The following is a 57,671-nucleotide window of genomic DNA, read 5'->3' on the forward strand; positions in this document are numbered from 1 at the left end:
CGGAGGTGTGGGATTTCGTGGCCGGTGGCAGCGGCGCCGAGACGACGCTGGCCGCGAATCGACGGGCCCTGGACCGGACTGGCGTGCTGCCCCGCGTGCTGTGCGGTTCGCCAACGCCGCTGACCGACGCCCGGCTGCTCGGTGCCGGCCAGGCGCTGCCGGTGGCGGTCGCGCCGATGGCGTATCAGCGGCTGTTGCACCCCGACGGGGAGGTAGCCCTCGCCGCTGCGGCCGGCGCGGCGGACATCCCGTATGTGGCCAGCACGCTCGGCAGCGTTCCGATCGAACAGGTCGCGCAAGCCGGCGGCGACGTGTGGTTCCAGCTCTACTGGCTGCGGGACCGGGGGCTCGTCGCCGACCTGCTGGACCGGGCCGAGGCGGCGGGTTGCACCGCGCTGATGCTCACGGTGGACGTGCCAATTCTCGGCCGTCGGCTGCGGGACGTACGCAACTCGTTCGCCATTCCTGCGGATGTGGTCGCCGCGAACCTACCCACCGGCCGTGACAGTCTCGCCCACACGGTGACCCCGGGGGTGTCCGCGGTGGCCGCACACACCGGTGCGGTCTTCGCGCCGGCCGTGAGCTGGGACGACCTGGAGTGGCTGCGGGAGCGGACCACGGTCCCGCTGATCGTCAAGGGGGTGCTCGATCCGCGCGATGCCGGCCGCGCGGTGGCGGCCGGAGCGGACGCGGTAGTGGTTTCCAACCACGGGGGACGCCAGCTTGACGGCGCACCGGCCACCGTGGACGCGTTGCCCGCGATCGTTGAGGCGGTGGGCGACCGGTGCGAGGTGCTGCTGGACAGCGGTGTCCAGAGCGGAGTGGACGTGTTGCGGGCCCTGGCCCTCGGCGCGCACGGTGTCCTGGTGGGTCGCCCGCTGCTCTGGGCGCTGGCGGCCGGTGGCCGGGCCGGTGCTGAGCTGGCCCTGTCGCTGCTGGCTGACGAGTTCCGGGATGCGCTCACGTTGGCGGGGTGTGCCGACGTGGCGGCGGCACGGCAACTGCGGACGACGGCGGTGCAGTGATCGTGGACTTACACCTGGCCGACCTGCACCCGGCGCTCGGGGATCCGGCCCTGAACTCGATGAACTTCCTCAACGAGGTGGCGCAGGACTACCCGGACGCGGTGTCGCTCGCCGCTGGCCGGCCGTACGAGGAGTTCTTTGAGTTCTCGGCGCTGCACCGGTATCTGGACATCTTTCGGCAGCACCTGGTCGATGACCTCGGGCAGGACTCGAGGCAGGTGCATCGCACCCTGTTCCAGTACGGGCGGACCAAGGGGATCGTGCACCACCTAGTCGCCCGGAACCTCGCTGTGGACGAGGGGATGACGGTCGATCCGGAGGCGATCGTGGTGACCGTCGGGTGTCAGGAGGCGATGTTCCTGGTGCTGCGGGCGTTGCGTGCCGATCCCCGGGACGTGCTGCTTGCGGCGGCGCCGACCTATGTGGGGCTCACCGGCGCAGCGCGGCTGCTGGACTTTCCGGTCCGCCCGGTGGCGACGACGGACTCCGGGGTGGACCTGGCGGACCTGCGCGATCAGGTGCATCGGGCCCGGGCCGAGGGGCTGCGCCCGCGCGCCTGCTATCTGATGCCGGACTTCGCCAATCCGTCGGGTACCAGCATCTCGTTGTCCGACCGGCGGGCGCTGCTGGACCTGGCCACCGAGGAGGAGCTGCTGCTGATCGAGGACAACCCGTACGGACTGTTTCCGGCCACGGAGGGTCGGCGGCTACCCACGTTGAAGGCCTTAGACACCAATCGTCGGGTGGTCTACCTGGGATCATTTGCGAAAACGGTGCTACCCGGCGCACGGGTTGGCTACGTGGTGGCCGACCAGTCGGTGGCGGATGTCGATGGCGGGGGAGGGCTCCTCGCCGATCAGCTGGCCAAGGTCAAGAGCATGGTCTCGGTGAACACCTCACCGTTGGCCCAGGCGGTGGTTGGTGGGGTGCTACTCGCCCACGATTGCAGCCTGTTGGCGGCCACGGTACGACAGCGCACCGTTTACGCCGATAATCTGCGCCATCTGGTGCACGGCTTGGGCCGCCGGTTCCCGGCCGGTTCGTCGGTGCGTTGGACGGTTCCCGCCGGCGGGTTCTTCGTGGTGGTCACCGTGCCGTTTGCCGTGGACGACGCGTTGCTGCACCGCTCTGCCCGCGAGTACGGGGTGCTCTGGACCCCGATGGCGCACTTCTACGGCGACGGTGTGCCGGTGCACGCGCTGCGGTTGTCGGTCAGTGCCGTCACCCGGGATGACATCGACCGTGGGCTGGACCGGCTCGCGGCCCTCGTCGCGGGCGAGGTGACGCGGCAGGGAGATGGGATCAAGACGCACTGACTCTTCGCGTTCATAGAATGGCAACGAGTGACCACCCCCTCATGTGCGGTCCTCGATGGACACCCATAATGGAGCGCATGGTCGCTTGGGAATACGCACTGCTGGTCCGCCGCTACCAAGGGCAGGGCCGCAACTTTCATGTCAGCTTCGTCTGGTACGGCCCGGACGGATCTCGCCGAGATGTCACCACCTACGGTGACACCGCGATTGCCCACCTCAACCGGGTTGGGCGCGATGGGTGGGAGCTGGTCGCCGCGGCCGAGGACGTGAACAACGTCCAGGGCAGCACCGAGGTGCACCGCTATCACCTCAAGCGGCCGTTGACCTGAGGTCGGACACGGGCGGCGCGCCACCCGATGGCGGTCGTGCTGCCCGTGCCCGGTTTGCTGATCTTTATTCGTTAGGATCCCGGACGTGAGTAATCGGCTATTGGCCGCTGCCTCAAGCGTCCTGTTGCTCCCCGTCGTGGTGCCCACGTCGGCCGCGGTCGCCGCACCCGCGCCGACGGTGGTGCCGTGCCCGCAGGCCAGCGCGCCGGCGTCGACACCGTCCCGGCCGCCCCGGCCCTCCCCGCCGCCGGCCGTGGCGCAGGACCAGGTGGTCGGCGGGGCGGCACTGGCCACCTCCGGCCTGGTGGTCCCGGCCGGTGAAGCCCAACCGCCCGAGGTGACCGCGACCTCGTGGCTGGTCGCGGACCTCGACACCGGTCAGGTGCTGGGTTCGTGTGGCCCGCACGAGTACGCCACCCCGGCGAGTGTGCAGAAGTTGCTGCTGACCGCCGCCCTACTGCCGGACCTTGACCCGCAGCAGGTGGTCACGGTGACGAAGGAGGATCTGGACATTGAGCCCGGCTCGTCGGCGGTCGGTCTGCTCACCGGCGGGCAGTACCCGGTAGAGACGCTCTGGCTTGGCCTGCTGCTGCAATCCGGCAATGACGCGGCGAATGTCCTCGCCCGCCTCGGCGGCGGCGCCGAGGGCCGGGCCGGGGGCATCCGCGCGATGAACGAGTTCGCCGAGCATCTGGGCGCCCGGCAGACGCACGCGATCACACCATCCGGATTGGACGGTTCAGGTCAGTTCACGAGTGCCTACGATCTCGCGCTGATCGCCCGGGCCTGCTTCGCTGAGCCGACCTTCCAGCGGTACGCGCTGACCGAGACTCACCAGATCCCCGACCAGGAAGCGCTCGGCAGGAAGGGTTTCCAGATCCAGAATGGGAACTCTCTCATCGACCGCTATCCGGGGGCACTCGGTGGCAAGACCGGCTTCACTCAGCTGGCCCGGCACACGTACGTCGGCGCAGCCGAGCGTGATGGCCGACGCCTGGTGGTGACGTTGCTGGGCGCCGAGGCTCGGCCGTTGCGTGGCTGGGAGCAGGGCGCCGCTCTGCTCGACTGGGGCTTCGCGTTGCCGCCGGCCGCCTCGGTCGGCCGCCTCGTCGAGCCGGGTGAACTGACCGCCACGCCGACCGCCACGCCAGCCGCCACGCCGGCCGCCGTGCCCTCGGCCGCCGATGCCCGGCCCGCCGCCGACGATTCCCCGGACGGGCTGACCGGCTTCGGACCGCTGCTGGTCGCGGCCGTCGTCGGGGTGGGTGGGCTGGTGGTGCTGATCGTGCGCCTGGTCCGTCGTCCCCGTCGTGAGCCGGGGCGGCGTCGTCATGGGCGGGGACGGCGTCGGGTCTGATCCGGCCCGCCGCACGGGGCGTCGCCGCCCCGGCCCGTACGAGGTGCTCGTATCCTTTCGGGCGACACGTCGTCGGGGGCGTTGCCGTCCGCCGACGATCCGGACATGCGGACGAAAGGACACGGCGTGAGTAGCGAGACGTTGGAGTTCCAGGCTGAGGCGCGCCAGCTGCTTCAGCTGATGGTTCACTCGATCTACTCGAACAAGGATGTCTTCCTACGCGAGTTGATCTCGAACGCCTCCGACGCGTTGGACAAGCTGCGCTTGGCGTCGCTGCGGGACAAGGACCTCGACGTCGACACCGCCGACCTGCACATCGCGATCGAGGTCGACCCGGATGCCCGGACGCTGACCGTGCGGGACAACGGGATTGGAATGTCCCGGGACGAGGTCGTCCAGGTGATCGGCACGATCGCCAAGTCCGGTACTGCCGAGCTGCTGCGTAAGCTGCGCGAGTCGGCCGACGCGGAGGCGTCGCAGGAGCTGATCGGCCAGTTCGGCGTCGGCTTCTACGCGGCGTTCATGGTCGCCGACCGGGTTGTTCTGGTCACCCGCGAGGCGGGGGCGACCGACGGCACCCGCTGGGAGTCGAGCGGGGAGGGCACGTACACGATCGCCTCGGCCACGGACGTTCCGCAGGGAACGGCGGTCACGCTGCACCTCAAGCCGGCCGACTCCGAGGACAACCTGCACGACTACGCCGCCGAGTGGACAATTCGGCAGATCGTCAAGCGGTACTCCGACTTCATCGCCCACCCGATCCGGATGGCGGTTGAGCAGCCCGGCACCGACGGGGGTGAGCCGACCACCGAGGTGCAGACGCTCAACTCGATGAAGGCGCTCTGGGCGCGGTCCCGCGACGAGGTGGAGCCGGCGGAGTACCACGAGTTCTACAAGCACGTCAGCCATGACTGGGCCGACCCGCTTGAGGTCGTGCACATGCGGGGAGAGGGCACCTTCGAGTACGAGGCGCTGCTCTTCCTACCCACCCACGCACCGCTGGACCTCTTCTCCCCGCAGGGACGACGTGGTGTGCAGCTCTACGTCAAGCGCGTCTTCATCATGGATGACTGCGAGGCGCTGATGCCGGGCTATCTGCGCTTCGTCAAGGGCGTGGTTGACGCGCACGACCTGTCGCTCAATATCTCCCGCGAGCTACTTCAGCAGGACCGGCAGATTCAGGTGGTCCGCCGGCGCCTGGTCAAGAAGATCCTCGCCACTGTCAAGGACCTTAAGGCGAACCAGCCGGAGAAGTACCGCACCTTCTGGACGGAGTTCGGCGCTGTCGTCAAGGAAGGGCTGATCGACGACACGGAGAACCGGGACTCGCTCCTGGAGATTCTTTCCGTCGCCTCCACCCACGATTCGGCCGAGCCGACCGACCTCGCCGGCTACGTCACGCGGATGAAGGACGGCCAGACCGACATCTACTACGCCACCGGCGAGAACCGCACCACCATCGAGAACTCGCCGCACATGGAGGCGTTCCGGGCCAAGGGCTTCGAGGTGCTGCTGCTCACTGACCCGGTTGACGAGGTGTGGGTGGAGCGGGTCGGCGAGTACGAGGGCAAGACGCTGCGTTCGGTCGCCAAGGGCCAGGTTGACCTGGACACCGAGGAGGAGCGTTCAGCGGCCGAGGCCGAACGGGAACGTCAGCGCACCGAGTACGCCGACCTGCTCACCTGGCTGGGTGGTGCGCTCGCTGACCAGGTCCGGGAGGTTCGCCTCTCCGCCCGGCTGACCACCTCACCGGCCTGCGTGGTCGGTGACGCGCAGGACATCACGCCGACGCTGGAGAAGATGTATCGCGCCATGGGGCACGAGGTGCCGCAGGTCAAGCGGATCCTCGAGCTGAACCCGACGCACCCGCTGGTCACTGGGTTGCGCAAGGCTCGGGAGCAAGGTGTCACCGAGGAATCACTGAAAGAGACGGCCGAGCTGCTGTACGGAATGGCGTTGCTCGCCGAGGGGGGCGAACTGGCCGACCCGTCCCGCTTCACTCGGATCCTTGCCGAGCGTCTCGCTCGTACCCTCTGATCCGCATCGCCGGGAGGCGCCGGCAGTGCCGGCGCCTCCCGGTAGCGGTGCCGCAGGTAGCGGTGCGCCACACCAGCACCGGTCGCCGCGGGGCGACCGGTGCTCAGGCGGCGATGTCGCGGTGGTGCTGCTGCTCCGGCGCGGCGGGAAGCGGCGGGCGGGTGTGGGGTGTGCTCCACTCGTCCGTTCGCCCTCCCGATGGGACGCCGGTCCGCTGCCCGGCTGGGGTCTGGGCCACCCGGAGCGCGCGTTGGGCGGACTGCCAGGCGGTGCAGGGCCAGACCTGACCGGCGCAGAGCAGGTTCACACATGCGGTGCCCGCAGCCTCCGGTTGGTGCGCGTCGGCCACGTTGAGGGCCAGCCCCCACAGCAGTGGGTCGCCTACGTTGTCCGGACGGCCGACGCCGTGTGCGGGCCGATGGTGGGTAGAGTCGGACATGTCGGGCCCCCCTTCTGAGCTGCTGTGATACTACCTCCACCCCGCAGCTCTCCCGCTGAACGGGCACGTCAGGGCGGGGGTAGTGGAAACTGGCGCAACCACAACCACGATGATGGTCGGGTGCGAATCCTGTCTATCCAGTCATCGGTCGCCTACGGCCACGTCGGAAACTCAGCCGCCGTCTTTCCGCTGCAACGCCTCGGGCACGAGGTGTGGCCGGTACTGACGGTCCACTTCTCCAACCACACCGGCTACGGTGCGTGGCGCGGGCCGCTGCTGGCACCTGCGGATGTCGCCGAGGTCATCGCGGGCATCGCCGATCGCGGAGTTCTCGCCGAAGCCGACGCGGTGCTCTCCGGATACCAGGGCGACCCGGCGATGGGTGAGGTGATCATCGACGCGGTCCGTCGGGTGAAAGCCGTCAACCCTGCCGCCGTCTACTGCTGCGATCCGGTGATGGGGGATGTGGGTCGGGGGATGTTCGCTCGCCCCGGCATCCCCGAGTACCTGCGGGACGCGGTCGTCCCGAACGCGGACATCATCACCCCCAACCAGTTCGAGCTGGAATATCTCGCCGGCGGTCGGACCGAGACGTTGGCGGAGCTACTCGCGGCGGTCGACAAGGTGCGGGCGACCGGGCCACGGCACGTACTGGTCACCAGCGTGCTCCACCGGGACCTGCCGGAGGAGCAGCTTGAGCTGGTGGCCGTCTCCGAGGAGGGCGCCTGGGCGGTGACCACCCCGATGCTGCCGATCAGCCCGAACGGTGGCGGTGATGTCACGGCCGCGCTCTACCTCGCGCACCTGTGGAGCACTGACTCGCCCGCGACCGCGCTGGAGCGCACCAGCGCCAGCATCTTCCGGATCTTCGAGGCGACGTTGGCGGCGGGTACCCGGGAGCTGCAGCTGATCGCGGCCCAGGAGTCGATCGCTAGCCCGCCGCCGGGCTTCACTGCCCGCCGACTGCGCTGATTCGGAGCTGCTCGACACGTCTGGCGATGCATGTGCCGTTCCCGGCACATGCCGACTCGGCTTCGATCAGAGTTGGTGGTGTCCGGACCGCCCAGTGTCGGACGGTCCGGACACACCCGTGGAGGAGGCGAGATGACCGGGCTCCGTACCGACCTCTACGAGCTTCGGATGGCCGTCAGCTATCTGCGCCACGACCTGACGGCATCGGCCACCTTCAGCCTCTTCTCCCGCCGGCTGCCGGACCGCCGGGGCTTCCTGGTGGCCGCCGGACTCGACGAGGCGTTGACGTTCCTGGAGACCTTCTCGTTCGCGCACGACGAGCTGGCGTACCTGCGGGATATTCATGGATTCGACGAGTCGGCCCTGGCGGCGCTGGCCCCGCTCCGGTTCACCGGAGACGTGCGGGCAGTGCCCGAGGGGCGGATCGTCTTCGCCGACGAGCCGCTGCTTGAGGTCACGGCGCCGCTCGCCGAGGCACAGCTGGTCGAGACCGGTCTGCTGAACCTGATCACCTTTCAGACCACGATCGCCAGTAAGGCGGCGCGGTGTCGGCTCGCCGCCGATGGCGCGGAGCTGATCGACTTCTCGTTCCGCCGTACCCATGGGCTGGCGGCGGGTGCCGGCGTGGCCCGGGCTTCCGCGATCGTCGGGTTCGCCGCGACCAGTCACGTGGAGGCTGCCCGCCAGTACGGGCTGCGACCGTCCGGCACGATGGCCCACTCGTACGTGGAGGCGTTCCCGGACGAGCGGGCAGCCTTCCGCGCCTTCGCGAGTGACTTCCCGGACAATCCGATCTTCCTGGTCGACACCTATGACACACCCGCCGGCGTACGGGCCGCCGTTGATGTCCTCACCGAGCTGGGCCGGGGCGGTCCGGCGGGGGTCCGGCTGGACTCCGGGGACCTGGCCGCGCTGGCCCGGCAGGCCCGCGAGATCCTCGACACGGCGGGCCTGACCGATGTCAAGATCATGGCCAGCGGGGGCCTTGATGAGGAGGTCATCGCGGGGCTGGTCGCGGCCGGCACCCCGATCGATGGGTACGGCGTCGGCACCAGGATGGGGGTCTCCGCGGACGTGCCGTCCCTGGACAGCGCGTACAAGTTGGTCAGCTACGGCGACCGGCCGGTGGTGAAGCTGTCGTCGGGCAAGGTCACCCTGCCGGGCGCGAAACAGGTCTTCCGGGACCCCACCGGCACCGACGGCGACCTCCTCGGGCTGCACGCCGAAGCGTTGCCACCAGGTCGGGAGCCGCTGCTCGTACCGGTCATGCGTGCCGGACGGCGGCTCGACACCGCTGCCGCGGCCGAGGCGGTCCGCGCCGCACGGGACCGGTTCGAGGCTGACCTGGCGTGGCTGCCCGAGCCAGCCCGACGGCTGAACAAACCGGTCCCGCCCACCGTCACGGTCAGCCCCGAGCTGGCCGACCTGCGCGAGCGGGTGGCAGCGGCGGCCCGCTCGGGTCGTCCGGGGCGGCGGTCGAGATAGTGTTCGGCGTCGATCTCCTCGCCCGGTTGCTGGCGGATCGCGGGTAGTGCTGTGGTCCACAGTGAGCTCAGCTACGACAGTAGACATCACCGGAGTTGGCGGAGTGCGGCAGGGCGTCCAGGAGGGTGGCCAGCGCCGGGGCGCCGAGCCAGACCGGCTCGGCCAGCGCCATGGCGTCACCGAGGGCCAGGTTGAAGCGGGTGAAGCCGAGCGCGACGGTGCGGTCGAGGGCCCGGCGGGCCACCGCCCGCTCGATCGTGGTGAACTCGAACGACAACGCCGGCAGCGGGTGGCTCAATCCGGCGAGGACGCGATCCTCGAAGCCCTCCACATCGACTTTGACGAAGGCAGGGAGGCCGTGCTCGGCGATGAGGAGGTCGAGGGTGGTGGCCGGAACGGTCACCCGTGCGTCCCAGACCTGCCCCTGCCAGTTCTCGGCACCGTCGGCGGCCCGGACAAAGTGCGGTGATGCGGTGGAGACGGTGGGGTTGGCCGAGTTGATGTGGAGCTCAAGGTGGCCGCTCGCCGCCCCGCACGCCGTTTTCACCACGGTCACCTGATCGTCGTCGCCGTAAAGGGCTCGGATACTCCGGGCACAGAGTGGTTGCGGCTCGACGGCGACCACCCGGGCGCCCAGCCGGCGGAAGCTGGCGGTGCGGTCGCCGACGTGGGCCCCGATGTCGAAGACGAGGTCGTCGGAGCGGACAAACTGGGTGTGGAAGCGGTCCATGGCGGCGGCGCGACCGGGGTCACCGTACGAGAGGTCGAGCGAGGGGCGCAGGGAGATGGCGGTGGGGTCGTCCCGGAGAGCATCGACCACCGCGGGGTTGACGGGCACGACCGGACCCTAAACGCTGGGCCAGCACCGGGCTACCTCGGCGGCACACTTTTGGGCTACTAGGCTCAGCGCATGGCGAGGTACTACGACGTGCACCCGGACAACCCTCAGCCCCGGACCCTGCGGCAGGTCGTCGGGCTGGTCCGCAACGGTGGCCTGGTCGCCTATCCCACGGATTCCTGCTTCGCGCTCGGCTGTCAGCTGGGCGATCGTCACGGGCTGGACCGGATCCGTGATATTCGCCGGCTCAACGAGCGACACCACTTCACGTTGGTCTGTCGGGACTTCGCGCAGCTGGGTCAGTTCGTGCAGATCAGCAACGCGGTGTTCCGGTTGGTCAAGTCCTGTATCCCGGGCAGCTACACCTTCATTCTGCCGGCTACCCGCGAGGTGCCGCGCCGGATGCTGCATCCGCGGAAGCGCACCGTTGGAGTGCGGGTGCCCGACCACGCCGTCGCCCAGGCGTTGCTGGCCGAGCTCGGTGAGCCGTTGGTCTCCAGCACCCTGATCCTGCCCGGGGAGGAGGAGCCGTTGACCCAGGGGTGGGAGATTAAGGAACGGCTGGACCACGTGCTCGACGGCGTGGTGGACGCAGGGGACTGCGGCAAGGACCCGACGACCGTGGTTGACCTGTCGGGCGACGAGCCGGAGGTGCTACGTCGTGGCGCGGGGGACCCGTCCCGCTTTGAGTAGCTGGGTCGCCGCAGGTGGCATGGTCTGTTCGACCGGTTAGCGCATTTCCGGTGTGGTCTGCGTGGGTAGGTCGATGTAGGGTCCCGAACGCGAGCCATGAGAACTTCAGAGAACGGACTTCCGTCATGCGTGCGCATCGTCGTTGGGTGCCGGTGATCACCACGCTGGTTGTCGCTTCGGTCGTCGCGGTGGCTGGATGGGTGGGTGCTTGGTCCGCCATTGACGTTCGAATGGAGGGTGCCTATTCAGCTCGTGTGCTGAACGCTGACCAGGCGCAGCAGGCGTGGGCTGAGCTGTCCCCGTACCCGTCTGGGGGAATTCCGCCAGGAGAGAACGTGCTGGTGGTGGCCGAATGGACCGACGAGCAGCGGACTCGATGGCCAGCCACCGACTGTAGCTTCATTGTCTATGTGACTCACTCTGGGTTCATGCGGGTGAGGGCGTATCAAGGTGACGGTTTTTCCTTCGGGTCATCAGGGTTGGCGGATAGGGCGGCACGTCACTATGGGGATATTCCAGTAATGGACGACCGTCAGAGTGGCGGGTCGGCGTTCCAAGGGTCCACGTTCTTCATCCCTGCCACACATCCCGACGCGGGAGAGCTGTCGGTCCTGCTCACCGAAGAGCACGTGGATGTGGATCTAATCCGAGTCGGAATCCTTTTCACCTGTAACGGTCGATTGATTAAGTTCATCTGGCTTGAAGATGACAAGCTGTTGAAGTGACTTCAGTGAGCCATTCCGCGCAACGAGGCCAGTGCGGTAGGTAACGGTCCGGCTTGTCCGGATCGGCTGGGACGTCGCGGCAGCGAAATGCCGCAGGACCTTTGATGTGAGGGTGGTCCTACCGGAGATCAACTTCATCGAGGTCCTGCGTCACCATGAGTTCCACAAACACTTCGGTGCCGTCGGTGCCGTCGGTGCGCGAGGGAGACCGCGCGGTGCCTGGCCGATCTGCTCAGCCGTGAACGGGCACGCCGGGGCAACCGGGCGGGCGACCGAGCGTTGTCCTGCCGCGATCAGGCGGTTCGATGCCGCTCGCCGTCGAGTTGCCCTCATGGATGGGCGCAGGAATACCCCGCGCCCGCCCAGCAGCCTGCCGGTGCCTGGCCTACCGCCGAAGGGACTGCGCCGGCAGCCCCTGGTCACCGCCGAAAGACTGCGCCGACTGTGTTCGGACCGGCGGAGCTGGTGCGTCCATGTTGGTCAATTCATGACGGCGCACCCGCCTCGATCTATTCCGGTCGAAGACACCTGCTCGCGGCAGCCCGGGTCGAGCCTTGGCGTCGGTCTCGCCCGTGGGGTAGCTCGACAGCGGAACTTACGCTGGCACCCTAGCGGCCAGCAGCATTGGCACCGAAGAAGCATTCATCCATTTGCCCTCCGATCGTGGTGCAACATGGGTGGGGCCGGTAAGACCGGGCCGTGCCCAAGGGCGTGGGCCATACAGCCCTGTTGCGATCTCGCCTGAGCATCGCACTTGTGACTCGGAGGGGGAGAGCGCCGTGGACCTGGCCCTGATCGGATCGCTCGTCGTCCTGGCCCTGATAGACAGCACCAGCTTCGGAACGCTGCTCATCCCGATCTGGATGATGCTGGCGCCGGGTCGGCTGCGCCCGAGCCGGCTGCTGGTCTTCCTTGCCACGGTCGCCGCCTGCTATCTCGTGCTGGGCGTGCTGTTGCTCGTCGGAGCGGCGGCGCTGCTCGACGAGGTGCGTCCCGCGCTGGAAGCTACGCCGTTCCGGGTGGCGCAACTCGTCGTGGGGATCGGGCTGCTCGGTCTCGGCCTGTTCATCGGCCGGAAGCGCGGGTCGGGTGATCCCCAGCCGGGTCGCCTGCTGCGCTGGCGCGAACGGGCGATGAGCGGGCGCGAGTCCGCCTCGGCGTTGGTCGGCCTGGCCCTGGCTGCCGTGACGTTGGAGGCCACCACGATGCTTCCCTACCTCGCGGCTATCGGGCTGCTCGGCGCGTCCGCGCTGACGCTACCCGCGAGCGTTGCCGTGCTCGCTGGCTACTGCGTCGTCATGGTGCTGCCCGCACTCGTGTTGCTGGCGGCACGCCTGGTCGCGGCCGGACGTGTGCAGCCGGTACTTGCGGCGGTCAACCGGTGGATGGTTCGCAACGCGGCCGAGACCACCGGCTGGATCGTGGGCATCATCGGTTTCCTCTGCGCGCGCGACGCCGCCATCCACCTGGAGCTCTTCGAAGCGCTGTCGAGGGCGACCTGAGCCCTCGCTCAGCTCGCGGCTGCTCCGTTGGCGGGGCAGCGGTAGCTCGCCGCGGCTACCGTGCGAGCGTGGACTTGGACTCGACCCGGCCGATCGGGTTGGGCCCGCTGGTCAGTTCGTCCTGTGCCTCCTTCCAGGCGAGTGCCTCGGGGTAGAGGGTAGTGCGGAGGTAGGCCCAGGTGAGTCGCTGGACGGCGGCGACCCGCTCGGGGCTCTCGTCCGTGGTCTCGGCCACGTCGTATCCAGAAACACCACCGAGCCCGTGCTCTGCACCGAAGAGGGTGAGTAGGGACTTGGGGCCAGGGGAGAGGAAGTAGGGGTCGGTGTGCCAGCGCGGACCCCGGACCGTCAGGTGGGCGGAGGTGTCCCGGTCGCCGGCGACCACGAGGGCGGGTGTGGTCATTGTGGAGAAGTCGGTGGTCGAGAAGAAGGGGTAATTGTCGTGCACGAAGTCGGTGAGGGCCTCGCCTCCTCTGCCGGGCGCGGCGAGCAGCACACCTGCCTTGATCCGGGGCTCGGAGAGGTCCACCTCCGTTCCGTCGCGCGGGTCGGTCAGCCGTGCGCCCAGCAGCAGGCTCGCGGTGTGTCCACCCATCGAATGCCCGGCCACGGCGACCCGGTCTCGGTCTAGGCGCCCGTGCAGCTGTCCGCTGGCGGCTTCGATCTGGTCGAGCTGGTCGAGGATGCGCTTCATATCTTCACCCCGTGACCGCCAGTACAGGGGGGCCTCGGGATCACTGGGGTCCAGGTTCAGCGTTCTCGAGTTCAGGTGGGTCGGCTGGAGTACGACGAAGCCATGTGCTGCCCAGTAGTTCGCGAGCGGGGCGTAGCCGTTTAGTGAGGACAGGTGGTGTGAGGGGCCGTGCCCGTGTGAGAGGAGAATGATCGGAAGCTCACCTCCGGTTGTGGGGGCGGAGACCCGCACCTGCAGGTCAACGGCGCGTCCGGGAGCTGGCAGCACCACCGGACTGACGGACAGGACAGGTGTGGGGAACCCGCCGAACGTGTCGGCTGGCTGGGTCGGCTTACTCATGTCATCTGGTCCTTCCGTTTGGATAGCTGCCCTGGCTTGTTCGCGCCGGGCCGGACCCGGACAGCAGAAGCGGAGCGGCGTTCCGGAACTATACGGATCACCGTTCCGCTTTGTCAACGTCAGGGCGACTGCCGCAGGAGCAGGGGGCGGGTGGAGCCTCGGCGATACCGGCCCTAGCTTGATCTATAGCTAGCCGAGGCGAGCCGCGCTCTTGCTATCGATCCTTGGGTGCGCCTGCTGGCCGCCCGCCGGGACGATTCGCGGCCTCGCGTTCGTGGCGATTCGGCCACCAGCGGCGCGACATGGCGGGCTCGGTCTCCGGCGGAGCACCCACTCCACCACGGCAATGTTGATCAGCCAGCCGGCGAGCATCAGCAAGGCCCGGGTACGCCGTACGCTGTCGAGCGGGGTGGGTTGGTCGCAGTCCCGGCCGGTAGCCCGCCGGATGCGTGCTCCCGACGCGGAGGTCGGGGGATGCGCGCGTACGGCGTCGTTCAGCCGGCCATGCGTCGACTGGCCCGCCGCCATCCGGCGAACACGCCAACCAGGACGGTCCCCAGGGCGGCCACGGCGCCGACCGCGACCGACACCATCGATCCGGGCCCTGCGCCAGCTCCGCCCTCATCGCCGGTAGCGGCGACCAGCTTGTCCTTGTTCTCGTCCTTCTTCCCCTGATCCGGGGTGACCAGGTGTCCGACCGCTTCGTCGGGGGCGAGAGCGAAGCCCCAGTTCAGCAACGCCGTCGCCTCACCCAGGCTGCCCAGCGGCGCGTTCTCCGCACCGAGCAGCGTCACCGCGAGCGTACGACCGTCGCGTTCGGCCACACCGACGTAGGTCTGCCGAGCCAGGTCGGTGAAGCCCGTCTTGCCGCCGAGCATTCCCGGATAGCTGCCCAGCAGGGTGTTGTCGCCGGTGAGGGCGAGCGCGGAGCGGCCCGGTGCGGAGGGCAGACTCGCCGTACGGGTGGCGATGTACCGGCGGAAGTCCTCCCGTTCGAACGCGGCCCGTGCGATCAGCGCCAGGTCATAGGCGCTGGTGTACTGACCGGCGCCATCCAGACCGGACGGTGTCACCGCGTGGGTTTGATTGGCCCGGAGCCGCGTTGCCTCCTCGTTCATCACCTGCACCCCGCCCGGCCGGCCGGCAGCACCACCACCGAGCCGGGCCAGTACGTTGGCCGCGTCGTTGCCGGACTCCAGGAGCAGCCCCAGCCACAGCTCCTCAACCGTGTACCGACCGCCCGCGACTACCCCCATCAGCGAGCTCGCCGGGTCGAGGTCGTGCAGGTCGTCGCGGGTCACCTCGACGACCGTCGTCGGGTCGAGCCGGGGCAGCAGGGCCGCGGCGAGCAGGAGCTTCTGCACACTCGCGGGGGTGCGGTGCTGGTGCGGCCCACAGCCCCCCAGGACCTGGCCGCTGCCGAGATCGGCGACGATCCAGGAGGTCGCGGTGACCGCCGGCGCCGCCGGGGTTCCGGCCGGCACGACCAGCCCGGTGGTGGCCAACGCGGATCCGCCGACGGCCGCTTCGGTGGGGCCGACCGGAGGCGGCGAGGGTGTGCCAGCCGGCCGGGTCGGCACCTCCACAGTGGGGCATGGTGGTGCTCCGGTGCCGGTTGTCCGGTTGTGGGCCGTGACCGGTGCAGCGGGCGAAGCGACGATGGCGCTTACCGCCACGACGACGGCTGGCGCGGCGATCCGACGGATAGTCACATGACGCACGGTAGTGGGGATGCGGCCGGGCCGCGGTGGTTGGGAGAAGCGCGGCGTATCGGCGTCGGGGAGAACGGTGTGCGCCGGGCATCCGCCTGTTCGGCATTCACGTCGGGCGTGCCATTCATCCGCTCTGCGGGCGTTGGGCCAACGTTTCGACCAGAACTGGGCCTGTTGCCCACCCGATTTATGGTCCGATTTGCGGTACCCCATCCGGTCCACGTCTGATCGACTTATCCGGACGACCTGTGAAGGAGAGCTCCCGAATGGCCGATTTCGTTGCCGCGGTGGACCAGGGCACCACCAGCACCCGCTTCATGATTTTTGACCACGGTGGTAACGACATGGGGCGCCACCAACTCGAGCACCAGCAGATCCTGCCGCGGCCCGGCTGGGTCGAACACAACCCGGTGGAGATCTGGGAGCGTACCCAGACCGTCATCCGAACCGTGCTGTACGAGCACCGCCTCACTGTCACCGACCTCGCCGCGCTTGGGATCACCAACCAACGGGAGACCACCGTGGTGTGGAATCGCCGGACTGGCCGGCCCTACCACAACGCCATCGTGTGGCAGGACACCCGGACCGACCGGATCGCCTCCGCATTGGAACGTTCGGGGAAGGGGGAGGTGATCCGTCGTAAGGCTGGCCTGCCGCCGGCGACGTACTTCTCCGGCGGCAAGATCCAGTGGATTCTGGAGAACGTGGACGGGGTGCGGGAGGCGGCCGAGCGTGGGGAGGCCATCTTCGGCAACACCGACACCTGGCTGTTGTGGAATCTCACCGGCGGCACCGCGGGCGGCGTGCACGTTACCGATCCGACCAACGCCAGCCGCACCATGCTGATGAACCTGACGACGCTGGACTGGGACGACGAGTTGCTCTCCTTCTTCGGCATCCCGCGGGCAATGCTGCCGCAGATCCGACCGTCGTCGGACCCGGATTCCTACGGTGTCACCGCTGCCCACGGCCCGTTCACCGGCGCGGTCCCGCTCACCGGGGATCTCGGCGACCAGCAGGCAGCCACCGTCGGTCAGGTTTGCTTCGCTCCGGGAGAGGCCAAGAACACCTACGGTACGGGCAACTTCATGCTGCTCAACACCGGTACGGAGCTGGTCCGTTCCCGGGCTGGCCTGCTCACCACCGTCTGCTACCAGTTCGGCGACCAGTCACCGGTGTACGCGCTGGAGGGCTCGATCGCCGTCACCGGATCAGCTGTGCAGTGGTTGCGCGACCAGTTGAAGATCATCAACTCTGCGGCGCAGAGTGAGATGCTGGCCCGCCAGGTGGATGACAACGGCGGGGTGTATTTCGTGCCCGCCTTCTCCGGCCTCTTTGCCCCGTACTGGCGTTCCGACGCCCGTGGCGTGATCGTCGGCCTGTCCCGGTTCAACACCGACGCCCACATCGCGCGCGCCACCCTCGAGTCGATCTGCTACCAGAGTCGAGACGTCGCCGAGGCCATGGCGAAGGACTCCGGGGTAGCGCTGGAGCGCCTCAAGGTTGACGGGGGTGTCACGGAGAACGACCTGTGTATGCAGTTGCAGGCCGACATTCTCGGTGTCCCGGTGAGCCGCCCGACGGTCGCCGAGACCACCGCGCTCGGCGCCGCCTACGCGGCGGGCCTGGCGGTTGGCTTCTGGCGCAATACCGACGAGCTGCGCGAGAACTGGAACGAGAGCCGGTGTTGGCAACCCACCTGGCCGTCGGAGCAGCGCGAGGCCGGGTATGACCGCTGGAAGCGGGCCGTGCAGCGTACCTTCGACTGGGTTGATCTCGACTGATCAACCCAATTTGGTCTTGTTGGGTTGTTCTAGGGAGGTTGAGTGGGAGCCCGGGTGGCCGGTTGCTCCCGCCTCCCGTTCTTCCCGTTCCCCCACAACATCTGGCAAACCCGAGGCGGACCGTGGCGGATACACCCACGCCACCAACACCACCGAGATGATCATTAGCAGGAACCACGACCCCAGTTTGCTGGCGGACACCGGATGCCAGCCCTCGGCCTGGTTGGGGTAGGTCCACGCGTGCGACCAGGTCGAGATGTTCTCGGCAAGCCAGATGAAGACTGCGACGAGCCCGAACGCGCAGAGCACCGGCATCCGCAGGCGGCGCCGGAAGACCCGGAAGTGAATGACGCATCGGCCGAAGACCACCACCACCCCGATCATGATCGGCCAGCGGAGGTCAGCGAGGTAGTGGTGGGTGTAGAAGTTGACGTAGACCGCCGCCGCCACCCCGGCGGTCAACCACTGCCGTGGATAGCGGTCGAACCGTAGGTCGAACAGGCGATACACGCGCACCAGATAGGAGCCGACCGCGGCGTACATGAAGCCGGAGAAGAGTGGCACCTGCCCGAGCCGGAGGACGCCATCGTCGGCATAGGCCCACGAGCCGACCTCGGTCTTGAATATCTCCATGGCGGTACCCGCGAGGTGGAACAGGATCACCACCCGAAGCTCCCGCAGCGTTTCCAGACGCGTGGTGACCATGACGATCTGGATCGCGAGCGCCGCGAGCGTCAGGGCGTCGTTGCGCGCCAGCGCCACGTCGTCGGGCCACCACAGTCGGGCCGCGACCACCACCGCAAGCATCGCGGCGCCGAACACGCAGGCCCACGCCTGTTTGGCGGTGAAGGCGACGAGTTCCACCGCCCAGGCTCTGTAGCCGGTACGTGGAGTGTGCTCAAGCCACGCGTGCACCCGACGGTCCAGGGCGCGTTCGGGACTGGTGAATGTCGCATCGTCGTCGGACAAGGTGGGGTTCCTGTGCAATCGCTACCGCTACGGCCCTGGTCGGTGAAGTTCACCGACCAGGGCCGCCTCGTCGTTGTCGCCTCCCTGGGCCGGGGTGGCAGCAGCCGTTGGGTCTCGGCCCGGAGATCATACGTACGATCCGTGGCTGCTGCCCACCCGTCCCACAGGTTGGATCAGGTTGCTGAAGCTCAGTTCTGCTTCAGCGAGGTCTCCCCGTAGGCCGCGCCAGATACCTGGTTCCAGACGAAGGTGTCCACGTTTTCGCTGTAGAGCGCTGCCTCTTTACGCCAGAACATCGGGATGACCGGCAGTTCCTCGGCCACGATGTCCTCGGCCTGCTGGTAGAGGGAGATGGCCTCCTCCAGGCTCGAGGCGGAGTCACCCTTCTTCATCAGGCTGTCGAACTCGGCGTTGCTGAAGGTGCTGTTGTTGCTGTCGTTGCCGCTGGCGTAGAGCGGAGTCAGATAGGTCTCCAGGAACGGGTAGTCCGGGCCCCAACCGAGCCGGAACGGTCCGGTGAACTCTCGATTGTCGGCCTTGTTCAGGTACTCGGGGAACTGCAGGTTGACCCTCAGCTCGTAGTCGATGCCCAGCGCCGCCTTGATCTGGTCGCCGACCGCCTGCAGCCAGTCCTCGTGGCCAGAACCCGCGTTGGCCCACAGGGTCAGCTTCTTGCCCTCCGGCCAGCCGCCGGCCGCCGCGAGCAGTTCCTTGGCCTTCTCGACGTCCTGCTCGCAGTAGGTGCAGACACCCGGGCGAGCGCCATCGAAGATCGGCGCCACGAAGCCGGTGGCGGGGGTGTATCGGCCGTCGAAGACCGCGTTCACGATCGACTGTCGGTCGATCGCCAACGAGAACGCCTGACGGATCCGCTTATCGGTGAAGGCGTCGTTGTACAGCGGCATGCCGACGTAGTTGAGGCTGTCGCCCTCCTGCTCGTGCAGGCGGTCGCCGTAGTTGGCCTTGGCATCCTTGAAGCGCGCCGGTGGGATCGTGTACATCACGTCCAGTTCGCCGGCCTGGAAAGCGGCGTAGCCACTGTCCACGTCGGCGAAGATCCGATAGTAGATCTCGTCGGGCTTGCCCGGCTCACCCTTCCAGGTGTCGCTGCGGACCAGGTTGATCTCGACCTCGTGTTCCCACTGACCGTCGATCTTGTAGGGGCCGTTACCGATCGGCGTCTCGTTGCAGGCATCGATGTCGTCAACGCAGGCCTGGGCCATCGGGAAGAACCCCGAATACCCAACAATCGTCGGAAAGCCGCTGAACGGCGCCTTGAGCTCGACGGTGAAGGTCAGGTCGTCGATCTTCTTCAGGCCGGACATCGTCTCGGCTGTCGGTGCCGGCGCCTCCGCCGGGCCCTCGCCGTCCGGGTCCTTGGGCAGGACCGCGTCGATGCCGGCGATCCGCTTCATGAAGTAGCCGTTGTTCTGGGCGTTCGGCCCGTAGGCGGCGTAGTTCCAGGAGCGGATGAAGGAGTCGGCGTTGACCGGCTCACCGTTGTCGAAGGTGTAGCCGTCCTTCAGTTTGATTGTCCAGAGTGTTTGGTCCTCCGAGTCGATCGACTCGGCGAGATCCATCTCCGGTTCACCGGTCTTGGCGTTGTACTTGACCAGACCACGGTAGAGCTGACGGATCACGTAGATCGCCGGCTCGTCATCGGCATTCGACGGCAGCAGGAACGCCGGCTCCGAGGCGTAGACCCGCAGCTGACCGCCGGACTGGTCGGCAGCATCCTCCGAGTCGTCGCTGCCACCACCACAGGCGGTGGCCAACATGGCGGTGGCGGTCGCTGCGACCGCCACCTTCAAGAACTTCCCGCGCATAGGAGTGCCTCCTCAGGGCGCTCGACTCACGAGGGGGTGTGAGGTGTCTATCACTGTGACATCAGACACGTGAGGGCGAGAAGGCGTGTTATCAACCCGATACCCGGCCGGGACGGTGCGTATATCAGCCGAGATCAATTTGACCGAATCTACGTCCGGGGATTCGGTGTCGACGCGGTGGCCGGGGTGGCAGCAGCTGTTGGTGTTGGCCCCAGAGGGTATCCGGGACGATCCACGGCCGCTGCCACCCCTTCCATATTGGTGGGATTAGGTGAAAGTTCAGTTCTGCTTCAGCGAGATCTCACCGTAGGCCGCACCGGATACCGGGTTCCAGACGAAGGTGTCGACGTTCTCGCTGTAGAGCGCCGTCTCCTTGCGCCAGTAGATCGGGAGGGCCGGCATTTCTTCGGCCACGATGTCCTCGGCCTGCTGGTAGAGGGAGATGGCCTCGTCGAGGCTCGGGGCGGAGTCACCCTGCGCCAGCAGCTTGTCGAATTCAGCGTTGCTGAAGGTGGTGTTGTTGCCGTCGGAGTTGCTGCCGTACAGCGGAGTCAGAAATGTCTCCAGGAACGGGTAGTCCGGACCCCAGCCGAGCCGGAACGGTCCGGTGAAATCATGCTTGTCCGCAACCTCCAGGTATTCAGCGAACTGTAGGTTGACCTTCAGCTCGTAGTCGATGCCCAGCGCGTTCCGGATCTGGTCGCCGACGGCCTGTAGCCAGTCCTCGTGGTTGTTACCCGCGTTGGCCCACAGGATCAGCTTCTTGCCCTCCGGCCAGCCCCCCGCTTCGGCCAGCAGCTCCTTAGCCTTCTCGACGTCCTGTTTGCAGTAGGTGCAGACTCCTTCGCGCGCACCGTCGAAGATTGGCGCGATGAACCCGGTGGCGGCAACGTTCCGACCGTCGAAGACGGCGTCGATGATGGACTGGCGATCGATCGCCAACGAAAGCGCCTGGCGGATTCGCTTATCCTTGAAGCTGTCATCCCACAATGGCATGCCGACGTAGTTGAGGCTGTCGCCCTCCTGCTCGTACAGGCGGTCACCGTAGCTGGCCTTGGCATCATTGAAGCGCGCCGATGGAATCGTGTACATCACGTCCAGCTCGCCGGCCTGGAAGGCGGCGTAGCCACTGTCCACGTCGGCGAAGATCCGGTAGTGGATCGCGTCGGGCTTGCCCGGCTCACCCTTCCAGGTGTCGCTGCGGACCAGGTTGATCTCGATTTCGTGTTCCCACTGACCGTCGAGCTTGTAGGGGCCGTTGCCGATCGGCGTCTCGCTGCAGGCATCCACGTCGTCGAGGCAGGCCTGGGCCATCGGGAAGAACCCCGAATACCCGACAATCGTCGGAAAGCCGCTGAACGGCGCGTTGAGCTCGACGGTGAAGGTCAGGTCGTCGACCTTCTTCAGGCCGGACAGAGTCTCGGCTGTCGGTGCCGGTGCCTGCGCCGGGCCCTCGCCGTCCGGGTCCTTGGGCTGGACCGCGTCGATGCCGGCGATCCGGCTCATGAAGTAGCCGTTTTTCTCGGCGTTCGGCCCGTAGGCGGTGTAGTTCCATGACCGGACGAAGGAGTCGGCGTCGACCGGCTCGCCGTTTTCGAAGGTGTAGCCGTCCTTCAGTTTGATTGTCCAGAGCTTCTGGTCGTCCGAGGTGATCGACTCGGCCAGGTCGTTCTCTGGTTCACCGGTCTCGGTGTTGTACTTGACCAGACCACGGTAGAGCTGACGAATCACGTAGATCGCCGGCTCGTCATCTGTAGCGGACGGCCGTAGAGAGGCCGGCTCTGCGGCGTAGACCCGCAGTGTGCCGCCGGATTGCTTGTTGCCTTCCTCCGGGTCGTCGCTGCTACCGGTGCAAGCGGTCATCAACATGGCGGCAGCGGTTGTCGCTACTGCCGCTTTCAGAAGCTTTCCTTGCATAGGAGTGCCTCCCCAGGGCGCTCGGTTCACGAGATGTGAAGTGGTGTCACTTTGACACCAAGAGCACGACGGCGAACAGGCGTGTTATCAACCCGGTACCTGGCCGGAACAGGACGTACACCGTCTCAGAGCGTGCCCACTACGCATAGCAGGCAGCTTTAAGGAATATGGGGCTACTCATTGGACAATTGGGTGCTCACCGTGCGACGAACAGGTGGTAGCCCTCGCTGATCGGCTTGAGTGCCAGGGCGACGCGGCCCAGCATGCATAGACTTCATCAATACTCATTGATTGGGTCATGGGGCTTGGCGAGGCGGGTGAGGCTGCCTAATGAGGACCAAGTGGGGTCGCGCTCGTCGCCGGACCCACCACTTCGGTGGGCAGCGAGCAGGTTCCAAGATGTGGACCACTGGATTCAATGTGGTCGCACGGCGGGCGGGCGCTGCTACAACACCTGCCGGCCGATCGGCTCGACGCGGCGACCGCCGACGCGGCGCGGGTGCTGGAATCCGTCCGGGATTGTTCTGCCCCGTTCAGCGTCGACTGTCCAGGTCCAGACGGTCGGCCAGCCCGGCGGCGGTGAAAGCGGTGACAAGTTCGTGGCGGCCCTCGGTGAAGTGGGCCCAACTGTCGTAGTGGGCGGGAACCACCCGGCGAGCGTCGAGGATTCTGGCTGCCTCAGCGGCCTGAGCGCTGGTAAGGACGATGGGCGCTCCGTCGAAGAGTAGGCCAGGGAAGCACGGGGCACCGGCGAAGAGGATGGCTGTGTCTATTGGTCCGAAGTGCTCCGCGATCTCCCTAACGGAGCCGAGCGAGGCGTTGTCGCCGCTGACGTAGTAGGTCGGCAGGTCCTCGCCGGTCAAGACGAAACCCACGACCTGGCCGGTGACCCGTTCAACGTCCTCGCGCGCGCCAGGTCCGTGGATGGCGGGTACACCGGTCACAGTGATCGTGCCGCCGCCGGGGCGATGCAGCTCGATCGGTTGCCAGTCGGCCAGCCCTCTGGCCCTGTCGCCCAGGCGCCGTGCGCCGCCAGGCGTGGTGAGGGTGCGGGGGACATGGGTGAGCAGGGCCCGGCCGGAGTCGTCGAGGTTGTCCGGATGCTCGTCGTGTGAGAGCAGGACCACGTCGACGTGGCCGAGGTCGACGACACCGCCGGAAGGGGGAGCGGTCTTGGTCAGGATCTTTTGGCCCGCCGCGTAGTAGTCACCCGGAGCGTCGAAGGTCGGATCGGTGAGGAACCTCAACCCGCCGTACTCGAAGAGGGCGGTCGGGCCGCCAAGGACACGGACGGGGAACTGCCCGGCGGTTGTGTGAGCTGTAGCCACGACCAACTCCTCACGGGGAAATGCCTGTCTGTCCGTGGGCTGACGGTAGTTCGACTTTGTCAACAGCACTATGGCACTACCCGGTGGACAGTTCATCGAGTTTCCTCGGCGCACCCGAGGCGGCGGGTCACTGGCTCACGAGGCGGGTGGAGGTTCGCGTCGCCGAGGGGGCGGCGACGCCTTCCCGTGTAATCGCTGCCTGCGCAACATCTTGGAGCGTCGCGACGCGGACCCTTCCGGACCCGAGCCATGAATCCCCACGACTAGCGCAGCTGGGCCATCTCGTGTAGATGATCGAAAATGATCTGATCGACTGGGGAGACCCGGTGACGGTCAGCGTGGGTGAGCCAGACGATCTCCTCGATTTCGCTGCTGGGCCGTAGGAGGCCGTGGTAGTTGGCGGTGTAGCAGGTCATCCGGACCATGATTCCGTCTGGGTGTCCGTGGGCCTGGGCGCGGAAGGTTCCGACATGCGTGGCGGTGTCGGGGGCTATGGTCACGCTGAGTTCTTCCTGAATCTCGCGGACGAGTGTGTCAATATCGCCTTCGCCGAGCTCGCGTTTGCCGCCCGGGATGTAGTACACGTCCTTCCTGCGTGATCGGGAGCTGAGGATTCTGCCGTTTTCGAGGTGGATCCAGGCGATCTTGTCAATGGTGGTCATGTGACACTCCGGAGTGGCCAGCTGTGTTTGTCCCGGGCCGTCGTGATCTGCAGCCCGGGCAAGGCGAGCTAGGGTCGGCGGTGATGAAGGCAATCTATCGGCCGGCCGTGCGGGTGATCTGTCTGGACGCTGCAAGCCGCATCCTTCTCCTGCGTTGGCATGATCCAGTTGACCGGGTGCGGCTGTGGGAACCGCCCGGTGGCGGCATCGAGCCGGGTGAGACGCCGTTGGTGGCAGCACGACGGGAGTTGCTGGAGGAGACCGGGCTGGACCCCGGGGCGGTCCTTGACCGGTCGGTGCCGGTCGAGCGGGACGTGCGGTGGAAGGGCAAACGGTATGTCGGTCCGGAGGACTTCTTCGTGGCGTACTTCGCTGCGGACCGGCCCTTACTGACCCGGACCGGCCTTCTCCCGAACGAGCAGGTCGAGTTGCATTCGTACGTGTGGGTGTCGTGGTCGGAGCTGACCTCGCTTCCGGATCGGGTCGAACCACCGCAGCTGCTGACCGTGCTTCGCGCGCTGCAGCCGGACGGACCCTGGTGCGAGGCAGGTAGCGGATAGCGGCGGCAGCCGTGCCATTGTGCCTAGGTCCACGACAGAAAGCGGTGATAGAGGCCGGACTCCTTGTGGACCTGTGTGAGTTGGATGTCCGCCTCGGCCAAGAGTGCCGCCAGGTAGAGACGGAGCGCGACACGGTTGTCGCGATACTCGGTCAGGAGGGCGACTCGGGCCGACGGGCAGGGCCACTCGGTCCGACAGGTCTCGCAGCCCCACAGAGGGCGCATCGGCAGAAGCGGCCGATCGGTCACCGGAATGCCCCGATCACGATGGCGGTGACGACGACTACCACGATCAGCGCGGTGACCAGCTTCTGCCGGGCGGTGGGTGGGTTGATGTCCGGCGGATACTCCGGGTGCACCCGGTCACCGTCCGGCAATCGGGGTGGGCCGGACGGGTCACGGCGGGGACGTAACTCTTCGGGTCTGTTGTGGTCGGCCATCAGAGCATCCGCAGCCCGGTGAGCACAGCTTCAAGGACATCGTTTGCGGGGTGCTGGGTGTAGCCGACGCGGGCCCGACCGACCGCGCGAAGGCCGGACAGCAGCAGCTTGAGATCCTCCTCAGACGCGATGGGTGGACGCTGGGAATCGATCACGTCGGCGAGTGCGATCCAGCGCTTTCGTAGGGGAAGTTGCGTGGGTCGTAGTGAATCGGTGACACGTGTCGACACGGCAGACTCCAGGGTGCGTGGGTTTGGGTAGGGGCTGGATGCCCCTACCAGTTCCTCGGACGAGGCCGGTTCGACAGCGCGACCGGCGGGTCTGGGCCCTCCACCGGCTCGCGCCGTCTACAAGGCACGATGCCAAGGGTTGTGTAGCAGTAACACCGCGTAGCATTATGTAACTGAGACATCCGGGACGAACACGATGAGGTGACGGGATGAACCGGGTCGTCCAGATTGCGATGGCTGAGGCTGGCGAAACCGCTGACAGCATTGCTGCTCAGGTCGGAGTCGACCCAAAGACGGTGGCGCGGTGGGTGACTCAGGGGCGGATTCCGCAGACACGGCATCGCGCGCAGGTTGCCGAAATTCTTAAGCGGGACGTATTAGATCTCTGGCCGGATGCACAAAGACGAAGGGAACCTGCCTGGTTTCGTCCGTGGACTGAGGTCGAGCGAGACGCAACCGGCTTGCGGTGGTTCGAATCAGCGGTACTGCCAGGGCTGTTGCAAACGGAGGCGTACACTCGCGCTGTCCTCAGTAGCGGTCCCCTGATCAATGATGTCGAAAACCACATCGGCACCCGACTCCAGCGGCAGGCGGCCGTCTTCGAGCGCGCCCGACGGCCGCTGTCCGTCTTCGTGATCGACGAAGCCGCACTTCGCCGGGGAGCACCCGAGATCATGGAGCCCCAGCTTGACCACCTCGTGACGATGGCACAACAGCCCAACGTTCTGGTGCACGTGCTACCCCTCGACGCGGGACTACACCCAGGTCAGGCCGGACCGTTCATCATCGCCACCACACCTGAGGGAGATGACATCGGCTACGTGGACGACCAGGCGGCCGGGCGCATCACGAAAGACGTGGCCACGCTCTGGGCGGTCTGGGATACCGTAAGGTCGGTTGCGCTCCCGCGCAGCCAGACCATCGAATTTTTGAGAGCGCGATCATGGCTGACCTGACCAGCGCCCGCTGGCGCAAGAGCTCCCGTAGCAGCTCCAATGGTGGGGCGTGCGTCGAAGTAGCGGACAACCTTCCTGACCTCGTGGGTGTTCGGGACTCCAAGGATTCGACCGGGCCGGTCCTGGTGTTCGGTCCGGTGGCGTGGCGGGCTTTCGTGCACCACCTCAAGCAGCACTGACCAGCCCAGCACACCCGGTTTCCGGGCTCCTGACGGCAGCGGAAGGCCCGGCCCACTCGGGGGCCGGGCCTTCGTGTCGTGCTCGGCGGAGCCGGGTCCGGTTGAACGCGGACGCCGCCCACCTGGCTACGGTCAGCCGGCCGCGATCCGCCAGGCCGCGGCGAGCTTCCACGTCGCCGTGGTCGGCTTGCCGGTCAGGAGCGCGTGCTCCGCGTCCGCGGTCAGGGTGGAGGTTCGCGCCGCCGAGGGGGCGGTGACACCCTCTCGTACGATCGCTGCCTGCGTGACATCTCGGAGCGTCGACACCAGCAGCTTGTGCTGCGCCGCGTTGTCCCGGCTGCTGAAGGCCAGCAGGGTGGAGACCGCCGTAAGCTCGGTGACCACCCGCCGCTCGTCGCGGACCGAGCCGTCGTCATGCCAGGAGCTGTCGTTGCGCAGCGACCGGTCCAGCACCTTCACCGCGGCCCGGGTCCAGCCGTCCTGCTCGATCGCGGCCAGCTCGGCCCGCAGCTCGTGCAGTCGGTGCTGGGTCGCGTCGGTGCGCAGGCCCCAGCCGTATGGGTAGAGCGGGTCGTAGCTGGCGTCACCGACGTTGATCGGCTCCTGATCCAACGAACGCGGCCAGGAGACCGGCAGTTGACCTGTGAAGGGCTGCTCGCCGAAGAGTACGTCGGCGACGCCGGCGCCCTCGGTGCCGGGCAGCCAGGAGGCCACCACGGCGTCGGCGGGGGCGAGTGCGTCGTCGAGTACCAGCGGACGACCGGAGACCACCAGTACCACGCAGTCGTCCACCGCCGAGCAGACCGTGTTGACCGTGTCCCGCTCGGCGGCGCTCAACGTCATGGTGAAGCCGTTGTTGCCGACGTCGCCCATGCCCTCCGCGTACGGCTGCTCGCCCACGACGACGACGGCCCGATCGTGCCCGTCCAGCGGGGCGGAGGCGTCGGCGCTGAAGGTCACCTCGGCGTCCGGCGCGACCTGTTGAATGCCGTCGAGGATGCTGGTGCCAGGGGTGATGTCGCCGTTGCCGCCCTGCCAGGTGATGGTCCAGCCGCCGGCCTGCGCGCCGATGTCGTCGGCGATGCTGCCGGCGACGTAGAGCTTGCCGGTGTCGGCCAGCGGCAGCACCTGATCGGTGTTGCGGAGCAGCACCTGGGACTTCGCGGCGGCCTCGCGGGCCACCGCCCGATTCTCCGGCGAGCCTACATCGGCCAGGTTGGTCCGGTCGGTGAACGGCTGCTCGAAGAGTCCGAGGTGGAACTTCTGGGTCAGGATTCGACTGACCGCGTCGTCGATGCGGGACATCGGTATGTTCCCGGCCTCGATCTCGCCGAGCAGTGTCTCCTCGAAACGCTGGTACTCGTTCGGCACCATGATCATGTCTAGTCCGGCGTTGATCGAGATGCGTACGTCGCTGTCGTAGTCCCCGGGGATCTGATCGATCGCGGCGTAGTCGCTGATCAGGAAGCCGTCGAAGCCGATCTCCTGCTTCAGGACGTCGGTGAGCAGCTCCTTGTGGGCGTGCATCTTGACTGGGTTGCCGACCCCGTCCTCGGTGAAGTCGACGCTGGAGTACGACGGCATGATCGTTCCCGCGTTGTGCTTACGCACCGCCGGAATGTACGGCTCCACGTGAACCCGGTCGAACTCTTCCCGGCTCATGACGACGACGCCCTGGTCAATCGGGTACCCGCCGTTGCCCGGCCGGTACTCGGTCCCGCCGTCGCCGGCGTAGTGCTTCACTGAGGCGAGCACCCGGTCGGCGTCCTTCCGGTCGGCCAGCGCGCGGCCCTGGAGCCCGTCGATCACTGTCTCATTGGCGATCACCAGCGCCGGGTCCTCCCCGTACGCCTCGTAGGTGCGCCCCCACCGGTCATCGCGAGCGACGCAGGCGCAGGGCGCGAACGACCACTGCGGACCGGTCGCCCGGGTCTCCTCGGCGGTGACGTGTCCGACTCGTTCGACCAGCTCCGGGTCCCGAGCCGCGCCGAGCCCGATGTTGTGCGGGAAGATCGTGGTGCCCTGGACGTTGCTGTGGCCGTGCACCGCGTCCACGCCGTATAGGAGCGGGATCTGCAGTCGGGTCTGCAGGGTGTACGTCTGGTACCCGTCGACCATGTCCGCCCAGGACTCCGGGGTGTTCGGGGTGGGCGTCGAGCCGCCACCGGAGAGCAGCGAACCGAGTCGCCAGGTGGCCAGGTCGTTCGGCGAGTCGAGGGCGTTCCGCTCGGCCTGGGTCATCTGGCCGACCTTCTCCTCGACCGACATCCGCCCGAGCAGGTCGGCGACCCGCTCCGCAACCGGCCGGGAGGCGTCCAGGTACGGCAGTCCGTGCGCGTTGAGCACGATGTTCGGCGGGTTCTCGGGTACGCCGATGCCGTTGCCGGAGAGGACCAGCGGGATGGTTTCCGCGACCTCTGCCTGCTCGTCGGCGCGGGTCTGGACGGTGATCTGCCGGGTGGTTCCGGAGGCGGTGCCGGCGGGGAAGACGAACTCGCCCTCGACCGGCTCGTAGTCCTCGCCGGCGGTGGCGGTGCCGGCGCCCGTGGCGTACCGCAGGGTCACCTCGTCTTCCAGCGGCGCGTCATCGGTGTTGGTGAGCTGGATCGTGACGGTGGTCGACTCGCCCTCGTCGAGGAGGCTGACCGCTGGGTCGGCCGCGACCCGTACCGTCGGCCCGACCTGCGGGACGCCGTAGACCTCGACGTCGTCGATGCGGAAGGTGTCGGCGTACCCGGAGCGGGGCTGCATCGCGTAGCCCCACATCTGGTCGAGGTCCAGCTCCTGGTTGATACCGCCGATGGGTTGATAGTCGGTGCGGTACTTGAACTGCGAGAACGGGAGCTCGACCAGGCGCCAGCCGACCCAGTCCTCGGTGAAGCTGGTATTCCAGAGCTCGCTGTGGTCGGCGTCCACCCCGCCGTCCTTGATTTCCACGTCGATGCGGCGCCCGGCGCCGGGCGCGGCCGGTGGCACGGTCAGCGGGCTGAAGTACCAGAACCGGAATCCGCCGAAGCTGCTCCAGTCCTGCGGTTCGGTGTTGAAGCTCAGGTTCTGCCCGAAGCCGGCCCAGCTGGTGGTGGTGTCGATGGCCACGGAGAGGGCCTGGTTGTCGGCCGGGGTGCCGTCCCGGGCGGCGTCCACGTAGCTCAGCTGCGGGATGCGAGAGTCGTCCCCGCTGAAGGTGATGATGCCGGGCTGACCACCGGGCGGGTTGAGCTGCGGCTGCGGGGCCTCGAAGTCGGCGACCGTCGCCACGTTGGTGAAGAGCTCCACCTGGTCGAAGTGCAGTTCGCCGGCGCCCTGCGGCAGGTTTACCGCGAAGCCCCACATCTGGTCGAGCTGCAGCTCCTTGTCCTTGGGGCCGTCCGCTGGCTGGTAGCTGGTGCGCCAGACGAAGTCGGGGAAGATCGTCCGGATCTGCTTCCAGCCGGTGGAGTCGTCGATGAAGAACGACTCCCACAGCTCGGAGGCCTCACCGTGCTCGCCGCCGTCCTTGATCTCGAACTGGACCTGCCGGCCGCTGCCGTCCCCCTTCACCCAGAACGAGAAGCCGTCGTACGCCCGCCAGTCCTGGTGGCCGTCCGGCGCGATGAAGTTGTGGGTGAACCCACCCCAGCCGTTGATGTCGTACCGGACGGAGAAGGCGTCGTTGTCAGCGCCTGCGCCGGGTCGGTCGTCGCTGGCGACGGTCTCCACTTCGGGCTGCTCGGGTTCGCTGGAGGCGAAGAGGAAGACCTCGGGGGGTACGCCGTCCTCGTAGTCCTCGATGGTCTGTGTGGCGCTGGCCGGCGATGGCGCGACGGCGGTGTTGGCGGCGAGGACTGGGGCGAACAGGTTCTGCGCGGTCCCGGGCAGGACCAGAAGGGATGCGGTGAGGGCGAGGGGGAGCAGGGCGGCGGTTCGGGTACGTATGCCGCCCCGCCTGCGATCAGGTTCTGGCTGCACAATGCCTCCTGTAGATGGGTTCGGGAACGCTCCCATCGATTGTTGTAAGCTACAACATATTGGCTCCTGCCGTTATGAGGAAGTAACAGGTGGGTAACGAGTGGCGAGGTGGATGCGCCGCCCGTGCCCTGCCGCAGCCACCGATCTCGCCGTCACCACGCCACGTCTCGATGTAGGCCCGTCCCGGGCGGCGGCACTGATGAAAGCCGATTTGTGGTGGTACTCTCCGGCGCACTGTCCACGCGTCCTGAAGGTGTTGCTATGCGGGTGCTCGCCGACCCGGGCTATGCACACCACAGTCCATGCCGGAGCTGAAGTAGCAGAGGTCGGCGTGGGAGGGTGTGTCTTCGGCAACACCGCGGCCCTCCTGTCACCGCTGGCGGCAGCGTGCGAACTACCGACGACGGTAGCGACCTGATCGAATGAGCCCGGTACTCCATTCATAGCGTGCCGGCCGTGGCCCGGACTGCTGCGCGATCAGCGAAGCAACTCGGCGCTGTCGGCTAAGGTGTTAGCTAACCTGGGAGGTGGTTAGCTTGACCGAAGCTGTGCACTACAACATGCATGACGCCAAGACCCACCTGTCCCGCATCATCGAGCGAGTGGAAGGCGGTGAGGAGGTCTTCATCGACCGGGCGGGCACCCCCGTGGCGAAAGTCGTGCCGTTGGTACGCCGGGTCAACCGCACCGCGATCGGCTCCCTCAGCGGGCAGCTGGACCTCTCCGGTGATTGGGACTCGCCCCACACCAATGAAGAGATCGCCGGTGACTTCGGCATCAGCGCATGAGTCTGTTACTGGATACCCATGTCGCGCTCTGGGCCATCACCGGCGATGCAAACCTGGAACCGGCATTCCTTGATCGGCTTCGTCATGATCCGGACATCTTTCTTTCGCCGGTGACCCTCTGGGAGATCACCATCAAGCAAGCGGCGGGGAAGCTCGCCGGACCGTCCGACCTCGCCGAGCGGGTCCGGGGCATGGGCTTTCGCGAATTGGCGGTGACGCACGCTCACGCGATCGCCGCTGGACGCCTCCCACCGCATCACCGTGATCCCTTCGACCGGATGCTGGTGGCACAGGCAACTACGGAAGGCATGACGTTGGCCTCGCGCGATGGGTCGATCGCGCGGTACGACGTGGACCTCCTCAAGGTCTGACCCGCCCTCCGCTCGGTGGTGCGGTGCCCAGCCGAGCTGGCCTACCCGCCGCCAGATGGAACGGGAGGTCGCCGCGGAGGTCTCAGCCGTGGGCGGAGATGCGGTCGGCGCGGTGCAGCAGCGCGGCGGCGACGAGGCCGCCGACCAGGACGGCCACCGCTCCCACCGTCTGGCCGGTACGCAGCGCGTCGGCGAAGGCGGCGGTGACCGCCTCCCGGTCCGGGCCCGCCGCGGCCAGGGCCGCGGGGAACGAGCCGGCGCCGGCCAGCGCGGCGGGCAACAGCGCGGCGAAGCGGGCGTTGAGCACCGCACCCAGCACGGCGATGCCGAGGCTGCTGCCCACCTCGGTCATGGTGCCGTCCACGCCGGCCCCGGCGCCCGCCTTGTCCGTGGGGATCGCGCTCATCACCGCCTCAACGATGGCCGGGTTCGCCAGCGCGCAGCCCGTACCCATGATGAGCAATCCGGTCAGTAGTGCGCCGTAACTGTCGGTGGGGACGTGGGTAACCAGCGCCAGCCCGCCGGCGAGCAGGGTCATTCCGGTGGCGATGGCGGCCGGTAGCCCGAGCCGGCGGATTATCCGCGTGGCGATGCCGCCAACGTTGAGCACCACGATGGAGAGCGCGAACGGCACCATCCGCAGCCCGGCCTCCCAGGCGGGGTAGCCACGGACGAACTGCAGGTGCTGGGTGAGGAGGAAGAGTGCGCCGGTGGCGCCGAACGTGATCAGCACGACGCCGCAGACCGCGCCGACGAAGCGGCGGTTCCGGAAGAAGTGCATGTCCAGCATCGGGTGGGCGACCCGCTGCTCCCAGCGGACGAAGAGCACCAGCAGCAGCACGCCGGCGATGCCCGCGCCGAGCACCTTCGTCGAGGCCCAGCCGAGCTCCGGACCGGAGATGATCGCCCAGACGATCGCGGTCAGGCCGACGGTGGAGAGCGCCACTCCGACCAGGTCGAGGCGGCCGCTGGCCGGATTGCGTGACTCCGGGACCAGCGCCCGCCCGGCGAGTAGACAGACCAGCACGATCGGGATGTTCATCAGGAAGATCGCACCCCACGGCAGGTGGGCGAGGACGATCCCACCGATCGGTGGCCCGGCGGCGAAGCCCAGCGCGCTGGTCGCTGCCCAGATGCCGATTGCCCGGGACCGTTCGGCGGAGTCGAAGACCTGCATGGCGATGGCGAGGGTGGTGGTGACCAGCAGCGCGCCTCCCACGCCCATTCCGGCCCGGGCGGCGATCAACTGCTCGGAGGTACGGGCGAGGCCAGCCGCCAGCGAGCCCACGCCGAACAGCACCAGCCCGATCAGCAGCATCCGCCGCCGTCCGTACCGGTCCACGGCACTGCCCGCACTGAGCAGCAGTCCGGAGAGCACCAACGCGTACGCGTTGATCATCCACTGCACGTCAGCGGTGCCCGCGTCGAGCTCCACTGTGAGTACCGGAACCGCCACCGTCAACACGGTGTTGTCCAGCACCACGACGAGTTGGGTCAGGCAGAGGATCGCGAGAATCAGCCAGCGGTGCGGCACCTTGCCGCCCGCGACGGGGAGGTCGACCGGCGCCGGCGCGGTCGCTGAGGCGCCGCTCATTGCGCCGCGGCTTCGTAGTGCATGGCCTGGCTGCCGAGTCGGCCCATCAGGCGACCCGCCAGTAGCCGAGGGAGGTGAGCTGGTGCTTGCTGACGCCGAGCGTCCGCCGTACGTGCCGGGTGATGCGGCGGGTGCTGGCCGCCTCACACGCCACCCAGTAGTGCGCGGTTTCGCCGGACGGTAGCGCGGCGCAGACGGTGTCGACCAGGTGTCGCCCATTGTCGCGGCGCGGCACCCATGTCACGTTGTGGTGTGCCCGGGCGCGCGGAGTCAATGCCTTCTCGTCTTCATGGGCGAACTCCAGCCACACGGTTGCGGGGATGTCGGCGCTGGCGTCCAGGAGGCTGTTGACCGCCGGTAGCGACGTCGCGTCCCCGACCAGGTAGAGGTGCTCCGGTGCCGGGTCGGGCAGTTGGAAGGTGCTGCCCTGCACAGTCGCGTCGATGGTGTCGCCGACCTGCGCGGTGGTGGCCCAGTGGGCGGCGCAGCCATCGTGGATGGCGAATTCCAGGGTGAATCGTCCGGTTGCTGGATCTGGGTCGACCAGCGTGTAAGCCCGCTGATGCGCCCGGCCGTTGGTGTCGAACCAGAGCCGGATCCACATCGTCGGGTGTACGCCGCACGCTGCGAGGAGCCCACCGTCGTCGAGGAGTAGCCGCTGGTAGCGCCCGGCAACCGACTCGGTGCTTAACACGGTGAGCCGGAAGTCCCGACCGCCCATGGCCCGGAGGACCAGGCCCTCCCAGTTTCGTTTCACAAACCCTCCAGCTAAGGTCAGCCTAAGTTAGGAGAGGTTAACCTAAGCGGAGCTCTGATGGTACCGCTCCTTGCCCGCCGGGCCCCAAGCTGCTGATGTTTCCTCGACGGGCTGGACACTCACCACGCGTATCTGATTCTGCTGAACGGTGAGCCGGTTGGACTGTTCCAGACCTATCGGCCGGAGGCGGACCCGGTGGGTGAGCGCTATGCGGTGCAGGTAGGGGACATGGGACTGCACCTGCTGCTCAACCCACCCCGGCGCTACCTCCGCGGCCTCACCACGGCCGTCGGTCCCGCGCTGGTCCGGTTCCTGCTACAAGATCCGGCCATTCGGCGCATCGTGGTGGAGCCGGACGTGCGCAACGAGGCTGCGCTGCGCCGGCTGCGGATCGAAGGGTTCACCTTCGCCGCGGAGATCGACATGCCCGACAAGCGGGCCCAACTGGCATTTCTGACCCGAGCCCGGTTCGAAGCCGACCATCCGACCCCGGTGGGATAGGAATTCACCCGCAACGGAGCCCTTGGGTGTCGGGCGGGTAGGTGTCGGGCCACAGAAGGGTGGCGTGACCCCGCCAGGCGACTTTACGCCGGGATGCACCCACAGACATCGGTGGTTGGAACTGCGATGCTTTACGTGGCACAGCGCGGGGGATTTGCTCGGGGTTCCGGCTGCTCCCTTACTCGGAGTGGCCCGGAGGGTAGGGAATTCGAGCAGGTTAATGGTATGTGACTGGTTGTTGTCATGGTGGCCGCGCTGACGAAAGCACCAGAACTGCTGATCATATTCCGATGAGAGGAAGTGTCGTGCACGTGGGTTTGAAGAATCCGAAGCTGGCTGCTCTGGCGGCTGTCGCCGCAGTGGTGGCGGCTGGTGTTGCGGCTCCGGCCGCAGCTCAGGCGGCTCCCGCAACACCTCCATTTGGGTCTACAATCGACGGATATGCGGCGTATGATGGCCAGGACACGTGTGATCCAACTGCCAAACCCGGCGTAGTCGCCTTTAGGGACCTGCTGAACGCTACCTATGATACCCACCAGTCAGGTATCGGACGCCAGTGTGATGGCGGCAGTGTCAGCGAGCACCATGAAGGACGAGCTCTCGACTACCACTTCAACTATTACAATTCGGCCGATCGTGCGGACGCGACCGACCTACTCAACTGGCTGCTTGCCACGGACTCCTACGGCAATAAGCACGCTATGGCCCGCCGGCTTGGCATTATGTATATCATTTGGAACAAGCAGATTTGGTCGTCGTACGACGCTTCTTCCGGTTGGCGGCCCTACAGTGGGGCCAGCCCGCACACCGACCACATTCACTTCAGCTTCAGCTGGGCTGGTGCGGAGAAGCGCACCACGTGGTGGTCGGCGAATCAGGTAGCCGGCAACGCCTCGGTGTATGGCATCCTCCCCGACGGCCGGCTTACCTACTCGGTGATCGATGCGCCTACCGGGGACCGGACGTTTGGGCCGGTGATCTCCAGTGCCTCCCTGGGCTTCACCCCAAAGGCGATGGCTACGATGAACTTCAACACCATCCTGGTCACTTCCACGGCCGGCAAGCTCTACCGGGTTGATGTCAACACGAACAATGCCTCGCTTACCTTCGAGCCCCCCGTCGAGATCGACTCGAGGGGTTGGGTGCATGACCTGCTCGCGTACGACGGCGCCGGCCACCTCTTCGGCATCTCTGATGGCCAACTGCGCCGGTACGGCGTCACCGTCGCGACGCATTCAGTCACGATCAACAGCAATACGGTGATCGCGGACAGCGGCTTCACGCTGAACACGCTTACCGCTACCGGCCCGAACTGGATCCTCGGGACGACCAGTGACGGCACCCTCCGGTCATACAAGATCAACGGTGCCGGCGACTGGGACGGGGCCACACTCGACCCCGACGGCTGGGGCTTTACCCATCTGATGTCGCCCGGTGGGGGCATCTACTACGCCCGCGACGCGAGCGGGGCGATGTACCACTACCAGGATGTCAATCCGTACGACCGGAACGGCAGCGACGTGGTGTACCACTTGGACGATCCAGTGGATACAGGCGGATGGACCCAGAGCCTCTTGTCGACCCAGCCCGACACCATCAGCTGACCACGACGACTTCAACGCCGCCCGTCGCGACAACCGGTCGCGGCGGGCGACGCTTGTCAGGCCGCCTCCACAATCGAAGACCATCCAACGGTGCGCGATGGACTGCAGCTGGCGGCGACCCGGCAGGGCCACACGGTGGCCGCGGTGGCGACCGGCGAGCAGGGGCTGGCCCAAGTGCACGAGGACGCCTGGGATGTCGTCGTCCTTGACCTCATGCTGCCGGGGAGGGACGGGTTCGAGATCTGTCCGCGGATCCGGAGCCTCGGCGACCTCCCGATCATCATGCTCACCGCCAGCAACGACGACATCGACATTACGGTGGGACTGGAGGCGGGCACCGACGACGTGGTGAATCCGGTGCGGGCCCGGGTGCTGGAGGTGCGAATCCTGCGGTGGGGTCAGATCCAGCGACGCAGTGCCACCTCCACGCCGGCCTGGAATCGACTCTTCGCGTCGAGGCGTCGCATCAGGTCATGGACGGTGCGACGCACGGTCCGCTCGGAGAGCTGGAGTTGGCGGCCAATCGCCTCGTCGGTACGTCCTTGGCGGAGCAGCCGGAGGATCGCCACAGTTTGATCGGTTAAGCCGTCCCTATCGGCCTTGGCTGACCTCGGGAATTCTCTGCTCTTCTCCCAGAGCAGGTCAAAGAGGAGACATAGCGTGGAGACTAGGGAGCTACCGCGGATCTCCAGCGCGCCGCGGCGGGACTGTGGCCCGATCGGGATGAGGGCAAACTGCCGGTCGACCAAGGTCATCCGAATCGGTGCTTCGGACATCACCCGACTCTGCTCGCCCTGCTCCGCCATCAGCTCGGCATATGCGCGAGACCCGGCGTCGTCCAGCGTGCTTTCCTGGTATATATGACGGATTGTCACCCCGCGGGAGAGGGCGATCTGGGTCAGCGTCTTGGCGGTCTCGATCGTTCCTGGCGGCATCGCCCGACCGGTGGTCAACGTCATGATGCTCTCGGATGCGGTGCAGGCGTGCTCGGTCAGGCGTTCCCACACGGTGTCGGCGCCTTCCAGCCGCACGAGTTCCTCCCGCCCGCGGTGGGTGTCGTGGCTGGCCGCGTGGGCGAGCACCGAGGCCCGTGCCGCCAGGAGCTTCGCCTGCTGTGTGATCATCTGTTGCTCGGCCTGGTGCAGCAGGGCGAGTAGGCCGAGCCGCAAGCTCACCGAGCGCAGACTGCCTTCTTGGTCGGGGGGCGGGTTGACTATTGCCTGGTCGGCCAGGGCGGAGAAGGCATCGTGGATGACCGCCTCCGGCACGTCCAGGCTCGTAGCGAGTTCATCGACGTTCCAGGTCGGGCGCTCCACCATCGCCCAGTAGACGGCCTCGATACCCGCCGATATGCCTAGCCTGTCGAGCAAGGTCACCTCCACCAGCTCTCCCAGGTGTTCACATTAGTGAAATCCGTCCGTTCCGCAAGGTTTAAATATTGAGGCTCGTCTTTTGGTTGGTCTCGAACGAGCTTCGTGGCGCGACCGCTACCGGGCTGGTCGACGCCGGTGCCCAGGGTCGCTCCGGAGGCCCGGCTACGACGGGAGTCACCGGGCCCGGCTCGGCGCCGTCGGTGTCTCCCCGCGCCGGAACGTCACTATCTCCCTGGTCGGCCCATCGGTCCTGGCTGCCCGGGCGTTGCCCGCCTAGCCGCCTCGGGCGTTGCCGGAACCGGCCGTGGCCGGTTCCGGCAACGCCCGAGGTGCTGACGTGGATGACGCCGGAACCGCACGATCATCGCGGCGGCGCTGCCCGGAGGCAGGTGGCAGATGAGGGGAGGTGCCCGATGTGTACCGGGCGGAAGTGGACGGTCAACGCATTTCGGGAAGATGGCGGTGATTGGATTGCGAATCCGATTAGGTGAACGGACCGAGTGGCTGCTACATCACGCTACTCGATCGCATTCCCGAATTTACTCCAGATCGTACGGTATTACAGGAATTGCAGGGCTGGCTCGGGTCACAGTGGGTAGCGGGGGGCCATCGCGCGCAGCGCATCGGGCCGGCGCCGGGATGAACGAGCACCGCGTGTCCACCGGGACGGGAGATGGCGATGGAGCCGGTTGCGGTGCGCCCATCCGGCGCTGACCGGCCAGCCCGACCGGCGGCGTTCCGGGTGCTCGGCCCGCTGACCCTCAGCAGCGGTGGGGAGACGTTGGTTCTACCACCGTCGAAGGTGACCTCGTTGCTCGCCGTGCTGTTGTTGCACCCCGATGAGGTGATCTCGGTCAGCGCTCTGCAACAGGCTGTGTGGGGCGACGCGCAGCCGGCCTCGGCCAAGGCCGCCTTGCAGACCTGCACACTGCGGCTGCGGCAACTGTTCAACCGGCACGGCATCACCGGCAGCGTGATCAAGACAGCGCCGGGTGGCTACCGGATCACCGCTACCGCCGCCACCGTCGACCTGATGCGCTTCCGCGAACTGATCGGTCACACCCGTGCCCTGCCGGATCCAGAGGCGGAGCTAGCGAGGCTGGAGGAGGCGCTCGCGCTCTGGAGTGACCCAATGCTGGCCAACGTGCCATCAGAGACGCTGCACCGCGACGTCGTACCCCGGATCAGCGAGGAGCGGGTCCGAGTGATCGAGCGGGTGTGCGATCTGAAGATTAGCCTCGGTCGGGACCGTTCCGCGCTGGTGGACCTCTGGACCGCCAACCGCGCGTACCCGGCGAACGAGCGCTTCTCGGCGCAACTCGCCTCGGTGCTCTACCGCACCGGTCGGCAGGCGGACGCCCTCGCCGAACTGCGCCGGATCCGGGAACATCTTCGCCACGAACTCGGCATCGCTCCGGGGCCTACCCTGCGTGCGCTGGAGCTGACCATTCTGCGGGGCGAAGCGGCTACTCCCGTCGCGCCGGTGGGCCGACCCACCATCGCGGTGTCCCGGCCCCCGGTCGCGTCCAGCCTCATCGGTCGGGACGCGCTCAGTGCGACCATCGCCGACCGTCTCCGCGCGGACTGCCCGATCGTGGTGCTCACCGGCCCACCCGGCGTTGGCAAGTCCGCGCTGGCGCAGTATGTCGGGCGGCTCGTCGCCCCCCATTTCCCCGGCGGCCAGCTCCGGGTGGAGGCGGCCACCGCACCGCTGCACGATGCCCGACGGCAGCTGCTCACTCCGGTTGACCAAGGTCACGGTGCCCAGGTGGGGCGGCGACTGCTGTTCGCCGACGACGTGGTCAACGGCAGCCACCTACGCGCAATGCCGGCCCTGTTGGCACCCGGCGACGCGCTGCTGCTGACCAGTCGAGAAAGCCTTTCTGGTCCCGTCACCCGACTTGGCGGCTGGCTGCACCGGGTGGAGCCGCTCGACCCCGCTGACTCGCTCCAGTTGCTCCGTTCCGTGCTGGGACCCGAGCAGGTTGATGCCGACCCAGAAAGTGCCGCGGAGATCGCGGCGCTCTGCGACCACCTGCCACTCGCACTGCGTATCGCCGCCACCCGCATTCTGCTGCGCACCCGGATGGAGCTCGCGGCGGCGGCTCAGTGGCTGCGTGCGGACCCGCTGAGCCGGCTAAGTCTGCCCGGCGAACCGGACATGTCCCTCGGCCACCGCTTCGATGAGGCTCTGTCCCGAGCGGGCGAAACGTTGGCGGCGGCCTTCGTCCGGTTGGCCACCGCGACTCCCACCGCCATCACCGCCGCGCAGGCCGCGCAGCTGCTCGACGTTGACCCGGCCACGGCACGGGACCTGCTTGACGGGCTGGTTGACCACAGCCTGGTCGAGGAGGCCGCGGACCACTACTGGATACGAGCCCTGCTGCGGCGACACGCCCAGCTTGCGGCCGAGCGGCACGCTCCCCACTCCGGCCCACCGCGACGGCCGCACCGAGCGAAGGGATCCCCGCGATGAGCACCGCATACGACACGGTGGCGCAGACCCGCCCGCGAGTACGCCACGACGTGCTGTTCACCCGGACCGAGGACGGAGTGGTGTTCCACAACGCCACCAGCGGCTTCCGGCTCACCTCCGCGACCGCCTACCGGCTGGCATCGTTGCTCGTCCCGCACCTGAACGGGCGTCATCAGGTCGCGGACATCTGCGCCCGGCTGCCCGCCGGGCAGCGGACCATGATCGGTGAGCTGGTGAAAGCGCTCTACGCGCGCGGCTTCGCCCGTGACGTCCCCGCAGCGGAGGCCGACCCGACGACGATCTTGGGCCCGGCGGTGGCCGCGCACTTCGCCACCCAGGTCGCCTATCTCGACCACTACACCGACCGGGCGCCGCAACGCTTCGCCACCTTCCGGAACACCTCGGTCGCGGTACTGGGTACCGGCCCGGTCGCCACTGCCTGCGCCACCGGGCTCCTTCGCAACGGTGCGGCCACGGTGACCAGCTCGCCGGCGGTCGTACCGCGGCTCACCCGGGAACTGGCTGAGCTGCGCGCGGTGGGCTGCGCCGCGACCGCCGTGCCGCTACCCGACGCAGGCGCCGAGGTCGGCTGGTCCGAGCTGGCCGCGGCGGAGATCGTGGTCGTGGCCGCCGGCGACGATGCGCCCCGCGACACCCTGCGGCTACTCGCGGCCGGAATTCCCCCCGGCCGGCTCCTGCTACCCGCCTGGGTTGCTGGCGAGCGGATGCTGGTCGGCCCGGTCCAGGGTGTCGGCCGTGCCGGATGCTGGTGCTGCGTCATGCTGCGGCTCGCCGACAACGACGAGACCGGTGGCGCCGGGCGGGTGTGGCAGGTGGCGGCGTTGCCGTCCGGGGCCGTGCCATCCGCCACCGAGCCGGACGGCCCCCTCGCGGCGATGATCGGCAACCTGCTGGCGTACGAGGTGTTCCGGCTAACCACCGGCGCGCTGCCCGCCGAGACCGACGGGAGCGTGATCGTGCAGCACCTCGCCTCACTCGACGTGCTGACCGAGCAACTGCTCCCGCACCCCCGGTGCACCTTCTGCCGGCCGGCCCCGCCCGAACCGGCCTGGATCACCGATGCGCTGGCCGACCCACCTGTCGAGGCCGACCCAGTGGCGGGGGCGCCGGCAGCGCTCGCGCGGCTGGAGTCCCACCAGCCACTGCTCCAGCCGCATCTGGGTGTGTTCCGCCGCTACGACGACGAGCGTTGGGACCAGACCCCGGTCAAGGTCGGTGCGGTCGAGTTCACCGATGGCAGCGGTCGGTGCCGTACGGTGACCGCGTTCGATGTCCACCACGTCGCGGCTGCCCGGCTGCGGGCGCTGCGGATCGCGGCCGTCGTCAACACCAGCAGGATCGCGACCGCCGTCCCCGCCTCCCACGACCTTCCACGGATCGAAGCCATCCGGCTCGGCCTCGCCTCGGGCTGGGACGCCGCCGAGCCCGACGCGTGGGCCACCGCCCGGTCACTGTTCACCCGCGAGGCGGTGGCAGTGCCGATGTCCGTGTTGGAGCCGTTTGGGGCGGCCAACCATCGGCATGGTGTCGAGCCGACCAATGCGGGCGGGGGAGCGGGTGGGGACCTTACCGAGGCTGTCCGGGCGGGTCTCGCCTCGGCGCTCGCCGGGCAGCGGCTCCGGCAGGTCGTTCTCGATCAGGAGACCGTCCAGAGGTTTCGCTTCGACACTATCGGCGTCACCCCCGAGCTGCTCTTCCTCACCAGGTCGACGGCGAACCTGGGCAGCACCGTGGAACTGCTCGACCTCGGCGGACAGGGCGACACCGGGGTGGCAGTGCTGCTAGCCCGCTCCTACGACCCGGGCCGCAGCCAATGGACGTACGCCCTCACCGCCGATCCCGATTGGACGGTGGCGGCCGCGGCGGCGCTGCGTGACGTGCTTGGTCAGGCCCAGCTGCGGGCGCAGGACCCCGAGGTCGTACCGGACATCGGCGACCCGGTGCTGATCGACTTCGACGCCGGCACGGTGCCGGTGCACGGCGAGGTGGACGTCGTCGGGCCGCGCCTGGACGAAGCTACCGGACAACGGGCCGGTCGCCGCTGGGCCGACGTGCTACCGCGGCTACCAGGCCTCGGGTACGACGTGCTGGTGGCACCCGTCGGCGGTGCGGACCTGGCTGCGGGCGGGCTGGTGGCGGTCAAGGTGCTGCTGGCCGCCGGAGGCGACCGATGAGCGACGCTGCGGCCGCGACCGACGACCTGGTCTGTGCCGGGCTGACCCGGCTGCTCGCCGAGCGGGGCTGCGACGCGGAGGTTGTCGCGCTCGGGGTGCGGGACGAGTACCGGGCGACGGTCCGCCCCGAGCGCGGACCGCGGGTGCTGCTCTACGGGCAGCTGGCGCTGATCGCACCGGTACCGCCGGCAGCGGCCTGCTCGACCTGCCTCGCCCGTCGCTGGCAGGCGGTGCGCCACCGCGACCTGCGCGACGCGGTGGAGCTGGGGGGTGACACGGCCGTGGCGGGTCCCTGGCCGTACGCGACCCCGCTCGTCGCCGATTTCCTGCATGCGTTGATCGCGGCACGTCGCACCGCCGACCCGCTCTCGGCGGCCCGCAGCCGCGCTGTCACCGGATCGGCTCACAGCCGTGCTGTCACCGGATCGGCCCGCACCCGGGCGGGGACGCCGAGCACGGTGCTTCAGGTCGACCTGTCGACCCTGCGGGTGCAGCAGGTGCCCCTCCTGCCCGATCCCGAGTGCCCGGGCTGCGGCGATCTGATCACCGATGCACCGGAGCTGGCGGCGATCGAGCTACCCGCCACACCGAAGGCGGAGGCGGGTACGTTTCGCGGCCGGGACCTGGACGACTACCCGCTGGATGTGGCGGCGTTCGCCAACCCGGTGTGTGGGGCGCTCGGTGGCAGTCTCTGGCAGGACGTCACCTCGCTCTCCACCTCCCCAGCGGTCGGCTCGTTCACCCTGCGATCTGGCCGCTTCCTACGGGAGACGCTCTACGGCGGGCACGCCGACGGCTACCGACGTAGCGCCCGGATCGCGGTGCTGGAAGGAATGGAACGCGCCGCCGGCCTGCGTCCGCGGGGCAAGCGCACCGCTGTCACCGCGACGCTACGGGAGCTGGGTGACGACGCCCTGGACCCACGCGAGTGTGGGCTCTACCCCGACGCCTTCTATCAGGCCAATCCGTACCTGCACCGGTTCGAGGTGGACCGGCCGATCACATGGGTCTGGGGCTGGTCATTGCGGGACCAGCGCCCCCTGCTGGTGCCGGAGATTCTCGCCTACTACCACGTGGCGAGCGTCGAGGAGCGCTTCGTCCAGGAGACTTCGAACGGCTGCGCCTCCGGCGGATCCATGGTGGAGGCGATCTACCACGGCCTGATGGAGGCGATCGAGCGCGACGCATTCCTGTTGGCCTGGTACGGCGGCCGGCCCCTACCGGAGCTCGACCCGGCCAGCATCGACCAACCACGGGCCCGGATGATGGTCGACCGGCTGGCGATGTACGGCTATCGGGCCCGATTCTTCGACACCCGGATGACCTTCGACATCCCGGTGGTGACCGCGGTGGCCGTTCGGGAGGACGGCGGTCTCGGTACCCTCGCCTTCGGTGGCGGGGCGAGCCTCGACCCGCAGGTCGCGATCACCGCCGCGCTCTGCGAAATCGCCACCGACTCCGTGATGGTGCGGGTTCGCGCCCGCGCCGACGAGACCCGGTTGCGTCGGATGACGACCGACTTCTCCCGGGTGCAGGGCCTGCACGACCACCCGCTGCTCTATGGCCTGCCGGAGATGGCGCAACACGCCGCGTTCCTGCTGGATCACGGCACCGCGTCGGTCCCGATGACCCAGCTGTACGAGCGGGACCGTCCCGCCCCGCCGATCACCACCGACCTGCGTGATGATCTCGAACGCTGCCTGAAGCAGGTGACCGCGCAGGGCTTTGACGTGATCGTCGTGGACCAAACCGCCCCCGAGCAGCGCGAGCTGGGTCTGACGACGGTGAGTGTGCTGGTCCCGGGTCTCCTGCCGATCGACTTCGGCTGGCTGCGCCAGCGCGCCCCGCACGCGCGGCGGCTGCGGACCGCGTTCCGCGCCGCCGGGCTCCTCGACCGAGACCTGCGCGACGACGAAATCCACTCCGTTCCCCACCCGTTTCCGTGAGGTGCCGCCATGACGTCCGAGAACCCCGGCCTCGCCCACGCGTACGCGACCGCGATCCTGCATCGCAGCCGTGAACCGATGCCGCCGGCCGACTTCGCGCCGAACTGGGCCGACGCACCCCGCCGCGGCAAGTACTACCCGCAGGCCAGCGCCTTCGGGCTGCCCGCACCGCCGAGCGCCGACGCCGACCTGGACACCGCGCTGCGGGGCCCCGGCCACGCCGACGAGCCGTTCACGCTGCCGCTGCTGGCCGGCCTGCTCCACCACTCGTACGGGCTGCTCGGACGGCGGCTCGGCATCCAGGCCAACTCCGACCTGGGGGTGCTGCCGTCGTACGCGTACGCCAACTGGTACCGCGGCGCCGCCTCCGGTGGAGGTCTCTACCCGTGCAGCGTCTACTGGGTCGCCGGGCCCGGCGCCGGAGTCACCCCGGGCGTCTACTACTACGCGCACGCCCGGCACGCGATGCAGCGGCTGCTCGGCGGCGACGTCAGTGCTCGGGTGAACGCGGCGGTCGCTCCGCCTCGCCCCGCCCGCCAGTTTCTGATCGTCGGGGTGAAGTACTGGCAGAACGCCTTTAAGTACAACAACTTCTCGTACCACGTGGTATCGATGGACCTGGGTACCCTGCTGCAGGCGTGGCGGCTCTGGGCCGGCGCGCAGGGCCGACAGATCCGGCCCGTTCTCTGGTTCGATCAGGCGGCCGTCGCCGATCTGCTCGGCCTCGTCCCCGATGACGAGGCGCTCTTCGCCGCCGTACCCCTGACCTGGGCCGCACCCATGCCCGCTGCGTCCACGCCCGCTGCGTCCACGCCTGCGCCCATGCCCGCTGCGCCCATACCTGCCGCGTCCACGCCCGTCGCCCCCGCCGGTCGCGGGGAGCCGCCCCCGGTCCGGGTGCGGCATCACGACCAGGAACGATCGCGGACGCTCCTCCACTTCGACACCCTGCGGCGGGTCAGCCGCAGCACCGCCGCGTCGGTTGACCGGCCCGCCACCGGGGCGTTGGCATCCGCCGCCGCTCACCCGGCGCCGTCGGGCGGAACCCGCCTGCCGTTACCCGCCGCCGTGCCGCTGACACTTCCCGTGGAGGCCGCCCTCAACACCCGCCGCAGTAGCTTCGGCCGGTTCCTACGAAATCGCCCCATGGCGGCCGCGCACCTCGCCGCGCTGTTGAAGGCTACCGCCGCCAGCACCGTGCCATCCGAGATCGACGGTCCCGCCGACCGTCCGCTGACCCGGATCTACGCCTTCGTCAACGCCGTGGCCGCCGTGCCCGCCGGAGGGTACGCGTACGACCCGCAGGAGCACAGCCTCGTCGCCATCACCAGTGGCCCGCCCGGGCCCTTCCTGCAACGCAACTACACCCTGGCCAATTACAACCTGGAGCAGGCAGCGGTAGTCCTCGTCGCGACGGTGCGTACGCACGCGGTGCTGGACGCCACCGGCGACCGGGGCTACAACCTCGCCAACGCCACCGTCGGCGCGATGGCCCAGACCTTCTACACCGTCGCCGCCGCGCTGCGTCTCGGCGCGGGGGTCGCGCTGGGCTTCGATGGCGTCTCCTACGTCAAGGAGCTGGGACTCACCGGCAGCGACGAATTCCCGCTGCTCATCATGCTCGCCGGCGAGGAGCGCGGGCAGCTCGGCAACTACCGATACGAGCTGCGGTGAGGCACGCCGTGCCAGCGCCGGACCCGCTACCGGGCGTGGCCGCCCCCGCCGGCTGGCGCACCGGTGCGTACTTCACCGCCCGGATCGCTGGCCTTCCCCTGTCGACGGTCGACGTGCTCCGCTCCCCGGCCGCCTGCACCTGGGCCGACGAGGCACTGGCCCTGGAGCGTCAGCTCAGCACCGACGGGGCACAGCTCAGCCAGCTCCTGTACGAGCTGGTCAACGACAATGAGGACGAGTCGGTCCGGCGGCGGCTGTTGACGCTACGCCGACAGGTCTTCAACAACGCCCTTCCGGCCGCGCCCGGGCCGGCGCTCGCGGCGGTCGAGCAGACCCGGCCGGCGGCCCTCCCGGTCATCCAGCGCTGGCTCCGGGGACGCACGCAGCTCGCCCGGCACCAGGACGAGGGCGCTGCGATCCTCGCCGCCGACGTCGTTCAGGCCCGCGCCGAGCTGTGGCGGCTGGCCGACGAGCCACGCCTGCGCGGCGGGCTCCAGCTCGCCTCACCGACCCTCGACGAGCAACTTGCCGCCGGGAGCACACCGGAGCTGACCCGGCCGGCGAACAAACGAACCCGCCGCATCGAGCGCTCGCTCCTCTCCTACCTGTACCGGACCGCCGGCAAGACCAGCCCATTCAGTACCTTCACCGCGGTCGCCCTCGGCCACTTCACCGACACCGGATCGCAGCTCGAGTTCCCCGTCGACGCGCAGTGGCACCAGCACGTACGCCTCAACGTCGTCCTGGTCGCCCGGCTCGCCGAGCTGGTCACCGCCGACCCGCGACGGCGCGGTGACCTGATGGTGGAGCTGAGCCCAGGGTGGCGCCGCGACGCCGACCGGATCCGCTACGTGCGGCACTGGGTCACCGCTGGCGACGACAGCGCCACGGTCAGCTTCGACTCGGTCCGTGACGGTCTCTTCTTCCTCCGCCGCAGCGGCGTCCTGGACGGGCTGACCGCCCTGCTGCAGCAGCGCGGCGCGATCCGCTGCGCCGAGCTGGTGGACCGGCTCTGCCGGGACACCGGGGCCGACCGCCCCGATGGTGAGACGTACCTGTCGACGCTGCTGGAGTTGGGAATGCTGCGGCTCGTCGGCCTCGACACCGACGTGCACGCCACCGACCCGATCCGCGCGCTCGCCGACACCCTGGGGCAGCTGGACCGGCCGTGGGCCGAACAGCTCGTCCACCAGCTGCACGAGCTCATCGACTTGGTCGACGCCTACCGGCAGGGCGACCTACGCCGGCGCCGCGACCTGCGGCACCGACTGCGGGCCACGGTAGACGCGGTGATGCGGTCCCTCGGCGAGGAGAACCCGACCCTGCCACAGACGCTGCTGTACGAGGACAGCCGGGTCGGTGGCGAACCCGTCGCCATCGCCGCCCCGCCCTGGCAGCGGCTGGTCGGCGCGGACCTCGCCGCCGTGGAACGGATCCTGCCCGCCTTTGACCAGAACCTGCCGCACCGGATCATGTTCCACGGCTTCTTCCTAGCCCGGTTCGGCGTCGGCGGCCACTGCAACGACCTGCTGCGGCTGGTCGAGGACTTCCACGACGACCTCTACGACCAGTACTCCTCGTACACGGCGGGGCGCCGCCCGTTCGCCGCCGACGGTAGCTACACGCCGGAGGAGAACTGGCTGGGCCGGCCCGAGATGACCGCGCTCGACCAGGCCCGACAGCTCTTCGCCAAGCGGGTGGCAGCGCTCGTCGACGCCAACCCCCGGTGCCCCGAGCTCTCCCTGCCCGTCGAGCTGTTCGAGGAGGTGGGCGCGCTGCTCGGCGCCACCGCCCACCGGATCCACCCGATGGGGCACTTCGTCCAGCTGGCCCTCCGCGAGCCGGACCCGCTGCTGGTGCTCAACCAGTCCTTTGGCGGGCTCTCCTTCCCGTTCAGCCGGTTCACCCACTGCTTCGACGCCGACACCCCCACCCTCGCCGAACGGTTACGGGCCCAGACGGCGGAGCTCACCCCACCGGGCGTGGTCTTCGCCGAGCTGACCGGGGGAGCGGCCACTACCAATCTGAACCTGCACGCCCGGCTCACCGACTACGTGATCGTGTGCCCCGGCGAAACCAGCCGCGTTCCGGCCGACCGGCAGCTCACCCTCGACGACCTCTACCTGACCCACGACCCGGAGACCGACCGGGTCGTACTGCGCTCGACCCGCCTCGACAAGGAGGTCGTCGCCGTGTACCTGGGCTACCTGGTGCCGATGGCGTTGCCGCAGATCCCGCGTACCCTGCTGCTGCTCTCGCCGGCGTCGCTGGTGCGGCTCGACGTGTGGCGCGGGGTGCCGGTGGCAACAACCGACGGCGTCACCGTCCGGCCCCGGCTGCGCCTCGGCAACATCGTGCTCAGCCGCCGAAGCTGGTCAGCACCGGTCCGCGAGCTTCCCGACTCGGGTGACCCCGGCACCGACCCGGCGGCCTTTCTGGGTTGGCGTCGGTGGCGGGCCCGGCATGGCCTGCCCGAGCAGGCGTTCGCCACTGTCTACCCGGCCCATCCGGGTCGGCGCGTGGCCAACCCGAAGCCACAGTACGTCGACTTCGGTAGCGCGCTGTCGCTGCAGGCCCTGCGCGCCGCGCTGACTGAGCCGGACGACCAGGTCGTCCTGCGCGAGTTGTTGCCGGCCGCGAACGAACTGGCTGCCCACAGCGCGCTCGGTGGGCACGTCAGCGAGCTGGCCGTGGAGACCTTCCGCGTCCACGCGGAGACCTCCGGCGTCCACCCGGAGACCTTCCGCGTCCAGGCGCGGCAGACCGTCGCCGCACCACGATCCGGAGGTAGCAGCCGATGACCACGCCCGCCGCCGCGCCCACCAACGCCGAGGACACCGCCGACCGGCGGGGAGAGTGGATCTCGCTGCACATCTTCTACGCGGCCAACCCGCAACCGTTGCTGGTGGACTGCGTGGCGCCGCTGATCCGGGAACTCACCGAACAGGAGCTGCTCGCCGGCCACTTCTTCATCAACTACTGGCTGGAGGGGCCACACGTGCGGCTGCGGCTGCGCCCGCGTACCCCCGCCGACGAGCCGGCGGTACGGGCGCGTGCCGAGGCGACGATCAACCGGTTCCTCACCACCCGTCCCGCGCTGTACGCGATGGGCACCGGCTACCTGCGGGAACTCTACGACATCCTCTTCGCGCTGGAGTTCCCCGACGGGCGGCCGGCGGAGTTGGTCGACGCAGCCGGACAGATGCTGCTCAGCCCCAACAACTCATACAGCTACCGGCCCTACGCACCCGAGTACGGCAAGTACGGCGGGCCCGCGGGCATCGAGGTCGCCGAGTGGCACTTCCAGCACTCCAGCGACACGGTGCTGCACGCCATCTCGTCGATGAACCTGCACCTGCGCCCGGTGCTGCTGGGCACCGCCGCGCAGCTGATGACGGTGCACGCCGGCACCTTCCTGCCCGACCGGGAGCAGCTGGTGGACTTCCTCGACCGGTACCACCACTACTGGCACCAGGCCTTCGCCGGCACCAACCTGATCGGCATCGACGAGTACACGAGAATGTACGACAGCGTCGCCGGTGAGCTCGGCCGTCGCGTACGGCAGATTCTCACCCTCGTCGCGCGGGGCGAGACGCAGCGACTTCCCGGCTTCCTCCGCGCGTGGGCCGAGCACGCGGCCCAGCTCCGCGAGAAGGTGCTCGCCCTGGCGACCTCCGGCGACCTGACGGTCAGCGCGTGGAGCGGCGGCGACCGGGTCATCACCGACGCGGGGGAGGCCCTTACCTTTCTGCTCTCGTCGTACCTGCACATGACCAACAACCGGCTGCACGCCACCATCCGCGACGAGGCGTACCTCTCCTATCTGCTCGCCCGGGTGCTGCGGGAGTCGGCGGTGTCGTCGTGACGCATCCGGGCCTGCTGGCCAAACGCCCCCGGCTGCGTGAGGATCTGATCTTCTCGCGCCCGTTACGGCGTGGCCCCGACACGGTCTATTTGCTCAAGGACCGGCGTACCGGCCGGGCGTTTGAGATCCCGCCGAAAGAGCAGTTCCTGCTCCGCCGCCTCGACGGTGTCCGGTCCCTCGGCGAAGTCGGGGCCGAGTACGCCGACGAGTACGGTCGCCGCCTCGGCGCCGCGCACTGGACCCGGCTGCTGTGGCTCCTCCACGAGCGGGACCTGCTGGCCGTTCCCCCCGCCGCGCCCGCTGCTAGCTACTCCGCCGCGCCCGCTGCCACCTACTCCGCCGCGTCGGGTGACGGCGAGCGGACGAGGGCCGACCCGGGACGCCCTGGCGCGCTGGGATGGTGGGCGCACCGACTGCGGTGGCTGCTGCGCCCGACGGTCTTCGCGCTGGTCGCCGTCCTCGTCGTCGCGTTGCTTGCGTTGGTCGGGCTGCGGCTCGGCCCGCTCTGGCAGACCGCCCGCCCGGCCTTCACCGACCCGGTCAGCCTGGTGGCGCTGGCGTTGCTCGCCTGGTCGAGCGCGGCCCTGCACGAATTCGCGCACGGGGTGGTGGCCGTCCACTTCGGCGCCACCGTCAACCGGATCAACCTGGTCACCCTCACCTGCAAGGTCGAGGACTACCTCTACCTACCGCGTCGGTCCCAGCAGGTGCTGATCGCGTCGGCTGGTGCGGTCGCCAACGGGCTGGTCCTGCTGCTCGCCGGCGCCGCCCTCGTCGTGCTGCCCGGTGCCTTCGCCGACCGGGTACTCAGCGCGTTCGTGCTGGTCGGTGCGGCCCAGACGCTGGTCAACGTCATTGCCCTGCCCCCACTGGACGGCTACAAAGTCCTCAGTCACCTGTTGGACCAGCTGGACCTGGCCCCGGAGAGCCGCCGCTACCTGGCGACCCTTCCCCGGCACCTCCTGCGCCGACCCGGTCGCCGCTACCCGCGACGGGCCGCGGTGTGTCTCGGGCTCTTCGCCGCCTGGTGGCTGCTGGCGAGCGCTGCCGCCGCCAGTCTCGTGATCGCATATCTGGGCGCCCTGCTTCGGCCTTCCCTCGGCGCGCTCGCCTACGTTCTGCCGGCCGCCATCGTCGGTTTGACCGTCGCCGGCTGGCTGGCCCGACCCCGTCGACCCCGTTCGGCGGACCGGATTCCAGCACCACCGACCAGTGAGAACAACCAGTGAAAGGCGAGCCGATGTCATCCATCGACAGTCCGGCGATCGTGCTGGACGCCGTGAGTAAATCGTATGGCGAGGTGAGGGCGGTCGATGAGATCTCCATCTCGATCGGCCGCGGCGAGTTCTTCGGCCTGCTCGGCCCCAACGGTGCCGGCAAGACCACCCTCATCGAAATGATTGAGGGACTGCGCCTCCCCGACACCGGCACCATCACCGTGCTGGGCATGGCACCAACGCCACGCAACCTTGACCTGCTGCCCCGGATCGGCGTGCAGACCCAGCGATCGGCCTTCTTCACCCGGCTGACCGCCCGCGAGCACCTGGTGACCGTCGCTGCCCTCTACGGACTGCCCCCAGCCACCGCCGAGAAGGCGCTGGACCTGGTCGGGCTGACCGATTCCGGGGACATCCGGGTCACCAAGATTTCCGGCGGTCAGCGCCAGCGCCTCGCCATCGCCTCCACCCTCGTCCACGACCCCGAGGTGGTCTTCCTGGACGAACCCACCGCCGCACTGGACCCGGAGGCCCGCCGCGACCTCGGCCAGATGCTGCGCAACCTGAAGGCGATCGGCAAGACCATCGTCTACACCACCCACCACCTGGACGAGGCGCAGACCCTCTGCGACCGGGTCGCGATCCTCTCCGCCGGGCGCGTCCTGGCGCTCGACAGCCCCCGCGAACTGATCGCCCGCTCCGGCATCGGTACCCGACTGGTCATCCCCGCCGGCCGGATCAGCGCGGAACAGGCCGGCACCCTCGACGGCGTCAACGGGGTCGCCATCGAGGACGGCATGCTCGTGCTGCGGACCGCGCACACGGCCCGGGTGCTCGCCGCCCTTGACGGTGAAGCCGACCTGGACGACGTGGAGACCCGACCGGCCACATTGGAAGACGTCTACCTCGAGCTGATCGGAGCGCCGCAGGCATGAGCGCATACGCCGCACTCTCCCGAGCTGTCTACAAGGCGGCCGTCCGGGACGCCACGACGGTCTTCTTCACCTTCGCCTTTCCCCTGATCTTCCTGGTCATCTTCGCGCTGATCTTCCGTAACCAGGAGGTTGCCGACACCGGCCGCGGATACGTCGACTACATCGCCCCGGGCGTGCTCTCCTGGGGCCTGGCCAACGCCGCCCTCTTCGGCGTGGCCTTCACCCTGATGCAGTGGCGCAACGACGACCTGCTGCGGATCATCCGGCTCTCCCCAACCAGCATCTGGTCGGTGATCGGTTCCCGCTACGTGGTCGCGCTGGGCATCGGGGCGGCGCAGTGCGTGCTCTTCGTCGGCGTCGCCATGCTGCCGGTCTTCGGTATGCGCCCGGACCCGACATGGCCGCTCGCCATCCCGATCATGCTGCTCGCGGTGACCGCCTTCCTCGCCCTCGGTCTGATCGTCGGATCCGCGGCCAACACCCCGGAGGCGGTCGCCGCGATCGCCAACTGCGTCGTGGTGCCGATGGCCTTCCTCTCCGGCTCGTTCTACCCTCTCGAACTGATGCCGACCTGGCTACAGGAGGTCTCCCGGGTACTGCCGATGCGCTACGTCAACGACGGCCTCACGTACGCCTTCACCGGCTTCGGCACGATGACCGACTACCTGATCTCGTGCGCCGCACTGGTCGTCTTCACCGCCGTGTTCGCCGTCGTCGGAGTCCGGACCTTCCGCTGGAGCAACGACTCATGACCGGCACCGCGGCGGCGCACCCCGCCCCCTTCTCCGCCGCCGCGGCAGCGCACCCCACCCCACTCTCCGCCGCCGCGGCCCAACTCCGACAGCACCTGCGCCGCAGATGGCTGGCCCAGCCGTGCGGCGCCGCCGAAGTCCGGCGGGCCCGGCGAGCCGGCGGGACGCCGCGGGTAGTGACGCTGGGCGACGCCGCTGTGCCCGCCGTGGCCGACCCCGACCGGTGCGCCGCCACCGTGCACCTCACCGCCGCCACCGTGCTGATCGGACCGCTCGGCGGCGCGGCGGACCGAGCCTGCGGGCACTGCCTGGCCATCCGATGGCAGCGGCTGCGTAGCCGGAGCCAACGGGACGCCCTGGAAGTCGGTGACCAGACCACCGCGGTCGGTCCGTGGCCACAGCTGACCGCCTACCAGCTCGACGCCGTCTGGGAGCTCTACCGCGCCAGCCACACCGGCCCACCGTTGCCGCCGCCACCAAGCTGGGACCGGCACAGCACTCCGCTGCCCCGGGTCAGCCAGCTCGACCTGGCCAGCCTGCGGGTACGCACCTACCCGCTGCTGGCCGAACCGTGCTGCCCCAGCTGCACCCGGCAACGACCCGACACCCCCGACCCGCTGGTGCTCACGGCCCAACCCCGGCCCAAACCGCGCCCCGACACGTACCGGCCGCGCACCCCCGACGACTATCCACTGCCGGCGGCCGCGCTGGTCAACCCGGTCTGCGGCGCACTCGGTGCGAGTACCGCGCTCACCATCACGTCACCGACCACGGCACCGGTGAGCGGAAGCGTCTTCATCCGCGGCTACGGCGGGCTGCTCGACGTCTCCTGGAGCGGCCAGTCCAGCGGCTACGACGCGAGCCGCGCGCTGGCCTACCTCGAAGGGCTGGAGCGCTACGCCGGAACCCACCGACGGCGCAGCGTCACCCCGGTGATCGCCGCCTACGCCGACCTCGGCCCGGACGCGTTACACCCGGACCGCTGCGGCCGCCACCCCGACGAGGTGTACGACACCGACCCGATCCTGCGCCGGTTCGACCCACAACGACCGATCCCCTGGGTGTGGGGTCAGAACCTGCACACCGGCAGGCCCGTACTGGTGCCGCGCCGGCTGTGCTTCTACAGCTCGCCCGCCGCCGGCGACACCTTCGTCCTCTCCTCCTCCAGCGGCTGCGCCACCGGCAGTTGCCTGGCAGAGGCCGCCCTGTTCGGCCTGTTGGAGCTGATCGAGCGGGACGCGTTCCTGCTCGCCTGGTACGGCAACCTGACCCTGCCCCGGATAGACCTCGACACCTGTCCGCCGGTCGTGCGCGCGCTGGTCAACCGGGCCGAGCTGCAGGGCTACCGGCTCTACGCCTTCGACAACCGGATCGACCTCGACGTACCCGTGGTCACCAGCCTCGCCGTCCGCCACGACGGCGGCCCCGGCCTGCTCTCCTTCGCCGCCGCCGCCCACCTCGACCCGCGGCAGGCGGTCACCGGTGCGCTCGCCGAGGCGCTGACCTACATCCCGCACCAGCCCACCACGGTGCGCCGGCGCCGGGCCGAGCTGGAACGGATGGCCGACGACTACACCCTCGTCCGCCGGCTGCCCGACCACTCGGCGCTCTTCGGCCTACCCCGGATGGCGGTGCACGCCGAAAGCTACCTCGACGAGCGGGGTGCGCTCCCCATCGAGCACCTCTTCGCCGGCTACCGGCCCCCCGGTACACCTGACCTCCGCGACGACCTGCGCCGGGTGCTCGAACTGCTGGACGCGCGCGGGCTTGAGGCGATCATGGTGGACCAGACCACACCCGAACAGGAGGCGGTCGGACTCCGCTCGGTCTGCACGATCGTGCCCGGCCTGCTTCCGATCGACTTCGGCTGGATCCGGCAGCGGGCTCCGCACCTGCCGCGGCTGCGGACCGCACCCGCGGCGGCGGGCCTCGCCGACGCCGAACTGACCGACGCCGACCTCCGCCGCGTGCCACACCCCTTCCCCTGAGGAAGCGCTGCCGTCTCGAGATCTCGCCGGTGAGATCGACTCGTCAGGTGGTGCCGATCCTGCGGGGCGGGGCGAGTAGGTGATCAATAGCGTCGTGGAACTCGTCGAAGGTGCGGCCGGCTGCCATCGCTGGCAGCGCACAACTGATCCTCATCGATCAGGCCGCGGCCGCTCCACCGAGATTCCGCCCAATGCGCGAACGCTTAGCCCGCATCGCTCGCGGGGCCTGTCAGCCGATGATCTCGGTGGGGTCGGTGAGCCAGACCTGTTGCCTGACTTGTGACCCGCCGGGGGTGATGGTCACACCGATGTGTGGGCGGTCGGGCTTGCCGTGCGCGCTCCACCGGCTGTAGAGGTCCTCCACCTCGGTCCACAGCCGACGCGGCCCGCCCTGTTCCACCGTGCGGGTGGAGATGTCGTGGTACGCCCATGAACCATCCGGGTGGACAAGCCACTGCACCGGGCCCTCCGGTGTCGAGGCGCGCCACGTCGGGCAGCTGCAGCGCCACCAGCGCGCTCCACGCCCCGCTGTCGTCGGCCAGCGGGCCGGGTAGGTGGGTCTCGTGCATCTCCCCGGTGGCCTGGGATGCGGCGCGGACGAGCGCCGAGGTTCGCACGGTGGGGCAGGAGCGTAGCGGCATGAACGAGCCGTAGTCGTCGAGCAGGTGCCCGCTGGCCGCGCCGGTCTCGTCCACGGTCAGCCGCAGCAGCAGCCCACCGCCGATCTCGCGGTGCAGGCTGGTCAGGATCAACCCGCCGGGGCGGGTCTGTGCGAGCCAGCCCGCCGGCACCTGGGGCACCGAACAGGCGGCGATGATCCGGTCGTAGGGGGCGTTGCCGGCGTAACCTGCCGCGCCGTCGCTGGCGGCCACTGTGGGGGCGTAGCCGACAGCGGCCAATGACCGCCGCGCCCGCCGCACCAGCCCGGCATCGATGTCGACGGTGGTGACCAGCGGCGAGCCGAGCCGGTGCGCCAGAAGCGCCGCGTTGTATCCGGTGCCGGTGCCGACCTCCAACACCCGGTGCCCGTCGGCCACGGCGAGCGCGTCCAGCATGACGGCCATGAGGGCCGGCTGGGTGCTGGAGCAGGTCGGCACGCCGTCGAGCGGGCCGTAACGCCGGGACTCCTCCCAGCGGGCGTCGTCGCCATCGAGCTGGGTGGGGAGCACGCGGTCGGAGTAGATCAGCTCCAGTGCGCCTGGATCGTTCGCGTCGACCGCTTCGTACCGGCTGTGGTCTGGGGTCTGGCGGAAGAAGCGGGGCAGGAACAGGTGGCGGGGCACAGTGGCAAACGCCGGCTGCCACGCCTCGGTGAGCCAGCCGTGGCCGGTCAGCTCGTGTACGAGCCGGTTGCGCGCCCGTTCAGCGGTGGCCGTCATCTTGTCTCCTTGGTCAGAGCATCGGCTATCGCGGCGGAGATGGGTAGCCCGGTGGCGTCTTGCAGCCACGCCCACTGCCCATTCGGGTTGATCTCCAGGAAGGTCCATTCATCCTGCGGGGTGACGACGAAGTCCAGCGCGCCGAAGCGCAGCCGCAGCCGGGCCAGCAGCCGGGACACCGCCTCGCGGACCTGATCGGGCACAGTCACCACCGAGTACGACAGGTGGTCGTAATCGGTGCGCCAGTCCAGTCTGGCCGCCTCGGAGGCGCCGTCGAGGCGTACGGCGAAGTACACCTCGTCAACGACTGTCAGCCGCACCTCGTACGCCTTCTCCACCTGCTTCTGGAAAAGGTGTGCGGTGCCGGAAACCGTGTGATCGATCTCCTCGGCGCACACCCGGTTTGTGTAGATCAGCTTTACGGCGCCGGCCTCGGTGAGCACACCGGAGCCGAGCGGCTTGACGACCGCGCCGCCGTGCTCGCGCACGAATCGCTTGGCCGCCGCCGGCTCATTCGTGATCAATGTCGGGGGCAGAGACAGCCCGACCGAGCCGGCGGTCGCGAGCTGGGCCGGCTTGTACTCGGCACGGGCGATGTCATGTGGGTGGTTGAGCCACCTTGGGTGCGCGGGGAGCACCCCGCCCAGGCCCATGCGTGCCTCGCGGAGAGCCCAGCGGCGCTCTTCGTCGGTCAGGTGCGCCGGCAGCCCGAACGCCGTTGGGCGACGGTAGTAGGCGCACCCGAGGCTGTGCAGCGCGGCGCGGCGACCGGGGAGGCGGAGGCTGCCGCGCCAGCCTCCGCCCCACCGCGCGACGAGGGTCAACCGCTGCGGGAAGTCGCCGGGGTCGCACCGGAACACCGGCACGTCCCGTGCTGCCAGCTCCGCCACCACATAGTCTGCGGTCACGTCGTACGGCTGGGTCAGCACCAACACCGTGCGCTCGTCGCCCACCGGTTCAGTCCTCGGTGTGGTCGGTGTCGGAATCCATGCTCTTGTGCCCGTCCGAGGTTCGGGTGCTGGTTGCCCCGGTCGAGTGCTTGCCCAGGACCGGGGTTCCCGTGGGGTCGACCGACATCTGTCGGTCCGGGTCGTAGCGAACCGTGGTCAGGTTCACCGGAATCGGCCGTGCTGGCACGGTGGCGAAGCGGAGCGTGAACGGACGCCGGTCGGTAGAGCTCGGCTGCGCGCCGTCGTCGCTGCCAACAGCATCTAGCGGGCGACCCAGAGGTAGGTACCCGGCGGTCGGGTACAGCGGGTCGTCGGTAACCGGACGCGACAGAACTGGGCTTGTCGGGGACATGAAGCCTCCTGGCAGGGTCAATGGGGATGGATCGACGGATTGGCCTTCAGCGGTGCGAGGGTGCCCGCGCATGGGCTACGTTGGTCTGGCTCATGCGGCACTCTCGGCGGCTAGTTCGGTCGCGTCGGTGTTGCCGAATCGCTCTCGGACAGCCTGCGCCCATCGGGACTGTTCACACGGGACCGGTGCCAGCCGTGCCCACCAGTCGAGGCAACCCGCGCAGATTCCACCGCGGTTTGTGTGGGAAGCGAGAACCGCCTCGGCGCAGGCCAGCAGTTCCCGTATTTCGGGGAGTGTGGTCTCGGCTCCCACTGCGACCGAAAGGTTCGGCTCGCCTCGCCGCATCAGAGCCCCCCTCTCGATTGGTGCGGCCAGGCCCCGGAGCGGGGAGACACTCCAACGGTGCGCGGCACCACCTCGGCGGAGTGCGACATTGATATCGGCGATACTCGACGCACCGCCTTGAACCAGCCGGGTCTGTCCATTTGCCGGACGCCGATCAGGTGCGGCTCGGTCAGCCCTGGCACCCAGCGAGGCAGCCGCAGCGCGATTGCGAACAACCGTGATGCCTGTTCTTGATCGGCGCAGGGGCCGGGAACGCCGCATGTCCGGCACCGGCCATGGGCGCTCGACACGCTATGCCGCTCCAGCACTGTCTGTGTGTGTTCGATGTGATCATCGTGGCCGAAATAC

46 protein-coding genes and 4 pseudogenes (1 of these 50 cut by a window edge) are annotated in these 57,671 nt (G+C 68.5%); 30 read left to right on the plus strand and 20 right to left on the minus strand.

Features of this window, described 5'->3' with window-relative positions:
- The 5 genes from B116_RS0120395 to htpG all read left to right on the plus strand — a co-directional run.
- Positions 1-1,025, plus strand: partial view of an alpha-hydroxy acid oxidase gene (locus tag B116_RS0120395; protein ID WP_027661162.1) — the 3' portion only. Its footprint begins 82 nt before the window's first position; the window shows 1,025 of its 1,107 coding nt (coding positions 83-1,107); its start codon lies off the left edge, out of view; its stop codon occupies positions 1,023-1,025.
- A complete protein-coding gene (locus B116_RS0120400; protein ID WP_027661163.1) occupies positions 974-2,341 on the plus strand; it encodes an aminotransferase-like domain-containing protein in 1,368 nt (455 codons plus the stop codon). The genes B116_RS0120395 and B116_RS0120400 overlap by 52 nt, the downstream gene beginning before the upstream one ends.
- 68 nt (positions 2,342-2,409) lie before the next feature.
- Positions 2,410-2,670 (plus strand): hypothetical protein, encoded by a 261-nt coding sequence (locus tag B116_RS0120405; RefSeq protein ID WP_018720181.1) that lies wholly within the window; start codon positions 2,410-2,412, stop codon positions 2,668-2,670.
- An 85-nt stretch (positions 2,671-2,755) separates the two neighbouring features.
- Positions 2,756-4,027 carry a D-alanyl-D-alanine carboxypeptidase family protein gene (locus B116_RS0120410; protein ID WP_027661164.1) on the plus strand — a complete coding sequence of 424 codons (1,272 nt, stop codon included), beginning with the start codon at positions 2,756-2,758 and terminating at the stop codon, positions 4,025-4,027.
- 126 nt (positions 4,028-4,153) lie between these two features.
- The gene (gene htpG, locus B116_RS0120415) at positions 4,154-6,064 is read left to right on the plus strand and encodes a molecular chaperone HtpG (protein WP_018720183.1); all 1,911 of its coding nucleotides are present in this window, start codon (positions 4,154-4,156) and stop codon (positions 6,062-6,064) included.
- Positions 6,065-6,167: 103 nt separating this feature from the next.
- Here htpG and B116_RS0120420 read toward each other — a convergent pair whose 3' ends face one another.
- Positions 6,168-6,503, minus strand: a complete 336-nt coding sequence (locus B116_RS0120420) for a hypothetical protein (protein ID WP_027661165.1) — start codon at positions 6,501-6,503, stop codon at positions 6,168-6,170.
- Positions 6,504-6,623: 120 nt separating this feature from the next.
- On the opposite strand from B116_RS0120420, the gene pdxY reads away from it, so the two are divergent.
- Together pdxY and B116_RS0120430 are read left to right on the plus strand one after the other, a co-directional pair.
- Positions 6,624-7,475, plus strand: coding sequence for a pyridoxal kinase PdxY (gene pdxY / locus B116_RS0120425; RefSeq protein ID WP_027661166.1), 852 nt, complete (start codon positions 6,624-6,626; stop codon positions 7,473-7,475).
- A 132-nt stretch (positions 7,476-7,607) separates the two neighbouring features.
- The gene (locus B116_RS0120430) at positions 7,608-8,960 is read left to right on the plus strand and encodes a nicotinate phosphoribosyltransferase (protein ID WP_027661167.1); all 1,353 of its coding nucleotides are present in this window, start codon (positions 7,608-7,610) and stop codon (positions 8,958-8,960) included.
- 67 nt (positions 8,961-9,027) lie between these two features.
- Here B116_RS0120430 and B116_RS0120435 read toward each other — a convergent pair whose 3' ends face one another.
- Positions 9,028-9,798, minus strand: a complete 771-nt coding sequence (locus B116_RS0120435) for an FkbM family methyltransferase (RefSeq protein ID WP_027661168.1) — start codon at positions 9,796-9,798, stop codon at positions 9,028-9,030.
- 72 nt (positions 9,799-9,870) lie between these two features.
- On the opposite strand from B116_RS0120435, the gene B116_RS0120440 reads away from it, so the two are divergent.
- The 3 genes from B116_RS0120440 (at position 9,871) to B116_RS0120450 (ending at position 12,718) form a co-directional block, all read left to right on the plus strand.
- Positions 9,871-10,491 carry an L-threonylcarbamoyladenylate synthase gene (locus B116_RS0120440; RefSeq protein ID WP_018720188.1) on the plus strand — a complete coding sequence of 207 codons (621 nt, stop codon included), beginning with the start codon at positions 9,871-9,873 and terminating at the stop codon, positions 10,489-10,491.
- A gap of 146 nt (positions 10,492-10,637) precedes the next feature.
- Positions 10,638-11,216, plus strand: a complete 579-nt coding sequence (locus B116_RS28440) for a hypothetical protein (RefSeq protein WP_223874628.1) — start codon at positions 10,638-10,640, stop codon at positions 11,214-11,216.
- A gap of 779 nt (positions 11,217-11,995) precedes the next feature.
- A complete protein-coding gene (locus B116_RS0120450; protein ID WP_027661170.1) occupies positions 11,996-12,718 on the plus strand; it encodes a GAP family protein in 723 nt (240 codons plus the stop codon).
- Between the two features lie 55 nt (positions 12,719-12,773).
- Here the strand turns inward: B116_RS0120450 and B116_RS0120455 are convergent, their stop codons facing one another.
- Together B116_RS0120455 and B116_RS0120465 are read right to left on the minus strand one after the other, a co-directional pair.
- A complete protein-coding gene (locus tag B116_RS0120455; RefSeq protein WP_027661171.1) occupies positions 12,774-13,751 on the minus strand; it encodes an alpha/beta hydrolase family protein in 978 nt (325 codons plus the stop codon).
- Between the two features lie 494 nt (positions 13,752-14,245).
- The gene (locus tag B116_RS0120465) at positions 14,246-15,463 is read right to left on the minus strand and encodes a D-alanyl-D-alanine carboxypeptidase family protein (RefSeq protein WP_027661173.1); all 1,218 of its coding nucleotides are present in this window, start codon (positions 15,461-15,463) and stop codon (positions 14,246-14,248) included.
- A 266-nt stretch (positions 15,464-15,729) separates the two neighbouring features.
- Here B116_RS0120465 and glpK point away from each other — a divergent pair, with 266 nt between their 5' ends.
- Complete coding sequence (gene glpK / locus B116_RS0120470; RefSeq protein ID WP_027661174.1) at positions 15,730-17,247, plus strand: glycerol kinase GlpK; 1,518 nt, start codon at positions 15,730-15,732, stop codon at positions 17,245-17,247.
- Here the strand turns inward: glpK and B116_RS0120475 are convergent, their stop codons facing one another.
- The 3 genes from B116_RS0120475 to B116_RS0120485 form a co-directional block, all read right to left on the minus strand.
- Entirely contained in the window at positions 17,248-18,216 is a 969-nt protein-coding gene (locus B116_RS0120475; protein ID WP_018720196.1) for a DUF817 domain-containing protein, read from the minus strand.
- Positions 18,217-18,404: 188 nt separating this feature from the next.
- Positions 18,405-20,042, minus strand: coding sequence for a peptide ABC transporter substrate-binding protein (locus B116_RS0120480; protein ID WP_018720197.1), 1,638 nt, complete (start codon positions 20,040-20,042; stop codon positions 18,405-18,407).
- Positions 20,043-20,321: 279 nt separating this feature from the next.
- Positions 20,322-21,959 carry a peptide ABC transporter substrate-binding protein gene (locus tag B116_RS0120485; RefSeq protein WP_027661175.1) on the minus strand — a complete coding sequence of 546 codons (1,638 nt, stop codon included), beginning with the start codon at positions 21,957-21,959 and terminating at the stop codon, positions 20,322-20,324.
- A 386-nt stretch (positions 21,960-22,345) separates the two neighbouring features.
- Between B116_RS0120485 and B116_RS27655 the strand changes: the two are divergent.
- A pseudogene (locus B116_RS27655) lies at positions 22,346-22,542 on the plus strand (hypothetical protein); the annotation flags it as partial.
- On the opposite strand, the gene B116_RS0120490 reads toward B116_RS27655, so the two are convergent.
- Both B116_RS0120490 and B116_RS0120495 read right to left on the minus strand, forming a co-directional pair.
- Positions 22,493-23,287, minus strand: coding sequence for an MBL fold metallo-hydrolase (locus B116_RS0120490; protein WP_027661176.1), 795 nt, complete (start codon positions 23,285-23,287; stop codon positions 22,493-22,495). The pseudogene B116_RS27655 and the gene B116_RS0120490 sit on opposite strands and share 50 nt — an antisense overlap.
- Before the next feature lie 263 nt (positions 23,288-23,550).
- The gene (locus B116_RS0120495; RefSeq protein ID WP_027661177.1) at positions 23,551-23,949 is read right to left on the minus strand and encodes an NUDIX hydrolase; all 399 of its coding nucleotides are present in this window, start codon (positions 23,947-23,949) and stop codon (positions 23,551-23,553) included.
- A gap of 83 nt (positions 23,950-24,032) precedes the next feature.
- Here B116_RS0120495 and B116_RS0120500 point away from each other — a divergent pair, with 83 nt between their 5' ends.
- Positions 24,033-24,509: an NUDIX hydrolase gene (locus B116_RS0120500; RefSeq protein ID WP_033667751.1), complete on the plus strand. Its 477-nt coding sequence runs from the start codon at positions 24,033-24,035 to the stop codon at positions 24,507-24,509.
- Between the two features lie 23 nt (positions 24,510-24,532).
- Here the strand turns inward: B116_RS0120500 and B116_RS28445 are convergent, their stop codons facing one another.
- Genes B116_RS28445 through B116_RS25530 form a run of 3 tightly spaced genes read right to left on the minus strand, consistent with a single transcriptional unit; the run spans position 24,533 to position 25,178 of the window.
- Entirely contained in the window at positions 24,533-24,733 is a 201-nt protein-coding gene (locus B116_RS28445; protein ID WP_317888970.1) for a flavin reductase, read from the minus strand.
- Between the two features lie 20 nt (positions 24,734-24,753).
- Entirely contained in the window at positions 24,754-24,948 is a 195-nt protein-coding gene (locus B116_RS0120510) for a hypothetical protein (RefSeq protein ID WP_018720204.1), read from the minus strand.
- Positions 24,948-25,178, minus strand: coding sequence for a hypothetical protein (locus tag B116_RS25530; RefSeq protein WP_033667752.1), 231 nt, complete (start codon positions 25,176-25,178; stop codon positions 24,948-24,950). Before B116_RS25530 ends, B116_RS0120510 begins: the two co-directional genes overlap by 1 nt.
- Positions 25,179-25,387: 209 nt before the next feature.
- On the opposite strand from B116_RS25530, the gene B116_RS0120520 reads away from it, so the two are divergent.
- The gene (locus B116_RS0120520) at positions 25,388-26,134 is read left to right on the plus strand and encodes a Scr1 family TA system antitoxin-like transcriptional regulator (protein ID WP_018720206.1); all 747 of its coding nucleotides are present in this window, start codon (positions 25,388-25,390) and stop codon (positions 26,132-26,134) included.
- Complete coding sequence (locus B116_RS0120525; RefSeq protein ID WP_027661180.1) at positions 26,122-26,313, plus strand: DUF397 domain-containing protein; 192 nt, start codon at positions 26,122-26,124, stop codon at positions 26,311-26,313. Before B116_RS0120520 ends, B116_RS0120525 begins: the two co-directional genes overlap by 13 nt.
- A gap of 132 nt (positions 26,314-26,445) precedes the next feature.
- Here B116_RS0120525 and B116_RS0120530 read toward each other — a convergent pair whose 3' ends face one another.
- Positions 26,446-30,261 (minus strand): carbohydrate binding domain-containing protein, encoded by a 3,816-nt coding sequence (locus B116_RS0120530; protein ID WP_027661181.1) that lies wholly within the window; start codon positions 30,259-30,261, stop codon positions 26,446-26,448.
- Positions 30,262-30,821: 560 nt separating this feature from the next.
- On the opposite strand from B116_RS0120530, the gene B116_RS0120535 reads away from it, so the two are divergent.
- Entirely contained in the window at positions 30,822-31,049 is a 228-nt protein-coding gene (locus tag B116_RS0120535; RefSeq protein ID WP_026321353.1) for a type II toxin-antitoxin system Phd/YefM family antitoxin, read from the plus strand.
- Entirely contained in the window at positions 31,046-31,420 is a 375-nt protein-coding gene (locus tag B116_RS0120540) for a type II toxin-antitoxin system VapC family toxin (protein ID WP_018720210.1), read from the plus strand. The genes B116_RS0120535 and B116_RS0120540 overlap by 4 nt, the downstream gene beginning before the upstream one ends.
- Positions 31,421-31,502: 82 nt before the next feature.
- On the opposite strand, the gene B116_RS0120545 is transcribed toward B116_RS0120540, so the two are convergent.
- Together B116_RS0120545 and B116_RS0120550 are read right to left on the minus strand one after the other, a co-directional pair.
- On the minus strand, positions 31,503-33,014 hold the full coding sequence (locus tag B116_RS0120545; protein WP_027661182.1) for an MFS transporter: 1,512 nt from the start codon (positions 33,012-33,014) through the stop codon (positions 31,503-31,505).
- Positions 33,015-33,060: 46 nt separating this feature from the next.
- Positions 33,061-33,771 carry a siderophore-interacting protein gene (locus B116_RS0120550; protein ID WP_027661183.1) on the minus strand — a complete coding sequence of 237 codons (711 nt, stop codon included), beginning with the start codon at positions 33,769-33,771 and terminating at the stop codon, positions 33,061-33,063.
- Positions 33,772-33,870: 99 nt separating this feature from the next.
- On the opposite strand from B116_RS0120550, the pseudogene B116_RS25535 reads away from it, so the two are divergent.
- The 3 genes and pseudogenes from B116_RS25535 to B116_RS26975 form a co-directional block, all read left to right on the plus strand.
- Positions 33,871-34,272: pseudogene (locus B116_RS25535) on the plus strand (GNAT family N-acetyltransferase); the annotation flags it as partial.
- Between the two features lie 290 nt (positions 34,273-34,562).
- Positions 34,563-35,876, plus strand: a complete 1,314-nt coding sequence (locus B116_RS0120560; RefSeq protein ID WP_223874629.1) for a M23 family peptidase — start codon at positions 34,563-34,565, stop codon at positions 35,874-35,876.
- A gap of 72 nt (positions 35,877-35,948) precedes the next feature.
- A pseudogene (locus B116_RS26975) lies at positions 35,949-36,218 on the plus strand (response regulator); the annotation flags it as partial.
- A 56-nt stretch (positions 36,219-36,274) separates the two neighbouring features.
- On the opposite strand, the gene B116_RS0120565 reads toward B116_RS26975, so the two are convergent.
- Positions 36,275-37,195, minus strand: coding sequence for a helix-turn-helix domain-containing protein (locus tag B116_RS0120565; protein ID WP_188116057.1), 921 nt, complete (start codon positions 37,193-37,195; stop codon positions 36,275-36,277).
- A gap of 733 nt (positions 37,196-37,928) precedes the next feature.
- Here B116_RS0120565 and B116_RS0120570 point away from each other — a divergent pair.
- The 10 genes from B116_RS0120570 to B116_RS0120615 are packed head-to-tail and all read left to right on the plus strand — an operon-like array spanning position 37,929 to position 54,297.
- A complete protein-coding gene (locus B116_RS0120570) occupies positions 37,929-39,725 on the plus strand; it encodes an AfsR/SARP family transcriptional regulator (RefSeq protein ID WP_027661184.1) in 1,797 nt (598 codons plus the stop codon).
- The gene (locus B116_RS0120575) at positions 39,722-41,920 is read left to right on the plus strand and encodes a TOMM precursor leader peptide-binding protein (RefSeq protein ID WP_027661185.1); all 2,199 of its coding nucleotides are present in this window, start codon (positions 39,722-39,724) and stop codon (positions 41,918-41,920) included. The genes B116_RS0120570 and B116_RS0120575 overlap by 4 nt, the downstream gene beginning before the upstream one ends.
- On the plus strand, positions 41,917-43,866 hold the full coding sequence (locus tag B116_RS0120580; RefSeq protein ID WP_027661186.1) for a TOMM precursor leader peptide-binding protein: 1,950 nt from the start codon (positions 41,917-41,919) through the stop codon (positions 43,864-43,866). The genes B116_RS0120575 and B116_RS0120580 overlap by 4 nt, the downstream gene beginning before the upstream one ends.
- 9 nt (positions 43,867-43,875) lie before the next feature.
- Positions 43,876-45,540 (plus strand): nitroreductase family protein, encoded by a 1,665-nt coding sequence (locus tag B116_RS0120585; RefSeq protein WP_027661187.1) that lies wholly within the window; start codon positions 43,876-43,878, stop codon positions 45,538-45,540.
- Positions 45,541-45,548: 8 nt separating this feature from the next.
- Positions 45,549-48,341 carry a lantibiotic dehydratase gene (locus B116_RS0120590; protein ID WP_027661188.1) on the plus strand — a complete coding sequence of 931 codons (2,793 nt, stop codon included), beginning with the start codon at positions 45,549-45,551 and terminating at the stop codon, positions 48,339-48,341.
- The gene (locus B116_RS0120595) at positions 48,338-49,405 is read left to right on the plus strand and encodes a thiopeptide-type bacteriocin biosynthesis protein (protein ID WP_027661189.1); all 1,068 of its coding nucleotides are present in this window, start codon (positions 48,338-48,340) and stop codon (positions 49,403-49,405) included. The genes B116_RS0120590 and B116_RS0120595 overlap by 4 nt, the downstream gene beginning before the upstream one ends.
- The gene (locus B116_RS0120600) at positions 49,402-50,634 is read left to right on the plus strand and encodes a zinc metalloprotease (protein WP_027661190.1); all 1,233 of its coding nucleotides are present in this window, start codon (positions 49,402-49,404) and stop codon (positions 50,632-50,634) included. Before B116_RS0120595 ends, B116_RS0120600 begins: the two co-directional genes overlap by 4 nt.
- Positions 50,631-51,557, plus strand: coding sequence for an ABC transporter ATP-binding protein (locus tag B116_RS0120605; protein ID WP_027661191.1), 927 nt, complete (start codon positions 50,631-50,633; stop codon positions 51,555-51,557). Before B116_RS0120600 ends, B116_RS0120605 begins: the two co-directional genes overlap by 4 nt.
- Positions 51,554-52,309: an ABC transporter permease gene (locus B116_RS0120610; protein ID WP_018720224.1), complete on the plus strand. Its 756-nt coding sequence runs from the start codon at positions 51,554-51,556 to the stop codon at positions 52,307-52,309. Before B116_RS0120605 ends, B116_RS0120610 begins: the two co-directional genes overlap by 4 nt.
- On the plus strand, positions 52,306-54,297 hold the full coding sequence (locus B116_RS0120615) for a TOMM precursor leader peptide-binding protein (RefSeq protein WP_027661192.1): 1,992 nt from the start codon (positions 52,306-52,308) through the stop codon (positions 54,295-54,297). The genes B116_RS0120610 and B116_RS0120615 overlap by 4 nt, the downstream gene beginning before the upstream one ends.
- Positions 54,298-54,526: 229 nt before the next feature.
- Here the strand turns inward: B116_RS0120615 and tgmC are convergent.
- The 4 genes and pseudogenes from tgmC to B116_RS28825 form a co-directional block, all read right to left on the minus strand.
- A pseudogene (tgmC, locus tag B116_RS25540) lies at positions 54,527-55,676 on the minus strand (ATP-grasp peptide maturase system methyltransferase).
- On the minus strand, positions 55,673-56,629 hold the full coding sequence (gene tgmB, locus B116_RS0120630) for an ATP-grasp ribosomal peptide maturase (protein WP_027661193.1): 957 nt from the start codon (positions 56,627-56,629) through the stop codon (positions 55,673-55,675). Before tgmB ends, tgmC begins: the two are co-directional and overlap by 4 nt.
- Positions 56,630-56,633: 4 nt before the next feature.
- Positions 56,634-56,978 carry a putative ATP-grasp-modified RiPP gene (gene tgmA / locus B116_RS0120635; RefSeq protein WP_027661194.1) on the minus strand — a complete coding sequence of 115 codons (345 nt, stop codon included), beginning with the start codon at positions 56,976-56,978 and terminating at the stop codon, positions 56,634-56,636.
- A gap of 90 nt (positions 56,979-57,068) precedes the next feature.
- Complete coding sequence (locus B116_RS28825) at positions 57,069-57,323, minus strand: hypothetical protein (protein WP_026321357.1); 255 nt, start codon at positions 57,321-57,323, stop codon at positions 57,069-57,071.
- Between the last annotated feature and the right edge of the window lie 348 nt (positions 57,324-57,671).

Origin of the sequence: Salinispora fenicalii, from assembly GCF_000514815.1 — a bacterium.
GTDB lineage: Bacteria > Actinomycetota > Actinomycetes > Mycobacteriales > Micromonosporaceae > Micromonospora > Micromonospora fenicalii.

What these genes read in the sequence shown, in the direction of transcription:
- B116_RS0120615 (WP_027661192.1), top strand. Translation starts at nt 52,306, where the DNA reads ATGACCGGCACCGCGGCGGCGCACCCCGCCCCCTTCTCCGCCGCCGCG.
- B116_RS0120485 (WP_027661175.1), bottom strand. Translation starts at nt 21,959, where the DNA reads ATGCAAGGAAAGCTTCTGAAAGCGGCAGTAGCGACAACCGCTGCCGCC.
- B116_RS28825 (WP_026321357.1), bottom strand. Translation starts at nt 57,323, where the DNA reads ATGCGGCGAGGCGAGCCGAACCTTTCGGTCGCAGTGGGAGCCGAGACC.
- B116_RS0120405 (WP_018720181.1), top strand. Translation starts at nt 2,410, where the DNA reads ATGGAGCGCATGGTCGCTTGGGAATACGCACTGCTGGTCCGCCGCTAC.
- B116_RS0120430 (WP_027661167.1), top strand. Translation starts at nt 7,608, where the DNA reads ATGACCGGGCTCCGTACCGACCTCTACGAGCTTCGGATGGCCGTCAGC.
- B116_RS0120545 (WP_027661182.1), bottom strand. Translation starts at nt 33,014, where the DNA reads ATGAGCGGCGCCTCAGCGACCGCGCCGGCGCCGGTCGACCTCCCCGTC.
- B116_RS0120535 (WP_026321353.1), top strand. Translation starts at nt 30,822, where the DNA reads ATGCATGACGCCAAGACCCACCTGTCCCGCATCATCGAGCGAGTGGAA.
- tgmA (WP_027661194.1), bottom strand. Translation starts at nt 56,978, where the DNA reads ATGTCCCCGACAAGCCCAGTTCTGTCGCGTCCGGTTACCGACGACCCG.
- B116_RS0120575 (WP_027661185.1), top strand. Translation starts at nt 39,722, where the DNA reads ATGAGCACCGCATACGACACGGTGGCGCAGACCCGCCCGCGAGTACGC.
- B116_RS0120595 (WP_027661189.1), top strand. Translation starts at nt 48,338, where the DNA reads ATGACCACGCCCGCCGCCGCGCCCACCAACGCCGAGGACACCGCCGAC.
- B116_RS0120585 (WP_027661187.1), top strand. Translation starts at nt 43,876, where the DNA reads ATGACGTCCGAGAACCCCGGCCTCGCCCACGCGTACGCGACCGCGATC.
- B116_RS0120480 (WP_018720197.1), bottom strand. Translation starts at nt 20,042, where the DNA reads ATGCGCGGGAAGTTCTTGAAGGTGGCGGTCGCAGCGACCGCCACCGCC.
- B116_RS0120570 (WP_027661184.1), top strand. Translation starts at nt 37,929, where the DNA reads ATGGAGCCGGTTGCGGTGCGCCCATCCGGCGCTGACCGGCCAGCCCGA.
- B116_RS0120540 (WP_018720210.1), top strand. Translation starts at nt 31,046, where the DNA reads ATGAGTCTGTTACTGGATACCCATGTCGCGCTCTGGGCCATCACCGGC.
- B116_RS0120560 (WP_223874629.1), top strand. Translation starts at nt 34,563, where the DNA reads ATGAGAGGAAGTGTCGTGCACGTGGGTTTGAAGAATCCGAAGCTGGCT.
- B116_RS0120500 (WP_033667751.1), top strand. Translation starts at nt 24,033, where the DNA reads ATGAAGGCAATCTATCGGCCGGCCGTGCGGGTGATCTGTCTGGACGCT.
- B116_RS0120510 (WP_018720204.1), bottom strand. Translation starts at nt 24,948, where the DNA reads ATGGCCGACCACAACAGACCCGAAGAGTTACGTCCCCGCCGTGACCCG.
- B116_RS0120520 (WP_018720206.1), top strand. Translation starts at nt 25,388, where the DNA reads ATGAACCGGGTCGTCCAGATTGCGATGGCTGAGGCTGGCGAAACCGCT.
- B116_RS0120610 (WP_018720224.1), top strand. Translation starts at nt 51,554, where the DNA reads ATGAGCGCATACGCCGCACTCTCCCGAGCTGTCTACAAGGCGGCCGTC.
- glpK (WP_027661174.1), top strand. Translation starts at nt 15,730, where the DNA reads ATGGCCGATTTCGTTGCCGCGGTGGACCAGGGCACCACCAGCACCCGC.
- B116_RS0120565 (WP_188116057.1), bottom strand. Translation starts at nt 37,195, where the DNA reads ATGGTGGAGCGCCCGACCTGGAACGTCGATGAACTCGCTACGAGCCTG.
- B116_RS0120525 (WP_027661180.1), top strand. Translation starts at nt 26,122, where the DNA reads ATGGCTGACCTGACCAGCGCCCGCTGGCGCAAGAGCTCCCGTAGCAGC.
- B116_RS0120580 (WP_027661186.1), top strand. Translation starts at nt 41,917, where the DNA reads ATGAGCGACGCTGCGGCCGCGACCGACGACCTGGTCTGTGCCGGGCTG.
- B116_RS0120440 (WP_018720188.1), top strand. Translation starts at nt 9,871, where the DNA reads ATGGCGAGGTACTACGACGTGCACCCGGACAACCCTCAGCCCCGGACC.
- B116_RS0120420 (WP_027661165.1), bottom strand. Translation starts at nt 6,503, where the DNA reads ATGTCCGACTCTACCCACCATCGGCCCGCACACGGCGTCGGCCGTCCG.
- B116_RS0120495 (WP_027661177.1), bottom strand. Translation starts at nt 23,949, where the DNA reads ATGACCACCATTGACAAGATCGCCTGGATCCACCTCGAAAACGGCAGA.
- B116_RS0120455 (WP_027661171.1), bottom strand. Translation starts at nt 13,751, where the DNA reads ATGAGTAAGCCGACCCAGCCAGCCGACACGTTCGGCGGGTTCCCCACA.
- B116_RS28445 (WP_317888970.1), bottom strand. Translation starts at nt 24,733, where the DNA reads ATGCGCCCTCTGTGGGGCTGCGAGACCTGTCGGACCGAGTGGCCCTGC.